The organism is Rhodoferax sp., assembly GCF_023701345.1.
GTDB lineage: Bacteria > Pseudomonadota > Gammaproteobacteria > Burkholderiales > Burkholderiaceae_C > Rhodoferax.
In genome coordinates, this window is sequence record NZ_JAMPXE010000006.1 from 1 (window position 1) to 46,212 (window position 46,212).

Annotated in this window: 44 protein-coding genes and 3 pseudogenes; 21 read left to right on the forward strand and 26 right to left on the reverse strand. The window is 60.6% G+C overall.

The window, feature by feature from the left end; genetic code table 11:
- The coding region (locus NDI87_RS01690) for an S-adenosylmethionine:tRNA ribosyltransferase-isomerase (RefSeq protein ID WP_296273067.1) at positions 1-344 on the reverse strand (344 nt) is incomplete at its 3' end.
- 60 nt (positions 345-404) lie between these two features.
- On the reverse strand, positions 405-977 hold the full coding sequence (locus NDI87_RS01695) for a 5-formyltetrahydrofolate cyclo-ligase (RefSeq protein WP_296273111.1): 573 nt from the start codon (positions 975-977) through the stop codon (positions 405-407).
- 36 nt (positions 978-1,013) lie between these two features.
- Between NDI87_RS01695 and NDI87_RS01700 the strand changes: the two genes are divergently transcribed.
- Genes NDI87_RS01700 through NDI87_RS01725 form a run of 6 tightly spaced genes read left to right on the forward strand, consistent with a single transcriptional unit; the run spans position 1,014 to position 9,712 of the window.
- Positions 1,014-3,023: a lytic transglycosylase domain-containing protein gene (locus tag NDI87_RS01700; protein WP_296273068.1), complete on the forward strand. Its 2,010-nt coding sequence runs from the start codon at positions 1,014-1,016 to the stop codon at positions 3,021-3,023.
- 5 nt (positions 3,024-3,028) lie between these two features.
- A complete protein-coding gene (locus tag NDI87_RS01705) occupies positions 3,029-3,712 on the forward strand; it encodes a glutathione S-transferase family protein (protein WP_296273069.1) in 684 nt (227 codons plus the stop codon).
- A gap of 16 nt (positions 3,713-3,728) precedes the next feature.
- A complete protein-coding gene (locus NDI87_RS01710; RefSeq protein ID WP_296273070.1) occupies positions 3,729-5,000 on the forward strand; it encodes a multifunctional CCA addition/repair protein in 1,272 nt (423 codons plus the stop codon).
- Between the two features lie 22 nt (positions 5,001-5,022).
- Positions 5,023-5,727, forward strand: coding sequence for a response regulator (locus tag NDI87_RS01715; protein WP_296273071.1), 705 nt, complete (start codon positions 5,023-5,025; stop codon positions 5,725-5,727).
- Positions 5,728-5,742: 15 nt separating this feature from the next.
- On the forward strand, positions 5,743-7,167 hold the full coding sequence (locus tag NDI87_RS01720; protein WP_296273072.1) for a sensor histidine kinase: 1,425 nt from the start codon (positions 5,743-5,745) through the stop codon (positions 7,165-7,167).
- Positions 7,168-7,198: 31 nt separating this feature from the next.
- Entirely contained in the window at positions 7,199-9,712 is a 2,514-nt protein-coding gene (locus tag NDI87_RS01725) for an EAL domain-containing protein (protein WP_296273073.1), read from the forward strand.
- A gap of 25 nt (positions 9,713-9,737) precedes the next feature.
- On the opposite strand, the gene NDI87_RS01730 is transcribed toward NDI87_RS01725, so the two are convergent.
- The 8 genes from NDI87_RS01730 to NDI87_RS01765 form a co-directional block, all read right to left on the reverse strand.
- Positions 9,738-10,808, reverse strand: coding sequence for an ABC transporter ATP-binding protein (locus NDI87_RS01730; protein ID WP_296273074.1), 1,071 nt, complete (start codon positions 10,806-10,808; stop codon positions 9,738-9,740).
- A gap of 5 nt (positions 10,809-10,813) precedes the next feature.
- Entirely contained in the window at positions 10,814-11,668 is an 855-nt protein-coding gene (locus tag NDI87_RS01735) for a carbohydrate ABC transporter permease (protein WP_296273075.1), read from the reverse strand.
- 14 nt (positions 11,669-11,682) lie between these two features.
- Positions 11,683-12,561 (reverse strand): sugar ABC transporter permease, encoded by an 879-nt coding sequence (locus NDI87_RS01740; RefSeq protein ID WP_296273076.1) that lies wholly within the window; start codon positions 12,559-12,561, stop codon positions 11,683-11,685.
- A 347-nt stretch (positions 12,562-12,908) separates the two neighbouring features.
- Positions 12,909-14,159, reverse strand: a complete 1,251-nt coding sequence (locus NDI87_RS01745) for an ABC transporter substrate-binding protein (protein ID WP_296273077.1) — start codon at positions 14,157-14,159, stop codon at positions 12,909-12,911.
- A gap of 235 nt (positions 14,160-14,394) precedes the next feature.
- Positions 14,395-15,414, reverse strand: a complete 1,020-nt coding sequence (locus NDI87_RS01750; protein ID WP_296273078.1) for a TRAP transporter substrate-binding protein — start codon at positions 15,412-15,414, stop codon at positions 14,395-14,397.
- Positions 15,415-15,471: 57 nt separating this feature from the next.
- A complete protein-coding gene (locus NDI87_RS01755) occupies positions 15,472-16,764 on the reverse strand; it encodes a TRAP transporter large permease subunit (protein ID WP_296273079.1) in 1,293 nt (430 codons plus the stop codon).
- A gap of 6 nt (positions 16,765-16,770) precedes the next feature.
- Positions 16,771-17,274, reverse strand: a complete 504-nt coding sequence (locus tag NDI87_RS01760; RefSeq protein ID WP_296273080.1) for a TRAP transporter small permease subunit — start codon at positions 17,272-17,274, stop codon at positions 16,771-16,773.
- Entirely contained in the window at positions 17,271-17,777 is a 507-nt protein-coding gene (locus NDI87_RS01765) for a gluconokinase (protein ID WP_296273081.1), read from the reverse strand. Before NDI87_RS01765 ends, NDI87_RS01760 begins: the two co-directional genes overlap by 4 nt.
- A 175-nt stretch (positions 17,778-17,952) precedes the next feature.
- On the opposite strand from NDI87_RS01765, the gene NDI87_RS01770 reads away from it, so the two are divergent.
- Positions 17,953-18,984 (forward strand): LacI family DNA-binding transcriptional regulator, encoded by a 1,032-nt coding sequence (locus tag NDI87_RS01770; RefSeq protein ID WP_296273082.1) that lies wholly within the window; start codon positions 17,953-17,955, stop codon positions 18,982-18,984.
- Positions 18,985-19,013: 29 nt separating this feature from the next.
- Here the strand turns inward: NDI87_RS01770 and NDI87_RS01775 are convergent, their stop codons facing one another.
- From NDI87_RS01775 to NDI87_RS01785, 3 genes and pseudogenes are all read right to left on the reverse strand, one after another.
- A complete protein-coding gene (locus tag NDI87_RS01775) occupies positions 19,014-20,006 on the reverse strand; it encodes an ROK family protein (protein WP_296273083.1) in 993 nt (330 codons plus the stop codon).
- 45 nt (positions 20,007-20,051) lie between these two features.
- A complete protein-coding gene (locus tag NDI87_RS01780) occupies positions 20,052-20,450 on the reverse strand; it encodes a phosphomannose isomerase type II C-terminal cupin domain (RefSeq protein ID WP_296273084.1) in 399 nt (132 codons plus the stop codon).
- Positions 20,451-20,754: 304 nt separating this feature from the next.
- A pseudogene (locus tag NDI87_RS01785) lies at positions 20,755-21,002 on the reverse strand (transposase); the annotation flags it as partial.
- A 95-nt stretch (positions 21,003-21,097) separates the two neighbouring features.
- On the opposite strand from NDI87_RS01785, the gene NDI87_RS01790 reads away from it, so the two are divergent.
- Positions 21,098-22,483 carry an FAD-containing oxidoreductase gene (locus NDI87_RS01790; protein WP_296273085.1) on the forward strand — a complete coding sequence of 462 codons (1,386 nt, stop codon included), beginning with the start codon at positions 21,098-21,100 and terminating at the stop codon, positions 22,481-22,483.
- On the opposite strand, the gene NDI87_RS01795 is transcribed toward NDI87_RS01790, so the two are convergent.
- The 6 genes from NDI87_RS01795 to NDI87_RS01820 form a co-directional block, all read right to left on the reverse strand.
- The gene (locus NDI87_RS01795; RefSeq protein WP_296273086.1) at positions 22,473-23,096 is read right to left on the reverse strand and encodes a CDGSH iron-sulfur domain-containing protein; all 624 of its coding nucleotides are present in this window, start codon (positions 23,094-23,096) and stop codon (positions 22,473-22,475) included. The genes NDI87_RS01790 and NDI87_RS01795 overlap by 11 nt on opposite strands.
- 741 nt (positions 23,097-23,837) lie before the next feature.
- A complete protein-coding gene (locus NDI87_RS01800; RefSeq protein ID WP_296273087.1) occupies positions 23,838-24,599 on the reverse strand; it encodes an aspartate/glutamate racemase family protein in 762 nt (253 codons plus the stop codon).
- On the reverse strand, positions 24,596-26,029 hold the full coding sequence (hydA, locus tag NDI87_RS01805) for a dihydropyrimidinase (protein ID WP_296273088.1): 1,434 nt from the start codon (positions 26,027-26,029) through the stop codon (positions 24,596-24,598). Before hydA ends, NDI87_RS01800 begins: the two co-directional genes overlap by 4 nt.
- 32 nt (positions 26,030-26,061) lie before the next feature.
- The gene (locus NDI87_RS01810; protein WP_296273089.1) at positions 26,062-26,982 is read right to left on the reverse strand and encodes a polysaccharide deacetylase family protein; all 921 of its coding nucleotides are present in this window, start codon (positions 26,980-26,982) and stop codon (positions 26,062-26,064) included.
- A 24-nt stretch (positions 26,983-27,006) separates the two neighbouring features.
- Complete coding sequence (locus tag NDI87_RS01815; RefSeq protein ID WP_296273090.1) at positions 27,007-27,750, reverse strand: aspartate/glutamate racemase family protein; 744 nt, start codon at positions 27,748-27,750, stop codon at positions 27,007-27,009.
- Between the two features lie 18 nt (positions 27,751-27,768).
- On the reverse strand, positions 27,769-28,467 hold the full coding sequence (locus tag NDI87_RS01820) for a GntR family transcriptional regulator (RefSeq protein WP_296273091.1): 699 nt from the start codon (positions 28,465-28,467) through the stop codon (positions 27,769-27,771).
- Between the two features lie 376 nt (positions 28,468-28,843).
- On the opposite strand from NDI87_RS01820, the gene NDI87_RS01825 reads away from it, so the two are divergent.
- The 5 genes from NDI87_RS01825 to NDI87_RS01845 are packed head-to-tail and all read left to right on the forward strand — an operon-like array spanning position 28,844 to position 33,953.
- Positions 28,844-29,842, forward strand: coding sequence for a TRAP transporter substrate-binding protein (locus tag NDI87_RS01825; protein ID WP_296273092.1), 999 nt, complete (start codon positions 28,844-28,846; stop codon positions 29,840-29,842).
- A gap of 59 nt (positions 29,843-29,901) precedes the next feature.
- Positions 29,902-30,387, forward strand: coding sequence for a TRAP transporter small permease subunit (locus tag NDI87_RS01830; protein WP_296273093.1), 486 nt, complete (start codon positions 29,902-29,904; stop codon positions 30,385-30,387).
- Between the two features lie 5 nt (positions 30,388-30,392).
- Positions 30,393-31,673, forward strand: coding sequence for a TRAP transporter large permease (locus NDI87_RS01835; RefSeq protein ID WP_296273094.1), 1,281 nt, complete (start codon positions 30,393-30,395; stop codon positions 31,671-31,673).
- 1 nt (position 31,674) lies between these two features.
- On the forward strand, positions 31,675-32,433 hold the full coding sequence (locus tag NDI87_RS01840; protein ID WP_296273095.1) for an Asp/Glu/hydantoin racemase: 759 nt from the start codon (positions 31,675-31,677) through the stop codon (positions 32,431-32,433).
- A gap of 2 nt (positions 32,434-32,435) precedes the next feature.
- The gene (locus NDI87_RS01845; RefSeq protein ID WP_296273096.1) at positions 32,436-33,953 is read left to right on the forward strand and encodes an amidohydrolase family protein; all 1,518 of its coding nucleotides are present in this window, start codon (positions 32,436-32,438) and stop codon (positions 33,951-33,953) included.
- A gap of 47 nt (positions 33,954-34,000) precedes the next feature.
- Here NDI87_RS01845 and NDI87_RS01850 read toward each other — a convergent pair whose 3' ends face one another.
- On the reverse strand, positions 34,001-35,425 hold the full coding sequence (locus NDI87_RS01850; protein WP_296273097.1) for an amidase: 1,425 nt from the start codon (positions 35,423-35,425) through the stop codon (positions 34,001-34,003).
- 238 nt (positions 35,426-35,663) lie between these two features.
- Here NDI87_RS01850 and NDI87_RS01855 point away from each other — a divergent pair, with 238 nt between their 5' ends.
- Genes NDI87_RS01855 through NDI87_RS01870 form a run of 4 tightly spaced genes read left to right on the forward strand, consistent with a single transcriptional unit; the run spans position 35,664 to position 39,561 of the window.
- Complete coding sequence (locus NDI87_RS01855) at positions 35,664-36,758, forward strand: ABC transporter ATP-binding protein (RefSeq protein ID WP_296273098.1); 1,095 nt, start codon at positions 35,664-35,666, stop codon at positions 36,756-36,758.
- A gap of 41 nt (positions 36,759-36,799) precedes the next feature.
- Positions 36,800-37,840: an ABC transporter substrate-binding protein gene (locus tag NDI87_RS01860; RefSeq protein WP_296273099.1), complete on the forward strand. Its 1,041-nt coding sequence runs from the start codon at positions 36,800-36,802 to the stop codon at positions 37,838-37,840.
- A gap of 17 nt (positions 37,841-37,857) precedes the next feature.
- Positions 37,858-38,724, forward strand: coding sequence for an ABC transporter permease (locus tag NDI87_RS01865; protein WP_296273100.1), 867 nt, complete (start codon positions 37,858-37,860; stop codon positions 38,722-38,724).
- 21 nt (positions 38,725-38,745) lie between these two features.
- The gene (locus NDI87_RS01870) at positions 38,746-39,561 is read left to right on the forward strand and encodes an ABC transporter permease (protein WP_296273101.1); all 816 of its coding nucleotides are present in this window, start codon (positions 38,746-38,748) and stop codon (positions 39,559-39,561) included.
- 34 nt (positions 39,562-39,595) lie between these two features.
- Here the strand turns inward: NDI87_RS01870 and NDI87_RS01875 are convergent, their stop codons facing one another.
- Positions 39,596-39,922, reverse strand: a complete 327-nt coding sequence (locus NDI87_RS01875; RefSeq protein ID WP_296273102.1) for a hydroxyisourate hydrolase — start codon at positions 39,920-39,922, stop codon at positions 39,596-39,598.
- A 139-nt stretch (positions 39,923-40,061) separates the two neighbouring features.
- Between NDI87_RS01875 and NDI87_RS01880 the strand changes: the two genes are divergently transcribed.
- Positions 40,062-41,246, forward strand: a complete 1,185-nt coding sequence (locus NDI87_RS01880; RefSeq protein ID WP_296273103.1) for an MFS transporter — start codon at positions 40,062-40,064, stop codon at positions 41,244-41,246.
- A gap of 47 nt (positions 41,247-41,293) precedes the next feature.
- Here NDI87_RS01880 and NDI87_RS01885 read toward each other — a convergent pair whose 3' ends face one another.
- From NDI87_RS01885 to NDI87_RS01905, 5 genes and pseudogenes are all read right to left on the reverse strand, one after another.
- Positions 41,294-42,031 (reverse strand): aspartate/glutamate racemase family protein, encoded by a 738-nt coding sequence (locus tag NDI87_RS01885; protein ID WP_296273104.1) that lies wholly within the window; start codon positions 42,029-42,031, stop codon positions 41,294-41,296.
- A 10-nt stretch (positions 42,032-42,041) separates the two neighbouring features.
- Positions 42,042-42,290: pseudogene (locus NDI87_RS01890) on the reverse strand (hypothetical protein); the annotation flags it as partial.
- A gap of 412 nt (positions 42,291-42,702) precedes the next feature.
- On the reverse strand, positions 42,703-43,146 hold the full coding sequence (gene trxC / locus NDI87_RS01895) for a thioredoxin TrxC (RefSeq protein ID WP_296273105.1): 444 nt from the start codon (positions 43,144-43,146) through the stop codon (positions 42,703-42,705).
- A 58-nt stretch (positions 43,147-43,204) separates the two neighbouring features.
- A complete protein-coding gene (locus NDI87_RS01900; RefSeq protein ID WP_296273106.1) occupies positions 43,205-43,399 on the reverse strand; it encodes a DUF2905 domain-containing protein in 195 nt (64 codons plus the stop codon).
- A gap of 14 nt (positions 43,400-43,413) precedes the next feature.
- Positions 43,414-44,556, reverse strand: a complete 1,143-nt coding sequence (locus NDI87_RS01905) for an SAM-dependent methyltransferase (protein WP_296273107.1) — start codon at positions 44,554-44,556, stop codon at positions 43,414-43,416.
- A gap of 19 nt (positions 44,557-44,575) precedes the next feature.
- Here NDI87_RS01905 and NDI87_RS01910 point away from each other — a divergent pair, with 19 nt between their 5' ends.
- The 3 genes and pseudogenes from NDI87_RS01910 to NDI87_RS01920 form a co-directional block, all read left to right on the forward strand.
- Entirely contained in the window at positions 44,576-45,370 is a 795-nt protein-coding gene (locus NDI87_RS01910) for an SDR family oxidoreductase (RefSeq protein ID WP_296273108.1), read from the forward strand.
- A gap of 37 nt (positions 45,371-45,407) precedes the next feature.
- Entirely contained in the window at positions 45,408-45,803 is a 396-nt protein-coding gene (locus tag NDI87_RS01915) for a dihydroneopterin aldolase (protein ID WP_296273109.1), read from the forward strand.
- A gap of 4 nt (positions 45,804-45,807) precedes the next feature.
- Positions 45,808-46,212: pseudogene (locus NDI87_RS01920) on the forward strand (ATP-binding protein); the annotation flags it as partial.

Here is a 46,212-nt window from a genome sequence, read left to right on the forward strand (position 1 = left end):
ACCGTGGCGCCCACCTCGGGCTTTTTGCTGACGCGCATGTGCGCCGCCACCTGGTTGCCAGCCAGCACCCGCTCGATCAGCAACTCCAGCTTGCCGCCGCTGGCTTTGGCGCCAAACAGGCGCGCGTTCATGACCCGGGTGTCGTTGAAGACCATCAGGTCGCCGCGCTGCAGCAGCGAGGGCAGGTCTTTAAAAATGCGGTCAGCGGGCTCGCTGGCACTGCCGTCGAGCAGGCGTGAGCCGCTGCGCTCAGGCGCCGGATGCTGGGCAATCAACTCGGCGGGTAGTTCAAAGTCGAAGTCACTTAATCGATAGGTGCGCAGGGCGGCAGACGTGTGGGGCATGGGCTGGAAAGGTGCGTACGCACCGGGCGGTGTGAGAAGGGGATCTGGATTGTCGCCGTGTTATACCGGCCAGACCACGCCGTGGTCGTTCAGAATGGCATCCATCGGCAGGTCGTGTGGTTCGGGCTCGAAGTCGGGCAAAAAGTCGGTGCCAAAGCCCAGGCCCACGGTGAACGGGCGCGGGTTGAGGTTGGCCAGGGTGCGGTCATAAAAACCGCCGCCGTAGCCCAGCCGGTAGCCGCCAGCGGCATAACCGACACAGGCGACAAACAGCAGTGTGGGCGTGATGACCTCGGTGTCTTTGGGTTTGGGAATGCCGTAGGCATCATCTTCCATCGGGCAACCGGGATACCAGGTGTGAAAGGCCAGGGTTTTGTGAACTTTGTCGACTACCGGGAGTCCTATTTTTCGCAGTTGCTGTTGTTCAATGAGTTCACCGTCTTCTTTCCAGCGGTGCAGGGCTGGCAGCGGGTCAAACTCCCCCTTGATTGGCCAATAAGCGCCAATCACGGTGTCGGGACGCCCCACCAGCCAGATGCGCAGCACCTGCTGCAGCATGGCAACACGCTGCTGGCGGTCCGGCAGTCGCAAGCGTTGCTCAATCAGCCGCTTGCGCAAAGCTTTTTTTTCAATGGCCTTTTGTTCGTCAGAATTATTCATAATCACACCATGCAGTTCAGAACCATTTTGACATTGATTGGCTTGCTTGGCGCGCTGGGCAGCCTGCCCGCGCTGGCCCAAGGCCAGACACCCGGCTTGAGCGCGTCCGATGCGGTGATATTGGAGATGCGTGAGGCTTTTGCCAAGGGTCAAACCAGTCGCCTGACCGAGCTGTTGCCGCGCGCCGATGGCCACGTGCTGGCGCCCTGGGCGGCTTATTGGGAGCTGCACGCCCGTCTGGAGGCGGCCGAGCCCAGGGAGATCAGTCGTTTTCTAAGCCGCTTTGCGAATACCTATCAGGAAGACCGCTTGCGCAACGACTGGTTGCTGTTGCTCGGGCAACGGCAGGAATGGGGCACTTTCATGGCCGAGTACCCCAATTTCCGCATGAACGATGACCGTTCGGTCCAGTGCTACGCCTTGCTGACCGACTTCAAGTCAAGTGAACGCGATGTGGCGCAACAAGTTGAGGTCCGGTGGCTGGCCCAGCGCGATGCCGATGAAGGCTGTGCGGCTGCCGCAGAGCAGCAACTCAAAGCCGGAAAGCTCCAGCCTCAGACAGCCTGGTTGCGTGCGCGCCTGGGAATGGAAAATGGCAACCAGCGAAACGGTAACCAGCGTATTGCCGTCCAGGCCGTCGGCCTGCTTGACGCCGAATGGGCCAACACGGCCAGCGCCATTTATGGCAATCCCGAGCATTACCTTGAAGGCAAGCTGCTGGCGCTGCGTCTGCGCACCAAAGAGCTGGTCACGCTGGCCATGATTCGCCTCGCTGTCAAGGATCCCGACCTCGCAGCCCTTGAAATTAGCAAGCTGCGCTGGAAAACCCAGCTCAGTCAGGAGGAGCGCAGTTGGGTCTGGGGCGTGATCGGCAAGAGCGCCGCCATGCGACTGTCTGACAAGTCGCTGGCCTATTTCATGAAGGGCGAAGACAAACTGATGCAGGCCGACCACCTGGCCTGGAAGGTGCGTGCGGCGCTGCGTGCGGGTAACTGGGAACAGGTGGCCGCCGCCACTGCGGCCATGAGCGAGAGCCAGCGTCAGGACGCCACCTGGGTTTATTGGCGGGCACGGGCCCTGCTGGCGCTGGCCAAAACGCCAGCTGATCGTGTCGAGCCCCAGCGCCTGTTGCAAAGTGTGGCCGGCGTGCAGGGTTTTTACGAATTGCTGGCACAAGAGGAATTGGGTCTGGCGATCACCCCGCCACCTATGCCCGAGCCCCTGACCGAGGCTGAAAAGACGGCCGCCAGCAGCAACCCCGGCTTGCAGCGCGCGCTTGCCGCCATTGCCCTTGGACTGCGCAGTGAGGGTGTGCGTGAATGGAACTACAGCGCCAACTTGCACACCCTGGGCGGCATGAATGACCGCGAACTGTTGGCGGCCGCTGATCTGGCCTGCCGGCATGAGGTGTGGGACCGCTGCATCAATACCAGCGAACGCACCAGGAGCGTGATTGACCTGACGCAACGCTTTCCCATGCCGCACAAACAGGCGGTACTGGCGCGCACGCGTGAGATCGGGCTCGATCCGGCGTATGTCTATGGCCTGATCCGGCAGGAAAGCCGCTTTATTTTGGATGCCCGCTCTGGCGTGGGCGCCTCGGGCCTGATGCAGGTGATGCCCGCCACGGCGCGCTGGACCGCCAAAAAAATTGGCATGACCAGCTTCCAGCCCCACCAGATCACCGAGCGTGACACCAACATTGCGATTGGCACTGGCTACCTCAAGCTGGTGCTCGATGACTTTGCCGGCTCCATGCCGCTGGCCGCCGCCGCCTACAACGCCGGCCCCGGCCGGCCGCGCGCTTGGCGCGGTCAACCCGGCGCGCCGGTGCTGGAGGCTGCCATCTGGGCCGAAAACGTGCCCTTCAGTGAAACCCGTGATTACGTCAAAAAGGTACTGGCCAACACCACCATTTACGCGGCCATGATCAGCGGCCAGACCCAGTCGCTCAAAGCCCGGCTGGGCCAGGTGGGGCCGCCGGATGGCGCGCTGACTGTGAACCGTGACCTGCCTTGAACCTCATGATGAAACTCTACATTGGCAACAAAAATTACTCGTCCTGGTCGATGCGCTCCTGGGTGCTGCTGACCCAGGCCGGCATTGCGTTTGATGAGGTGATGGTGCGCTTTGACGCGTTCACCCCCGATTCGCAATTCAAGGCCACACTGCGGACTTTGTCGCCCACCGGCAAGGTGCCGGTGCTGGTGGATGGCGACCTGCTGGTGTGGGACACACTGGCCATTGCCGAATATGTGGCCGAGCAGTTCCCCGAGAAGGCGCTGTGGCCACGGGACAAGGCGGCCCGGGCCCGGGCGCGCAGCCTGTGCGCCGAGATGCACAGTGGTTTTGCCGGCCTGCGCTCGCATTGCCCGATGAACATCGAGGCCAGCCTGCCCGAGACGGGCGCACTGGTCTGGCGTGACCAGCCGGCGGTGCGTGCCGACGTGGCCCGCCTGGTCAGTATGTGGCAACAGTGTCTGGACGACCATGGCGGGCCCCTGCTGTTTGGCGACTTCAGCGTCGCAGATGCCTTTTTTGCCCCCGTTTGCTCTCGCTTGCTGACCTATGCCTTGCCCTTGCCCGCTGACATTGTTGCCTACGTCAAACGCGTCTGCGCGCTGCCGGGGGTCAAGGCATGGATCGATGGCGCGCTGGCCGAGCAGGATTTCCTGGATTTTGAAGAGCCTTACCGCTTGTCGCGCTGAGGTGCCGGGCCCTGACATGCAGCTCTATATGGTTGGCGGTGCGGTGCGCGATGCACTGATGGGGCTGCCGGTGAAGGATCGCGACTGGGTGGTGGTGGGGGGCACGCCGCAGCACATGCTGGACCAGGGTTTTGTGCCGGTGGGCAAAGACTTTCCGGTGTTCCTGCATCCGCAAACCCACGATGAATACGCACTGGCCCGCACTGAACGAAAAACTGCGCCTGGCTACCACGGTTTTGCCATCCATGCGGCGCCGGATGTGAGTCTGGAAGAAGACCTGGCACGGCGCGATCTCACCATCAATGCCATGGCCGTTGCTGCTGCGCAGCTCGGTCTGAACGGCGCATGGGACAAGCAAAATGTGATCGACCCTTATGGCGGAGTGCAGGACCTGGCTAACAAGGTGTTTCGCCATGTCAGCCCGGCGTTTCGTGAAGACCCGGTGCGTATTCTGCGGTTGGCGCGCCTGGCGGCGCGCTTTGCCGACTTCACGCTGGCCCCGGAAACTTTGCAACTCATGCGCGAGATGGTGGCCAGCGGTGAGGTGGCTCACCTGGTGCCCGAACGCGTCTGGCAGGAGCTGGCCAAAGGCCTGATGGAGGCCATGCCCTCGCGCATGTTTGCGGTGCTGCGCGACTGCGGCGCGCTGGCCCGATTGCTGCCTGAAGTGGACCGTTTGTGGGGCGTCGCGCAGCGTGCCGACTACCACCCCGAGGTCGATACCGGCGTGCATGTGATGATGGTGATGGACATGAGCGCGCGCCTGCAGACCCCGCTGCCGGTGCGGCTGGCCTGCCTGTGCCATGACCTGGGCAAGGGCAACACCCCAGTCGACATTCTGCCGCGCCATCTGGGGCACGAGCAGCGCAGCGCCGGCTTGCTGCACAGCCTGTGCGCGCGCCTGCGCGTGCCCACCGACTGTCGGGAACTGGCCGATGTGGTGGCACGCGAGCACAGCAATATTCACCGCTCTATCGCGCTCGATGCGGCCGCTCTGGTGCGGCTGCTGGAGCGCTGCGACGCGCTGCGCAAACCGGCGCGTTTCGCCCAGATTCTGCTGGCCTGCGAATGTGATGCGCGTGGACGGTTGGGCTACTTTGACGCAGCTTACCCGCAGCGGCCGCATTTGCAGGCGGTATTGTTGGCCGCCCAGGGGATCGACACCCATAAAATTGCCTCGGCTGCCATGGCTGGCGGCGCCAAAGGTCAAGATATAGCGAAGGTCATGCAGGCAGCCCGGGTGGCTGCGGTGCAGGCGGCTTTGGCGTCAAGGCGCCAGAGCGCATGAACTCCTCGGGTATGCTTGCATCATGTCTAGTTTGCTAATCATTGAAGACGACGAATTGCTGCGCGATGGCTTGTCTGCGCAGTTTACCCAGGCTGGCCACAGCGTCGTGGCTGCGGCGGATGGCGAGGCCGCGCAGGCTTTGCTGGAGACACATCGCTTTGACGGCGTGGTGCTCGATCTGGGTTTGCCCAAAATCAGTGGCATGGAGTTGTTGCGCTGGGTGCGCAAGCGCCTGCCCGCCTTGCCGGTGCTGATTTTGACGGCGCGTGAAGGGGTTGATGACCGGGTGCAAGGGCTTAACGCCGGGGCGGATGATTACCTCACCAAACCCTTCAACATGGCGGAACTGCAGGCCCGCATGGGCGCCTTGTTGCGGCGCGCCCGCCTGCCCGCATTTGGCGGCTCTCTCGAATTGGCGGCCAGCCCGACGGCGCGGCCGCTGCGGGTCGATGCCACGCTGCCACAAGCCTGGCTGGGGGACGAGGCGCTGGAACTCACGCAACGCGAGTGGGCCCTGTTGTCGTTGCTGGTTTCCCAGGCTGGTCGCGTGGTAAGCCGGGAGGATGTATTGGAAACCTGGCAGAGTGAGCCGGGGGAGCCCGGTGCCCTGGCCTCCAATGCGCTGGAGGTTTATATCCACCGGTTGCGGCGCAAGCTGGTGGACTCGGGACTGAATATTCGCAATGTACGTGGCCTGGGCTACATGCTGGAAACCGGCACGGCATAAACCCGCCAAGTCCCCATGACCACGGCCACCCCACTGCAGCCCCACGGGCAAGGTCTGTCACTCAAGCGTCAGTTGTTGCTGTGGTTGTTGCTGCCCCAACTGGTGTTGTTTCTGGTCGGCGGTGCCCTGGCTTACCGGGTTGCGCTGAAGTACGCCGAAAAAGCCATTGACCAGTCACTGACCCAGTCGGTGCGTTCGCTGGCGCGTCAGGTCAAGCCGATTGGTTCGGGCCTGCTGATTGATTTTCCGCGGGCCGCCCAGGACATCATCGAACAAGACCCCAAGGACCGCGTGAGCTACATGGTTTCGAGCCCACCCGGCAGTTTCCTGCTGGGCAACGGCAGACTGCCGGGCCCGGCTGAAGAACAGCAGCTGCCGACCCATGAAGCGCTGCTCTACAACGCCCAGGTGGACGGCAAACCGATGCGTGTGGCGTTGCTGGAGGTGGACTATGGTGATGCCGGCTCGCCCCAGCGCATGCGGGTCCAGCTGGCCAAGAGTCTGGCCGTGCAGCAGCGACTGACCACCGAGCTGATCGCCGACATGCTGGCGCCGCTGCTGTTGCTGGGCGTGGTGCTCAGCGTGCTGGTGTATGGCGGCATCTCCCGTGGTTTGCAACCCCTGACCCGGCTGCAGGCGCAACTGGGCGACCGGCGTGACCAGGTTCTCTCCGATGTGTCGCCGATCGAGATGACCCAGGCGCCGCAGGAAGTGCACGCGCTGGCCGGTGCAGTCAACCACTTGCTGGCCGCAGTGCGGCGCAGCCTGGGTCAGGAAAAGCGTTTTTTGAACGATGCCGCGCACCAGTTGCGCACCCCGCTGGCGGGCTTGATCAGTCAAACCGAACTGGCGCTGGCCGAGCAGGATCCACAAGCCCTGCGTGTGCGACTGGGCAAGGTACTTGCTGGCGCCCAGCGCAGTGCCCATCTGGTGCAGCAGTTGTTGTCGCTGGCGCGCAACGAGGTCGAGGTCAAGCTGCAGCCGTTGGATGTCGCCAGCCTGGCGCGCGAGGTGGCGCGCGACTGGACACCGCGCGCGCTCAAGGCCGGGATAGACTTGGGCTATGAGGGTGCCGACCACCTGATGCTCGCGGGGGAGGCTTTTTTGCTGCAAGAAGCGCTGAACAACCTGATCGACAACGCACTAAGGTATGCAGGGGTGGGCAGCGTTGTGACTTTGAGTGTGCAAACGCAGGGGTCGCAGGTGATACTCGAAGTCGCCGACAACGGGCCGGGCCTGTCAGCGCAGGACTTGCCGCATGTGTTCGAGCGCTTTTGGCGGGCCAGTGATGTGCCGGGGGGCTGTGGTTTGGGCTTGGCCATTGTGGCCGAGATCGCCCAGCGCCATGGCGGCGAGGCCCGGGTGCTGACGGTCCAGCCCCATGGGCTGCGGGTGCAGTTGTGCTGGACAGTGGGTCACGCCGACAATCAGCTTGCGTGATCCTCAGGGTCATTTTTTGGAAAAAAGAATTATGGTCAATGTAGATTCTGTAACCAGTGCCGGGCAGGCTGTTGCCGACTTCTGGCAAACCTTGCTGGCCAGTATCAGTCAGGGCGTGTGCGTGTTTGATGCCGATGGCTGTGTGGGCCAGTTCAATCCTTGTCTGCCCGAGTTGCTCGATGTGCCGCCAGAGTTTCTGGCAAGTGGTCCCTCTCTGCGCGAGATCTATGATTTTCAGATGCAGCGCGGTGACTTTGCTGGCGCCCCCCATCCGCTGGACCAACCGACCCAGCAGGCGTCCTCTGACGCTGACCCGGCTTTGGTGTCAGAGCATTGTTTGCGTTTGAGGCACCTCGGACGTACCCTGCAAGTGCAAACCAGGCGCCTGCCAGGCGCCGGCCTGGTGCAGACGGTGATGGATGTCAGTGATTACGTGCAGGCTGAGGCGGGTCGCAAGCGTGCCAATCAACTGCTTTTTGCCACCCAGGCGCTGGCCGAACTGGGCGGTTGGGAAGTGGACTTGCAGCACAACCAGGTGACCTGGACCGACGGTGTCTACCGCATTTTCGAAACCACCCCGCAAGCATTTACACCGTCACTCGCCACAGTCCGGCCCTTGTTCACCGAGGAGTCGCTGGCCATTTACGAAGCGTCCTTCCAGCCGTCGGGCCAGCCCACATCCACCCACGAGTTTGAAATTGAGATGCTGACCCTGAAGGGACGGCGCATTTGGCTGCATTCGCGGGGCACCACGACCTGGGAGAATGACCGTCCGGTCAAGCGCACCGCCATCGTGCAGGACATTACCCGGCGCAAACAGACCGAGATGGCCTTGCGCGACAGTGAGGCGCGCTGGAAACTGGCGCTGGAGAGCGTCGGTGACGGGGTCTGGGACTTGCAGGTGCAGAGTGGCGAACAGTACCTGTCGCCGAATCTGCTGCGCATGTATGGCTATGACGATGGCGAGCTCCAGTCCAGTGTGGCTGAACTTGATGCGCTGGTCCACCCCGAGGACCTGGGGCGCCTCCAGCTTGACCGGCAGGCCCACCTGGACGGCATCACGCTCACCTACAGTAATGAGCATCGGGTGCTGTGCAAGGACGGCAACTGGAAATGGGTGCACAGCCGCGGCATGGTGATCAGCCGCGATGCCCAAGGCAGGGCGCTGCGCATGTTGGGCACCCACGCCGACATCACCGAACGCAAGACGGCGGATGCGCTGGTCTGGCAGCAGGCGCATTTTGACGCGCTCACCGGCTTGCCCAATCGGCGTCTGATGCGCGAACGGCTGATTCAGGAAATCAAGAAATGCCGCCGCAGTGGGCACAAACTGGCGCTGTTGTTCATTGACCTGGACCACTTCAAGGAGGTCAATGACACGTTGGGGCATGACCGTGGCGACGAATTGCTGGTCGAGGCGGCGCAACGCATTCAGCGTTGTCTGCGGGAAACCGATACTGTGGCCCGCATGGGCGGCGACGAGTTCACGGTGATCATTACCGGCATGGCCGATGAGGCCAATCTGCAGAGCATCCTGCCCAAGCTGCTGAATACCCTGAGCGCGTCGTTCCAGTTGGGTCTGGACCAGGTTTTTGTGTCCGCCAGCATGGGTGTGACGGTCTACCCGACCGACACACTGGAGGTGGATGACCTGCTGAAGAACGCCGATCAGGCGCTCTACGTGGCCAAGGCGGCAGGGCGCAACCGGTTCAGCTTCTTCACGCCGGCGCTGCAGGAGGCGGCCATGCAGCGCGCCCAATTGACCCATGACCTGCGCGCCGCCTTGCCGGCGCAGGAGTTTCGCGTGGTCTACCAGCCGATTGTGACTTTGGCCACCGGCAAAATCCACAAAGCCGAGGCCCTGATCCGCTGGCAACATCCCAAGCGCGGCCTGATCAGCCCGGCAGAATTTATTCCAGTCGCCGAAAGCAGTGGCCTGATTGTGGAACTGGGGGAGTGGATTTTTGCCCAGGCGGCAGCCCAGGTGAAAAACTGGCGTGCCGAATTGCACCCGGAGTTTCAGGTCAGTGTCAACAAATCTCCCCTGCAGTTTGAAAACCCGAATCCCAACCATATTCCCTGGATCGATCAATTGCGTGTGCTCGGGCTGCCCGGTGAAAGTGTGGTGGTTGAAATCACCGAAGGCCTGCTGCTGTCCACCAGCAACGGCGTGGTTGAACAACTGCTGAAGTTGCGCGACGAAGGCATCAACGTGTCGCTCGATGACTTCGGCACCGGTTATTCGTCGCTGTCCTACCTGCAAAAATTTGACATTGATTTCATCAAGATCGACCAGTCCTTTGTCCGCCACCTGAAGGCCGGCACCACCGATCTGGTGCTGTGCCAGGCCATCATTGCCATGGCCCACGCCCTGGGCATGAAGGTGATCGCCGAGGGCGTGGAGACGGCGGAGCAGCGCGATCTGCTGAAAGCCGCCGGCTGCGACTATGCGCAAGGGTATTTTTACTCGCGCCCGGTGAATCCCGCAGAATTCGAAGCCATGGTGCAACGCTCGGAGCAAGCGCTGGACTCGGTGAAGACATGACCCGTCCGCGGGCTGGCGCGCCGGGTCATGCCAGGCGCAGGCCGCTCTGCGCGTCAAACCAGTTGTTGTGCCTGCCGCTCACCGTCATGCCCACCGTGTCGCCCATCTTCACTTGCGTGCTTGGTGGCGTGCGCACCGTGATCAGGCCGACCCCGGTTTTCACCACCACATAGGTATCGGCCCCGGTGGGCTCCACCAGGGTGACCTGGCCGCGCCAGGTGGCGTCATCGCTCAGATGGATGTGCTCGGGACGCTGCCCCAGCGTCAGCTTGCCGGTGGCCGGGCAGGGCAGAGTCAGACTGCCGCCTTCAAAGGAAAACACAGTGCTTTCGCCTGTTCCGCTGGCCTCGCCGGGGATGAAATTCATGGTGGGTGAGCCAATGAAACCCGCCACATAGGTGTTGGCGGGGCGGCGGTAAATGTCATCGGGCGAGCCAATTTGCTGCAGGATGCCGTCCTTCATAACCGCTATGCGGCTGCCCAGCGTCATGGCCTCGATCTGATCGTGCGTCACATACACGGTGGTGATGCCGCTGACCAGGTGCAGACGCTTGATCTCGGCGCGCATTTCCACGCGCAGCTTGGCGTCCAGGTTGGAGAGCGGCTCGTCGAACAGGAACAGTTGCGGGTCGCGCGCCAGGGCGCGGCCCATGGCCACGCGCTGGCGCTGGCCCCCCGAGAGCTGCGCCGGCCGGCGGTCCAGCAGGTGCTCGATCTGCAGCATGGCGGCCACTTCGTGGATGCGCTTGGTGCGTACTTCGAGCGGCACCTTGCGCATTTCCAGCGCAAAGCCGATGTTGTCGGCCACGCTCATGGTGGGGTAGAGCGCGTAGCTCTGGAACACCATGGCAATATCGCGCTGCGCTGGAGCCACGCCAATGACGTTTTTGCCAGCAATGCGCAATTCGCCCTCGGTCGGGTCCTCCAGGCCGGCAATGATGTTGAGCAGGGTCGACTTGCCGCAACCCGAGGGTCCGACGAGGATCAGGAACTCGCCCGGTGCGACCTCGATATCGATTTTTTTCAAGACCTCGACGGCCTTGTCGCCCTTGCCATAAACCTTGCGGATGCCCGCGATGTGGAGTGATGCTGCCATGTTGTTTATCCTTTAACCGCACCGGCGGTCAGACCTTTGACGAAATATTGACCGGCCAGCACATAGACCAACATGGTCGGCAGGCCGGCGATGATGGCCGCTGCCATGTCCACGTTGTAGCTTTTCACGCTGCTGGTGGTGTTGGCCATGTTGTTCAGGCCCACCGTGATCGGTTTGCTGTCGGCGCCGCTGAAGGCCACGCCAAACAGGAAGTCGTTCCAGATGTTGGTGAACTGCCAGATCAGCGTCACCATCAGGATCGGCGTCGACATCGGGATCACGATGCGGTAGAAGATGCGCCAGAAACCGGCGCCGTCCATGCGCGCCGCCTGAATGAGCTCACGCGGAATGGCGGTGTAGTAGTTTCTGAAAAACAGCGTGGTGCCCGCCATGCCGGCCAGGCAATGCACCAGCACCAGTCCGGAGATGGAACTGGACAAGCCCAGAAAACCCAGTACCTGGCTCATCGGCAACAACACCACCTGGAACGGCATGAAGACGCCAAACAGGATGAAGCCAAACAGAAGGTCACTGCCCTTGAACTTCCACATGCTCAGCACGTAGCCGTTCAAGGCGCCCCAAGCGGTGGAGATCAGCACTGCCGGCACCGCCATGGCCACCGAGTTCAAGAAATAGGGCTTCAGGCCGCGGCAATCGACACCGGTGCAGGCGGTCGACCAGGCCAGTTGCCAGGACTCAAAATTCAGCGAGGTCGGCAGGCTCAGCAGGTTGCCGGCGCGCAATTGGTCGGCATCCTTGAACGAGGTCACCAGCATCACATAAAGCGGCGCCAGAAAGAAGAAGGCCGCCACAGCCAACACGGCGTACAGCGCAAAACGGGAAATATTTTTAGCGTTCATGGTCAAGTCCGGATTCAACGCTCGTGCGGCTTGGAGCGCAACTCGCTGTACAGGTAAGGCACTACCAGCGCGGCCACCATGGCCAGCATCATGGTGGCGCTGGCCGCTCCCAGGCCAATCTGGCCGCGGGTAAAGCTCATGGTGAACATGAAGGTGGCGGGCACGTCCGACGCATAGCCGGGTCCGCCTGCGGTCAGGGCCATCACCAGATCGAAGGCTTTGATCGACAGGTGTGACAGCACCAGAATGGTGGAGAACACCACCGGGCGCAACACCGGCAGGATGATGCGCCAGTAAATGCGCGGCAGGCTGGCGCCGTCAATCTGCGCGGCCTTGATGATGCTGTCGTCGATGCCGCGCAAGCCTGCCAGAAACAGCGCCATGGCAAAACCGGCCGACTGCCAGATGCCGGCAATCACCACGCAGTAAATGGCGGTGTCGCTTTGCACCAGCCAGTCAAAACTGAAGCTGCTCCAGCCCATGTCCTGCATCAGCTTTTCCAGCCCCAGACTGGGGTTCAAGATCCATTTCCAGGCGGTGCCGGTGACGATGAACGACAGCGCCATGGGGTACAGATAGACCGTGCGGATCACCCCCTCAAAGCGGATTTTCTGGTCCAGAAAGATCGCCAGCAGCATGCCCAGCAGCATCGATCCGCCGACGTACAGCACGCTGAAGATGCCGAGATTTTTCAGCGCCACGTACCAGCGGTCCATTTCCCACAGGCGCACGTACTGTTCCAGTCCAACGAACTCGTCGTAATTGGGCAACATGCGTGAATTGGTCAGGGACAAGAGGCCGTTCCAGATCATGAAGCCGTAGATGAAGGCAAAGCCGAGCACAAAGCCCGGCGCGATCACCAACTTGGGCAACACGTTTTCAAATGATTTCATGGACATTTCGCCTTAGCTTAGGTTGGAGCTTGGAGTGGCTCCGTTGATGGGGCACCTGTGCTGTTATCGGATCAGGCGGGCCGGGTAATTCACTTCGTTCGTGTCCCCCGACCCTAAGCCTGCGGCCTAGGGTCTCCTCCTTTACCTCACTACGCGAAATACCCGGCCCACCCGATCCTGGGCCGGTGTCGAATCGCCTGTCAGCAAACCCACTGCGCAAGCAGTAGGGTTGGGGTATGTGTCATAGCGAAGTAAAGGAGGAGCCCGCAGGGCGGGGGACATGAGCGGCGACACGTACCCCAGCCCTGCTGCGGATACGTTTAACAATCTCCGATGTTCCCAAGGCATTACTTGGTTGCCGCAGCCTTGGCGATGCTCTTCACCCCATCCGCCACACTCATCTTGTCGTTGTTCCAGAACTGGCTGACTGCGTCCTTGATGGCGCCTTCGGCGGCCGGCATCACCGCCATGCCGTGCGCAATGGAGGGCAGCAGGCCGCCAGATTTCGCGGTTTCAACAAAGTCTTTGCTGGACAGTTTGGCACAGTCATCGAACTTTGCCATGTCCATGTTCAGACGTACCGGGATCGAGCCCTTGTTCAGGTTGAAAACTTCCTGGAATTCAGTACCCATGATGGCGGCGGCCAGATCAGCCTGTGCTTTCTGGGCGGTGGCGTCTTTCAGCTTGAACATGGCAAAAGAGTCCACGTTGAAAGTGAAGGCGTTGGCCGTTCCGGGGGCGGCTGCGCAGATGTAGTCCTTGCCCGGGACTTTGCCGGCGGCCGTGAACTCACCCTTGGCCCAGTCCCCCATGAACTGGAAGGCCGCCTTTTCCTGAATCACCATCGCCGTGGCCAGATTCCAGTCGCGACCGGGGGCCGCAGCATCGGTATAAGTCTTGACCTTGCGGAAAGTTTCCAGCGACTTGGTCATGGTGGCGCTGGTGAGCGCTTTTTGATCCAGCTTGACCAGCGCGTCACCGTAGAACCTGGCGCCGCCCACCCCCAGCACGACCGATTCGAAGGTGGTGAAATCCTGCCAGTTCTGGCCACCGTGTGCGACCGGTATCAAGCCCGCTTTTTTGATCTTTTCAGCGGCCGCAAAAAACTCATCCCAGGTTTTTGGCGTGCCCGCGACACCGGCTTTTTTCAGCACGGCCGCATTGGCCCACATCCAGTTGACGCGGTGCACATTGACCGGTGCGGCGACAAAGTTTCCTTTGTATTTCATGACATCAGCCACCACCTTGGGTAGCAGGCTGTCCCATTTTTCGGCCTTGGCAGTGGCGTCGAGGTTGGCCAGTACACCTTCTGAAGCCCATTCCTGAATCCCCGGGCCCTTGATTTGCGCTGCAGCGGGCGGGTTGCCGGCAACGACCCGGCTTTTGAGCACGGTCATGGCGTTGTCGCCGCCGCCGCCAGCCACGGCAAAGTCTTTCCAGGTGTGGCCCTTGCCTTGCATGATTCTTTTCAGCTCGCCGACCGACTTGGCTTCGCCACCGGACGTCCACCAGTGCAGCACCTCCACTTCGCCAGCCATTGCTGCATTAGCAGCCGCCACCAAGGCCACGGCTGTAGCCAATTTTGAAAGTTTGATCATGACATCTCCAGTTGGTCTGCCTGGATGGCCTTCAGGGCCAGGAGGCGCGGGGTTGATTCGGGCAGACACCATGTTGCTCGAATTAATTAATTGTTAATTAATTTTTAATCCCGTGCAAGAGGGTGTTTACCCTAACCCCCGGCCTGCTGATGAAGAAGATTTGTTGGGCAGGTTCTTGCGGCCTCGGCCCCCCTTGCTGCCGACTGGCGCAGGAAGGGGGCTTGGGAAGATGCGGTTATTTGCCGCCGCGGATTTTCTTCAGTTCAGCCTGGGCTTCATTCCACAAGTCCATGCCCACATCAGCTGCCACGGTTGCGTACACCTTGGTCAACTTGTCACGCATGCGGGCGGACTCGGCAGGCGAGAGTTCGTTAATCATCATGCCTTTTGTCTTCAGGTCGGCCATGGCCTTGGCCGCCTCGTCGCGGGTGTCCTTGCGCTCAAAGTCGCGGCTGACGCGGGCGGCGTCCATCAACACCTTTTGCTCGTCTTTTGAAAGCTGGCCCCACCATTTCTTGCTGGCCGTGACGATCCACGGGCTATAGACGTGGTTGGTCACCGTCATGTACTTTTGTACTTCGTAGAACTTGCTCGACAGGATGGTGTTGAACGGGTTTTCCTGGCCGTCCACCGTCTTGGTTTCGAGCGCGCTGAACAGCTCCGAGAAGGCCAGCGGAATGGCGTTGGCACCCAGCGTCTGGAAGCTGCTCAAGAACACATTGTTTTGCATGACTCGCAATTTGATGCCGTTCATGTCTTCCATCTTGGTGATGGCGCGCTTGCTGTTGGTCAGGTTACGAAAGCCGTTTTCCCAATAAACCAGACCCACCAGGCCTTTTTCCGGCAGCTTGTTGCGCACCTTGTCGCCAATCGGGCCGTCAAGCATGGCATCGGCCTCTTTGGTGTTGCTGATCAGGAACGGCGTGTCCCATAAAGCCATTTCCTTGGTAATGCCTACCAGCGTGGCGGTCGAGCCCACCATCATCTCCTGGGCGCCACCGATCAGCGCCTGCTGCATCTGGTTGTCCGGGCCGAGGGCGGCGGCGCCAATGGCGCGCACCTTCATTTTGCCGCCGGAGAGTTTGGCCACCTCGTCGGCAAACACCTTGGCCGCGCGGCCCTGGTTGCTTTGCTCGTTAAGGCCATAGCCAAAGCGGATCAGGCGCGGTTTGATGTCTTGCGCCACGGCAGCAAACGAGGCACTGAGCACGGCCACGCTGGCGGCGGCAATGAGGGTTCTGCGAAGAAATGACATGGTAAAAATCTCCTGTGGTTGAAGTAAAACGCGTGAAAAAAAAGGGTGAAGGTGGCGTCAGCGCATCCACGCCACGGGCGCGGTGACGATCTGCGGGAACGCAATGAACAGGGCCAAAATCGCGATGTAGGTCATCAAGAACGGACTGATGCCGCGGATCACGCTGTGCAGCGGCATGCGCCCCACACTGGCCACCACGTTGAGCACGGTGCCCACCGGCGGCGTGATCAGGCCAATGGAGCCATTGAGCACAAACATCAGGCCAAAGTACACCGGGTCAATACCGGCCTTGACGGCAATCGGTAGCATCACCGGCGAAAAGATCAGGATGGTGGGTGTCAGGTCGAGCGAAGTACCGATCATGATCAGCACCAGCATCATCACCACCATCAGCAGGCGCGGGCTTTCCACCAGCGGCCCGAGCCAGGCGGTCAGCACATTGGGCAGGTCGGCCAGCGTCACCATGTAGCTGGCCACCTGGGCGCCAGCGCACAAAAACATCACGATGGCGGTGGTTTTGGCCGCGCGCACCAGTACTTCGTAGACCTGTATCAGCTTCATTTCCCGGTGTACAAACAACGAGATCACCAGTGCATAAAACGCCGCCACCACGGCCGCTTCGGTCGGCGTGAAGATGCCCGACTTCATGCCGCCAATGATGATGATCGGCATCAGCAGCGCCCAGAAGGCTTTCAGGGTGGCCTTCAGTCGGTCCTTCATGGACAGCGCCTCGCCCTTGGGCAGATTCATGCCGCGCAGCACCAGTTTCCAGGCAATGATCAGGCCAATGCCCATGATGAGGCCGGGCACGATGCCCGACAGGAACAGCAAGGAGATCGAGGTGTTGGTGGTGACACCGTAAATGATGAATGGCATGCTCGGTGGAATGATCGGGGCGATGATGCCGCCGGCGCCAATCAGGCCCGCCGAGGTGTGCAGCGGGTAACCCTGCTGGCGCATCATGGGCAGCAAAATGGTGGCCAGTGCGGCGGTGTCGGCCAAAGCCGAGCCGCTCATGCTGGCCATCAGCACGGCCGCGCCAATGGCGACAAAACCCAGACCGCCGCGAATGTGCCCGACCCAGGCCTGCGCCATGGTGATGATGCGCTGGCTGATGCCGCCCGCGTTCATCAATTCACCTGCCAGAATGAAAAACGGCACCGCCAGCAGCGGAAAGCTGTCCACCCCCGCCACCAGGTTTTGCGCCAACAACTGGGTGTCCCAAAACCCCAGCACCCAGGACATGGCGGCGCCGGTGAGCGCCAGCGCCAGCCCCATGTTCATGCCAATGCCCAACAGCGACAGCATGCCACCCATGAAAACGATAAAAGCCAGACCTTCGCTTGACATGATGGTTTACTCCTGCTGCGCGCCATACCCCAGATGCAGGGGGGTGCGCTTGATCAATTCCACCAAAGCCATCAGACAGATCGCGCTGGTACACAAAAAGGCCGGCAAGGGCAGCAAGGCCGTGGGGTAACGCAACACCACCGAATAACTGTCCAGCCCCACAATGACTTGCTGCCAGGCACCCCAGGCAATCATTCCGCTGGCGGTGATTACCAGCAAACGGATCAGCAGGGTGGCGGCCAGCATGGCGCGCGGTTTGTGGTGCAGCAGTCCCACCAGGCTGGTGAACGTCATGTGTTCGCCGGCCGGGTAAGCTGCGGTCGCGCCAATGAACACCATCCAGACAAACAACAGGCGCGACAGTTCCTCGCTGGCGGCCACACCACTGCCAAAGCCGTAGCGCAATACCACGTTGAGGAAAACCGATACCGCCATCATGCCCAGACAGAGGGCCATCAGACCGCTTGCCAGACGCTTGATCCGGTTGTCTGGTGCCAAATTCGGGCTCATGTCGTTTCCTTGGTTAACAGCCAAGCCGCAAGCTGTGCTTGGAGTTCCGCGAGAGACGCCATCGCATCCAGCCGCAACACACCGGCTTCGCCGGTGGGCACTTCCAGCGTGGCAAACTGGCTGTCAACCAGCGTGGTCGCGAAAAAGTGCTCCTTGGCGCGCGCTTGCACCCTGACTTGGGCGTCAGTGCGGCTGATGTCAAGAAATGCGAAGCGCAAGCTTGGGGCAGCCTGGCGCAAGCGATTCCGGTAAACTTTTTTGAGCGCGGAACAGGTCAAGACGACACCTTCAGGGTAGGCGCGCAGTTGCTCGCACAAGGTATCCAGCCAACCATCGCGGTCAGCATCGGTCAGTGCGATGCCCTGACTCATTTTGCTGCGGCTGGTCGCACTGTGGAAATTGTCGCCCTCAACCAAAGGGATGCCCAGGGCCAGCGCCAGCGCCGCCCCCAGGCTTGACTTGCCGCAACCGGCCACGCCCATGATCACTACTGAATTATTCATTTCAAACTTGGGATAGCGCTATCCATAAACATCAAATAAAAGACCTTTTAAAGGTCGGCCAATTTTTGCGATACACCCGAGCGAAGCCTGAAAAATAAATTTAATAACTTGCCAATCGACTGCGGATAGCGCTATCCTACATCATCTGAAGTGATCTCTTCTAGGTATTTACCCTATGTCTACCATACCAAAATCTGTAAGATCCCGCGCCACCGGCCGCACGACCCTGTCGGATGTCGCCCGTTTGGCGGGGGTGAGTCCCATCACGGTGTCGCGTGCGCTGCGCGGTGAACGCGCCGTGGAGGCGAGCCTGGTGGCGCGCGTCCAGGCGGCCGCCCAGGAGCTTGGCTACGTCCCCGACCCGGCCGCCAGAGCGCTGGCGTCACGCCACAGCGCGCAAGTGGTGGTGCTGGTGCCGATGCTGTCGAATGCACTGTTCGTTGATCTGTTGGAGGCGGTGCAACGCAGCCTGCGGCCTGCAGGCTACCAGATGCTGATGGGCGTGACCCATTACGACGCCGGCGAAGAAGAAAGCCTGCTGCGCGAATTGCTGCTGCACCGCCCGGCGGGACTGCTCATTACCGGTCTGGAGCAAAACGAAACCAGCCGCAAGCTGATCGCCCAGAGTGGCGTGCCCTGCGTGCATCTGATGGAAGCGGTTCAGGATGAAAGCGTTTACAGCGTCGGCTTTTCGCAAGCCGATGCGGGCGCCGAGATGACCCGGCACCTGTTGCAACGGGGTCGGCGCCACATTGTCTTTGCCGCCGCCCAGCTCGACCCCCGCACCCTGCAGCGCCTGGCGGGCTGGCGACGCGAACTCACGCGTGCCGGCCTGTACCAGGCCGCGCTGGAATGGCGCAACCCGGCGCCCTCGTCAATGGCCTTGGGCGCCGAGATGTTTGACGCCATTCTGCAGGCCCAACCTGCCACGGATGCCATTTTTTTCTGCAATGACGACTTGGCCCAGGGCGCGCTGCTGGCGGCCCTGCGCAGCGGCATCAAGGTTCCCCAGCAAGTGGCCATCGCCGGCTTCAACGACCTCACCGGCAGTGATCAGATGCTGCCCGCGCTGACCACGGTGCGCACCCCGCGCGGTGAAATCGGCAGCGCGGCGGCGGCCATGCTGCTCGCGCTGATCAACGGCGACGATGTGGCCGTGCCACGGCTTGACCTGGGTTACCAACTGATCGAGCGATCCAGCACCTGAGGTTCAATCGGCCCGGTCTTCGAACGGTATCAGGCGACCAGCGCCAGCGCGCCAAAATCACCCACGCGCTCACCCAGGCCGGCGCTGACCAGTTCGCAGCCATTGGTCAAGGCGGGCAACTTGCCTTGCACCACGGCGCGCAGGCGCGGCAGCAGGTAGTCGCGGTGGTGCCAGTAGACGCTGCCGCCAATGCTGATGCGCTGCAGATCGAGTGTGGCGATCAGGTTGTAGAGCATGCGCCCCATCACCAGGCACAAGTCGTCTATCAGGCCGATGGCCTTGGCATCTCCGGCGTAGGCGGCTTTGAATAGCGCAGCGGCATCCGGGTAACCCAGCGCCTGAAAACGCCGGGCAATGGCGTTGCCGGCCACCAGGCCTTCGACATCACCCACATTGCCGCAGCCGCACAGCGCATCGTTGTTATCGCTGACAAACAGGTGCCCGGCGTGGCCGGCGTTGCCGTTTTTGCCGCGCAGCACATGGCCGTCCACGCACAGGCCGGTGCCAATGCCGGTGCTCCAGGTCACATAGGCGCAGTTGGCCAGCGGCACGCCGTCTGTTTGCAGGGCGCCCCAGCGGCGCTCGGCCTCGAGCGCGCCAATGCCGTCGTTTTCGACGCGGACCTGGGCAAAAACAGCGCGCAACGGGGCTTCGAGCAGGGCGGTGGGCCAGTCGTTGGGCAGACCGCGCGCCTTGCCCGCCAGGCCGCCGCAAATATTGGGCGCAGCCAGCTCGACCAGGCCCTGGTTCAGCACGAACGGGCCGCAGGAGGACACCCCCACGCGCGCAATGTCTGCAGTTTGAACCCCGGCCAGCGCACAGCTCTGGCCAATCAGCCGGATGATCTGCTGCGCCAGCGCATCGTTTTGACCCCGGGTGGCCGTGGGCTCGGTGAGCTTGCCGCGGCTGCCTTGCGCATCGACGATGTTGACTGCCACCTTGGTGCCGCCGATGTCGACACAAGCCACCGGCTTGCTGGCGGCGGGCAGGCGGAAGCCTTCGGTTAAAACGTTGCTAGTCATAAAAATGGTTTCAAAAAAGCAAAAGCAAAAGCAAAGGCAAAGGCATCAGGCACGGCCGTAATCGTCGCCCAGCCGCACGATGTCGTCCTCGCCCAGGTAAGCGCCAAACTGTACTTCAATAATCTCCACGGGCTCTGAAGTCACATTGGCGAGACGGTGCACCTGGCCCAGCGCAATGTCGCAGTGTTGTCCTACCGCGAGGTCGAAGATGCGATCATCCAGCGTGACCCGGGCGGTGCCTTGTACCACCACCCAGTGCTCAGTGCGCTGGCAGTGTTTTTGCAGGCTGATGCGCTGGCCCGGCAGCACGCCGATGCGCTTGATCTTGTGATTCGGCGATTCAGACACGGTTTCATACCAGCCCCAGGGGCGCAGCGTGCGCTCAATGCGGCCAACAGTTTGGCGGGAAGTTTGCATCATCATGGCCAGGAATTGTGAGGCCATCATGCTAAACCCTGGCGCGGAGGCAGGTTACCAAGGTATTACGCAATACTTCCACAAAGAAAACCACCACGCCGCAAGCGACGAAGAACCGATCCAAGTTTGATTCGAGTGTGGTCACCAATTGGATGGACTGTTTTCCACGATTGGTGATGGCCGACTTTGAGAAAGAAAAGCAAGCACCTTTGGCACTGCCACAACAGGTCGGGCCAACAAAAACGATGACTGCTTCAGAGCCGAATTTGCTTCTGCAGCGGAAGCAGACACCCACGAGCGGCAGCTTACTGGGAGTCCAGTTGTCGCTCGCTACCCCATCGACCACACAGGCGTGAAAGTGCACATGTTGGTTCAGGCTGGAATCGAAGCGGTGGATGAGCGCCACAGCACCGATGCGCGTGGCCGTCTTGCTCACATGGACCGCACCATGTTCAGTACCGCCCCGTCGCGCTGCATGAAATAGCGCAGCCGCTTTGGCACCGAGAGCACCCACTGGCGCACACAGGGCTTTGGCGTGTGGTGGTCATCTTGGCCGTCGAACTGGCCTGCGCTGGCAAGTCCGGACGAACCGGGTCCGGACTAGGAATACACTGACATGGAATTAGATGCTGTCCGACAGGCTGCAAACCAACTCACTGGCTAAGGAGTTCGTCATGGTTGAACAATTTGATGCCATCGTGATCGGAGCCGGCCAAGCCGGTCCGGCGCTAGCCGTGCGTTGCGGCAAAGAAGGACTGAAAACGCTGTTAATCGAGCGTCATCACTTTGGCGGTACCTGTGTCAATAATGGTTGCGTGCCGACCAAGACGCTGGTCGCAAGTGCGCGCGTTGCGCATGTCGCACGCACGGCCGCCAGTTATGGCGTGCTCATCGATTCACCCGTGCGCGTCGACATGGCGCGGGTCAAAGCCCGCAAGGACCACATCGTTCGGAAGTCTACAGCCGGGGTTCGGGCGTGGCTCGATGGTGCGCCCAATGTCAGGGTGTTGGTTGGGCACGCCCAATTCATCGGGCCACACCGCATCCGTGTGGATGAACAGGTGTTTGATGCACCACGTATTTTTATCAACGTTGGCGGACGCGCGCTGGTGCCCGACATGCCAGGAATCTCCGAGGTGCCGTTCCTGAATAACGAACGCATCATGCATGTCGAAAGCCTGCCCGAGCATCTGATTGTGGTGGGCGGTAGCTACATCGGTCTTGAATTTGCGCAAATTTACCGTCGTTTCGGTAGCCAGGTGACCGTTGTCGAGGCTGGCCCGCGCCTGGTCGGGCGTGAAGATGCCGATGTGTCGGATGCGATTCGCGACATGCTGGTGCATGAGGGCATCAACTTTCGTTTTGGCGCAACGTGCATTGGCCTAGAGCGCCACGGCGACCGGGTCGCCATCGCGGCCTCATGTGATGGCAGTCAACCGCGTATTGAAGGCTCGCACATTCTGATGGCAACGGGGCGTGTGCCCAATACCCATGATCTGGGCTTGGCAGCTGCCGGAATTGCGACGGATTCCCGTGGCTACATCACGGTTGACGAGGGCTTGGCCACTGGTGTGGATGGGGTGTGTGCACTGGGCGATTGCAATGGTCGCGGTGCATTCACGCACACCAGTTGGAACGACTACGAAATCGTCGCGGCCAACCTGTTCGACGGCGATTCGCGCAAGGTCAGTGATCGTATTGCAAGCTATGCACTGTTTGTTGACCCGCCATTGGCGCGCATCGGCCTGACTCACGCGCAGGTTCTGGCTTCGGGTCGACCGGCGCTGGCCAGCAAGATGATGATGACCCGGGTTGGGCGCGCGCGGGAGATGGGCGAGACGACAGGTTTCATGAAGGTTGTGGTGGATGCCCAGACGCAACAAATATTGGGGGCCGCAATCCTTGGCGTACACGGTGACGAGGTCATTCAGGTGCTGCTCGAAATCATGGCAGCGAAACTACCCTATACCGTGATCAACCGTTCTGTGCATATTCACCCCACTGTGGCCGAGCTATTGCCAACACTGCTTGAAGGCCTTGCGCCCCTTGTCAGTCTTTGAAACCCACGCTCCAATGGGTACCGTCGCAAAACGGTTTGTTTTTGGACGCACCACAACGGCACAGCGTGTAGTGCTCCATGGAGGCTCCTTGGGCAAATACCTGATTGCTGAGCTCGGGGCCCCCGACCACAGCGTAGGGGCCATCCTTGGTAACGGTGATTGAGGGCTGACGAAGCGGGTTGCCCCCGAATACGCCATTTCGGGAAAACCCCAGCGCTCCCGACGGGCATTGTTGAATGGTCTGGATGATGTGGTCTACCGTATCGCCATCGGGCTCGATCCACGGTTCACTCTGGTATTTGAAAACTTGCGCCAATCCGTCGGTGCAGCGGCCAGCGTGGGCGCACACGGATCGGTTGTCGTGAATGGTGATGCCCGTCCCCGCATAGGTGTCACTGCGGTCCGTGCTGCCATCAGCCAAACGGGCCCCGTCAAAGCCATTCTTGTTGTGAGTGCCATCGCAAAACGGCTTGTTAGCCGACCCACCACAGCGGCACAGTGCCATTACCGGTTTGGCGCCGATGGACTCGCCTTGCGCGTCCCTGAGGTCGTCCAGATTCTTCACCAGATAGGGGCCGTTCAATGCGCACTCAATGGTTGTTGCCTGGCTCATGGTGTTCCTGTCGCGATTGGGTAAAGGACGCTGTGGCCCAGTATGACACCAAGCTAGTCGCTTTGGCAACAATCACCGCAGTGTCGCGCTGCATATACCGGCCAAACCAGCCACCCGTTCCAATCCAAGCCTACCACCTGTTCCAATGCAAAGTAGGCCACCGGTTAGTTAGGACTGAAGCCGAGCCGCTTATTCAGAAACAGTCTGTCTGACATGAACGTCAGGCATGGAGCGTGATGTAATTCGGCTTCGCAGCGTAACCGGAAATACAGAAGTCCAAATTGACCGCCAGATAGCGGGCATTGGTTTCAGTAATTTAGCGACAGCAGTGTGCTCGCTCATTCAACCAGATGGGCGCTGACCATCGGGTGCTCCCGAATGGCAGCGTTCGGGCGGCGGAAAAACTCACCGTCGAGGTTGCCCGATGCTGTAGCTTAATTGGCTACGTCCAACTTACATTACGGAAACTTGCAGTGGGGACCCGTTGACATCAGTGCAACCGTAACGGAGCGCCACGAGGATAGAGCATTCATAGCCTAGATCAGCACCTACCCAACCATTCCTTGCACAAATGGTTTGATCTCATCAAATCGAACATGCACACCACTTTTGACACTGAAAGCGGGAAACAGTCGCTGCAGGCTCAAGAATAAACTTGTGAAGACTCGTTTTAGTATTCATCGAGGGACACCGTGCGTGGTCCAAAATTGGCTACCATGAGTCGTCAGTTCGGGCTCTTGCTCACGACTCCCTCAGATGACTGGCATTTTCCAATAAGGTCACCATGGCGGGCGGCAGTCCGCCATTTGGTTTGCTAGGGGGCGGTGCAAAGCTCCCCAGCCGGGCCAGACCGGGTTCCAGGGCGAAAAGCGACTCGGCATGACGCACTGCACTGGACACCCCATCAACCACGGGCACCGGCAATTGACCCTTGAGCAAACGCGCCAGGCCGGCCAGGGGCGCGCCTGCCAGGATGATGACATCGGCCCCATCTTCTGTCACAGCCCGCTCGGCCAATGTCTTGAGGGCTTGCAGGTGCTCGTCCTGCACTCCATCGATGCGTGTCAGACTTTGGTCCAGCGCACGAATACTTGCCAGGCGCTGGCCAAAACCATAGCTTTCGACGACCTCACGGTACCAGGCCTGGATGCGTTGCGAAATGGCAATGATGGAGATCCGGTGGCCCAACAAATGCGCGCTGGCCAGGGCCGCTTCTGTCAGACCCGTGACGGGCACGGGCAACACCTCCCGCAGGCCGGTCAGGCCAGGGTCACCAAAGGCCGCCACCACCACGGCATCGAATCGGGCGTGATGTTCGGCGGCCACTTGTGCAGCGGCGTACGCACCGATCAGGGCTTCAAACCGGGTTTCAATGTAGGCGACACCGAAGGGCGCGGTCATGACCTCGATCTCGGTGCCTGGTGAGGCACTTCGCTGCGCCTCGGTCAAGATCAGGTGGGAGACGCTGTCGGAGATGTTCGGGTTGATCAGCAGCAGTCTCATGCGCTGCCCTCCTGTCCACGGGGCAGCAAGGTGGGCGCGCCGCGTTTGAGAAAATGGCCGCGTCCAGCCTGGCCATGAAATGCCTTGCCGTCCCAGACCACATTGCCCCGCGAGAGGGTGATTCCCGGCCACGCCCTCAGCGTCAGACCTTCATAAGGCGTGTGGCCAACGGCATGGTGCAGGTCTGCGTTGCGCAAGACGAACTCCCGTTCATCCCAGACCACCAGGTCGGCATCCGATCCGATGGCAATGGCGCCTTTGCGGGGATGCAGGCCATACGCTTTGGCCGGATTGGTAGCGGTGAGCTCGACAAATTTCTGCAGGGTCATGCGCCCCCCCAAGACGCCGGCGGAATACAGCAGCGCCATACGTGTCTCGATGCCTGCCAGGCCATTCGGTATGTAACGAAATTCAACTTCCTTGCCATCGGGCTTCTTGCCGTCGGTGCCTTCGACATTAAACGGGGCGTGGTCGGATGAAAACACGGTGAAGAGCCCGTCGTTAAGGCCGTTCCAGATGACCTCCTGGTTGGCTTTGTCGCGCGGCGGCGGGCTGCACACGCAACGTGCGCCGTGGTAACTGTCGTCCAGGCCCAAGTCGTCCGCTGTCAAAAAAAGGTATTGCGGGCAGGTTTCGGCAAATACCTTCAGGCCTTGTCCGCGCGCCCACCGGATCTGGTCGACGGCTTCCCGTCCGGACACGTGAACGATCAGGATCGGAACGTCAACCAATTGCGACAGCGCGATGGCGCGGTGGGCGGCCTCACGCTCGACCAGCATGGGGCGCGCTTGTGCATGAAAGCGCGGTGCCGTGCGGCCCGACGCCTCCATCCGCTTGGTGAGCCATTCGATGCAATCCGCATTCTCGGCATGAATCATGGCCATGGCACCGTGTTGCCGCGCGACATCCAGCACATCAAGAATCTGGCCGTCGTTGAGCTTCAGGTCGTCATAGGTCATGTAAATTTTGAATGACGTGTAACCCTCCGAGATGAGTGTGGGCAGCTCCTTATTCAGAACTTCGGGTGTCGGGTCACTGACGATCAAATGAAATCCGTAATCGATGTGCGCCTGGCCATCGGCCCGCCGGTGGTAGTCTGTGACTGCGTCGCGCAGCGACTTGCCTTTTTCCTGGGCAGCAAATGGAATCACGGTGGTGGTGCCGCCACACGCGGCAGACCGCGTACCCGTTTCGAAATTGTCGGCCATGCGCGCGGGGGGCGCCAGGGGCTGGTCGAGATGGCAATGCGCATCGACACCGCCTGGTGTCACCACACGTCCTGCGGCATCGATTTCCAGGGCGCCAGTACCCAGCTGGGTGCCGAGTTGGGCAATGCGGCCTGCTCGTATGCCGATGTCGGCGGCATAGGTGTCACTGGCTGTTGCGATCATGGCATTGCGAATGAGCAAATCAAAGGTGTGCGACGGCATGGTGTGTCCCTTGTGGCGAGTTCAACAGCGTGTCATGACCGGCCAACGGCGGCGCCTGTCGGCCTGGGTATCACGCCTTGGCTGAAGCGCGCAATTTCACCGGCCGTTGCCAGCCAGCAATCATCCCGCCTGCGCGCGATATGTTCCAGCGCCCGACGCAAGTGGCGCAGTCGAAAGGGCTGTCCAACGATCATGGCGTGCAGCGCAATACCCATGGCAAGCGGTTGCCCGGACGACTGTTGCAGCAGTTCCTCAAACTGGTCAATGATCATGTCGGCAAACTCGGACGCGCCGACCTGACGTCCGATGATGGCCGCACTGTCGTTGATCTCCTGAGGGTAAGGCAGACTGAGGATGTGCCCTTGACGCGTGTTCAGCCAGACCGGTTGATCGTCCATGCACCAGTCCATCAGATAGCTGTAGCCGGCTTCCTGGAGCAGGTCGGGGGTGAGCGGCGTTTCGGCAATCCAGGGGCTTAGCCACCCTGCTGGTGCAAGACCTTCATGGCGGGTGATCTCCCGTGTGACCCGGTCAATCAGCGCACGCTCATCTGCTTCAGTGAGGCCACCCTGGTGCTCCGAGTTGGTTCGTCCGTGCGCTGCGATCTCTGCCCCCGCCACACGGAATGCGTCGATCAATTGGGGACAGGTCGCGTACAGCTCAGAGTTCAGCAACAAGGAGACCGGCAGTTGGAGCGCCTGAAAGGCCTCCAGCAGCCGCCATGCACCCACCCGGTTGCCATAGTCGCGCCACGAGTTGTTCAGGACATCGGGGGCAGGCATGTTGGGCACCAGGTCTTCAGCCATGCCCTCGCCAAAGGCGTATTGCTCCAGATTCAGCGCGATGAACACCGCCAGGCGCTTGTGGCCGGGCCAATGAAAGTCCGGCCGCATGGTGATGGGCTGATAGGCATAACGGCCGTGGTGGCGCATCGGAAAATTGAGTGGTGTCATGGTCGCTGCCTCAAGTGTGAATTTTTATGCGCGACCAAACTGGCTGCGCAGTGCCGCGCTGACTTGTATCAGCGCGCGTTCAGTTGGCGCAGCCAGGCTCCCGGTGGAGGGCTTGGGGCAGGCCAGGCGCACCAGCATTTCAGCTTGCGCCACGGCGCATGAGACACCCTCCAGCAGGGGCACGGGCAGCTGTTTCTGCAGGCGTTCGGGCACACCCGCCATCACGGCACCCGCCAGCACAATCACCTCGCAACCGTCACGCTCGATCAAGTCGCGAGCCGCGCTCACCACCTGCTGGTCTACTTCGGTTTGGTCACCATCGCCATAAGGGGCTGTGTTTTCAAGCGCGCGCCAACCCGCAATGCGCCGTTCCAGCCCATACAGCGTCGCGAGTTCCTGGTAAAGCGGCAGCACGCGTTTGCCAAACATGACAACGCCGGTGCGTGTGCCCAGCTGGCAGGCTGTCAACCATGCCGCTTCCGTGATCCCCACCACCGGGGTGGACAGCATCTCGCGCGCTGCATACAGCGCGGTGTCATAGGAAACTGCCAATACCACAGCGTCAAAGGTGCCGGCATGGTGGGCGAGCGTGTCCAGCGTGGCGTGCTGCGCAATCGCCAGTTCAGCCCGGGTGCCGATGATGCGTGCACCAAAGGCGGCCGTGGCCGTCGTGATGTCGGTGCCGAGGCTGGCGCAACGACGCGCTTGGGAGGCCACCCGTGAGGTCACGAATTCCGAGGTGTTGGGATTAAGGATCAGCAAGCGCATCGGTGTGGCCTTGGGCGTTCAGGAAAAGATTTCTTCCAGGGTGGCGGATGGTTTCTCTGGCACCTCAAGCTGCACCGAACGCTCCACGTGGTTCAGATGGTGCACCATGAGTTCAGCTGCCCGTGCCTCGTCACGCAACTCGATGGCATCCACCAGGGCCGGGTGATCGCCCGGGCAAACCTGATGATTGGGTGTGCCAAACAGGATGATGATCAGGGCGGACAAGGTCTCCAGTTCACGCAAGGTTCGGGACAGGAAGCTGTTGCCAGCCATGTCCGCCAGTAAAAAGTGAAACTCGCCTGACAGTGAAACAATTTGACGCACATCACCCGCAAGCTGGGCTGCCTCTTCTTTCATCAGGTGTTCGCGCAAGGCACTCAACTGGTCGGCGGTCGCACCACGCGTCGCCAACTGAACCAGTGCGGGCTCGATCAGCCGTCTTGCGGCAAACACCTCCCGGGCCTGTGCCACGGTCGGGCTGCTCACGAATGCGCCACGGTTGGGAATGTTGGTTGCGATGCAGTCGTGCACCAAACGGCCAATGGCTTCTCTGATCTTGGTGCGGCTGACCTTGAAGATGTCTGCCAGGCGCGCCTCGACCAGTTGTGTGCCGGGGGGCAAACGGTGTTCCATGATCGCCAACAACAACCGCTCGGCGATTTCATCCGAGCTCAGTTTCCGAGTTTTGCGCGCGCTCGTTTTTTGTGGTTTGTCCACCGAAGTCTTTGTTGAATTTGCAGTTTTGACCACCCGTTTACTCCTGGATTAACGGGTGCGCTCATGCACCCGGCGCCGATTTTCGTTCATCGATCACGCGGTTTGGTGGCTGCTGCGGCGCAGTGCGATTGGCACCAATATTGCGGTGCCAGGGCGATGACATTGTCAAGTTGGTTGTATGCACTAGAAGTAAACATTTTTATTTCTTTTGCTCAATTCAGGTGATGGTTGAATCTTTTCACACCAATATGGTGCATTCATTGTCATGATTTATATGAATTTTTTCTAATTTAGTCAGGTATGCAATCTGGCTTGCAAATTGCATACCATTTATTTGTTGACTGTTTTTTTCATTTTCAATCTTTAGGAAATCATGATGCACCAAACGCTTCGCAAGATCGCATTCACCTTGACGGCCCTGGCCATGGCATCCGGCTCTGCGCTGGCGCAGGAGCGCTTGCGTATTGCCGGTAATTTCGCGGCAGACCATTCTTCATCCATCGCGATGCAGAAATTCAAAAGTGAGGTCGACACGGCCTCCAAGGGCGCCTTGATCATCGAGGTGTTTGACAACCAGCAACTCGGTGGCGCCCAGGAAAACGTCACCCAGACCCGCGCCGGTACGATCGACATGATGTGGGTGGGCATGGCGTTTCTGTCCCGCACGGTGCCAGAGTTGGAGGCCGTGAGTTTGCCCTTCATGTTTTCGAGTCGCGAGGTGGCTTACAAGGTCATGGACGGCCCGGCCGTGGACCTGATCGAGGAGAAGATGGCGAGCAAGGGCTTCACGTCCCTGGGCTTCATGGAGTTGGGCCTGCGCCAGGTCACGAACAGCCAGCGACCGGTGCGTGGCATGGCTGATCTCAAGGGTTTGAAAATTCGCATGCAACCCATTGAGACCCACCTGGCCACTTTCAAGGCATTGGGCGCCAATCCGCTGCCCATGGACATCAAGGAGGTTTACTCTGCCCTGGAGCAAAAGGTGATTGACGGCCAGGACAACCCTTTTTCATTGATCCTTGCCAGCCGGTTCTACGAGGTGCAAAAACACGTCAGCAACACCGGGCATTTCTTTGACTTCATCGCCGTGGCGGCCAACAAGAAAAAAATGGAGGCACTCACCCCTGACAAACAAAAAATTATCCGCACGGCCATGGGCAATGCCATCGCCTGGCAGCGCAGCGTGGCGGTCAAGGCCGATACCGATGCACTGGCCGAGTTGCAAAAGAAAGGCATGATCTACACCGAAATGCCGGCGTCCGAGCGGGAGGTCATGAAGAAGGCCACGGCCCATGTGGTGGACGATGTCAAGAAGCGGCTGGGCGCATCATTTGTTGAGCAGGTGCTGGCCGAAGTCAAGAAAGCCGGCGGCTAAAAACCATGGAAGGCACCTTGCGTTACCTGCCCATGCGCGCAAGCAAATCCTTGCGCCCCATGGCACACACCCTCGCGGTTCTGGACATCGCGGTCGGTTGGTCGCTGGTCGGCATGATCACGGTGATGGTGGCGGTTGTGTCGGCACAGGTGGTCTTGCGCTACTTGTTCAACAGTTCCATCGATTGGGCCGACGAACTGTCCCGGCTTTGTTTTGTCTGGTCGATTTTTCTCGCCATACCGATTGGGCTCAAGACTGGCGCCCATATCGGCATCGAGATGGTTTCAGCACGTTTGCCCATGCACATGCGGCGTGGCGTGGCGCGCGGGGTGGCTGCGCTGGGTGCGTGCCTCCTGTTGCTGGTGGCTTGGGAATCCGCCGTGATGGCCTGGGACCAATGGGATGAGTTGATGGCTTCACTCCCGGCGAGTGCGGCCTGGTTTCTGGTGCCTCTTGCCATCTCCGGCGTGCATGGCGCCTTGCACCTGATGTGGCAGACCTTCACGGGTGAAAAGCACCTGGATACCAGCCTGCCGGCGGAGTAGTCCTAATGAGTCTGCTGATCATCCTGGTTTTTTTTGGCGTGGGCCTGCTGGCCATGCCCTTGTCCCTGTCTTTGGGTGTTGCCGCCGTAGCCGGTCTGACGGCCAGCAACGTCGACTACAACCTTCTGCCGTCACGCATGATGAGCGCGGTCAATGCGTTTCCTTTGATGACCATCCCGTTCTTCATACTGGCAGGCGAGTTGATGCTCAAGGCCGGCATGATGGAGCGTCTTATTGACCTGGCAAATACCCTGGTCGGTCGCCTGCGTGGTGGCCTCGGGCATGTCACCGTGCTGGCGGGCATGGGCTTGTCCACGGTGTCGGGTGCTGCAGTGGCAGACGCCAGCGCCTTGAGTAGCACACTGCTGCCGTCTCTCTCCAGGCACTACGGTATGGGCTTTTCCGCCGCACTGTGCGCCGCGGCCGCCAACCTGGGGCCGATCATTCCACCCTCCGGCGCGATGATTGTGTACGCTTTCATGGCGGGGCCGTCGGTGTCCGTCGGCGGGCTTTTTATGGCCGGCGTGGTTCCTGGTGTGATCCTGGTGATAGGGATGATGGCGATGTGCTCCTTCATCGCCTGGCGGCGCAATTTCCCGTTGACCGGTGAACCCTTTGCGATCACGGCGGTGGTGCGCGAACTCAAGCGCTCGCTGATTATTTTTCTGATGCCCGTCATTGTGATTGGTGGCATCGTCGGCGGGGCTTTTACCGCCACGGAAGGGTCAGCCATCGCGGTTGTCTATGCCTTGCTGATCGGGTTGTTCGTGACCCGCAAGCTGCGCCTCTCGGACTTGCCGGAGGCCATCATCCGGGCGGCCATCACCTCTGCGGTGGTGGGGGCGATGATTGCCTTTGCCTCGGTCGTCACCTACATGCTGACCATCGACATGTTGCCGCAGAAATTGCTGGTGCTGATCCAGTCGCTGACCAGCAATCCGACAACCTACCTGTTGCTGGTGGCGCTGGTGCTGGTTGTGGTGGGCATGTTCCTGGAATCCAACGCGGCCTACATCATGTTGGTGCCGCTGCTGCACCCGATTGCCATCAAGTTCGGCATCGATCCCTTGCATTTCGGCTTTTTGTTCGTGTTTAACCTGGTCATCGGCATGCTCACACCACCGGTCGGGGTGGTGCTGTTTGTCACCTGTGGCGTGGCAAAAATATCACTGGGGGAGCTGAGCAGGCACGTCTGGCCGTTCATTGCCCTGATGTACGGATTGCTGATCGTTTGTCTGTTTGTGCCGCAATTGGTGCTGACACTGCCACGTTTGATGGGGTACTGAGATGACGTTGAATCCTTCTGCCGCCGAATCCTTTGCCGCGCAGCGCCATGTCATGGGCACCATCACGCCCTCGGGAAACACCGTGGTGGAGCGGGTCACACTGGGCATCGCCCGTGCGTTGCCACTGGTGTCCGCCCATTTTTCACGCACCCCCGTGTTTGGCAGCGCGGACCCCTCGCCCGATGCCTATGCGCTCGAGGGACTGCTGTCGGCCGCCCGGTTGCTGGCCCATGCCGCACCACAGGTTCTGGTGTGGAACGGCAGCAAGGGCGCGGGCATCGGCTTCCATCATGACCGCGCCCTGGCGACGCAATTGCAGATCGAAACCGGCATCGCCACCACCACCTCCATGCTGGGCATGCAGGCGCTGTTCAAGGCCCGTGGCATTCATCGCATTGGTGTGGTGACACCTTATTCGGATTCGGCACAACACAAGACACTGGCCTGCCTGGCCCGGGAAGGTTTGGACTGTGTGGCGCATGCCCACGTCGGGCTGAGCGACAACTTGTCGTATTCCAGTGTGCCGACGCAGGACATTGTTGCCATGGCGCGCTCCGTGGCATCGGCCAAACCACAAGCCATTGTGTGCCTGTGCACCAATTTCCCTGCTGCTGTTGTGGCGGCACCGCTGGAGGCCGAGTTGGGTATTGCGGTGTACGACTCCACCGCCCTGGGCGTCTGGCATGGGCTCCAGCTGTGTGGCGCTGACACCAGCGCGGCAACGGCCTTGTGGGGTTCCCTTTTTTCCGAGGTGTGCTGAACATGGACAGCGCGCTTTTGATTCGCAATGCCCACGTCCTGACGCTGGACGATGCCGGACACGAGTGGCCATGCGCTGACATCGTGGTGGAGGGCTCACGCATCGTGGCCATCGGCCCCCAGCTTGCGGATGGGTGGAACAGGCCCGTTGCGCGCACGCTGGACGCGGCCGGACTGCTTGCCATGCCAGGCTTGATCAACGCCCACTTTCATTCGCCGGGCAACCTGATGAAAGGGTGTCTGGAGGGCATGCCCCTGGAATTGTTCATGCTCCACGAGGTGCCGCCATTGTCTGATGCGGGGGACACCGAGCGGCTGATTTATGTTCGCACGCAACTCGCGGCAGTGGAAATGCTGCGCCGTGGCATCAGCTGTGTGCACGACGATGCCTACCATGTGCCGGTGGCCAGCCGGCAGGGTATTGACGCCATCATGCACGCGTATTCGGATGTGGGTATCCGCGCCACCGTCGCCATCGACCAACCCAACGTGGTCGAGTACGACAAGTACCCGTTCATGGCGGAGCTCCTGAGCGCAGGGCAGCGCCAGGCCATGGACCAGGCCCCCCGGCAGACCGCTGACGAGTTGCTGGCCTTGTACGCTCACCTGATTTCGCGTTGGCACGGGGCCGCTGACGGCCGTCTGGCTGCGGCCGTTTCCTGCTCCGCACCCCAGCGAGTCACGCCGGACTACTTCGAAGGTTTGTCCCGCCTGTCCAAAGCCCACGACCTGCCTTTCAATATTCATCTGCTCGAAACCCGTTTGCAACGGGTGCTGGGCGCCGAAAAGTACGGCAAGTCGCTGGTTCAACATGTCCACGATCTTGGGCTGCTGGACCAACGCATGATGGTGATTCATGCCATCTGGATCGATGCCAACGATATTGCGCTGCTGGCGCAGTCCGGTTGCACGGTTGCGCACAACCCGGTCTGCAACCTGCGCCTGGGCAGTGGTGTGATGCCCTGGCGGGCCCTGCGAGAGGCCGGGGTGCCCCTGTGCCTGGGTACCGACGAAATGAACACCGACGACACCACCAACCTGTGGCAGGTGGCCAAGACCGGCGCACTGCTGCAGACGCTCACCCATGCCGATAACCGCTGTTGGCCGCAGGCCAGCGAGTTTCTGCAGGCCGCCACGCGTGGTGGGGCGCGGGCGATACGCCATGAATCGGATCTGGGTCAATTGAAAGTTGGCGCGCTGGCGGACATTTGTTTGCTCGACCTGGACACCCATGCCTTCACCCCGCTCAATGACCTGCGCCGCCAACTGGTGTATTGCGAGGATGGCAGCTCGGTGCGTTACACCATCGTTCATGGCCAGGTGGTGTTTGAGTCTGGTCGGGTCACCACCGTCGATGAGCGTGCCTTGCGCGCGGAAGTCCGGACGCTGATGGACGGCTACCGTGACCAACTGGACCACGCCAGTGTCCAAGCTGCGGCGCTGGAGCCGATCTACCGCGCCATGTTGGAGCGTTCAGCGGAAGTTTCCGTTGGAATGGTCCGGCGGCTTGATGCGCTTTAAACCCAAACTCCATGCATGTTTTCATCACGTTTTAACCCAGGGTGTATTCAGTTGCAAAGCAGCGGAGAGGCCGGGCTTTTCCCCAGAATCTGTTCAGCCTGCCAAGCCAGTTGCAGCACCAATGTGTCGGCAAACCGGGGCGCCGCAATCTGCAAGCCGACGGGCAAACCCTGTCGGCCCGTGCCACAGGGCAGGGAGATGGCCGGCACGCTGCCATAGTTGAAGATTGGCGTGAACGCCGCATGGCCACGCGGACCTGCCGCCACGCCACCAATCTGGTTTGGCCCCAGACTTCCCAATGGCCAGGCCTCAACTGGCGACACCGGGCACAGCAAGGCATCGTATTGTTCAAAAAAGTGGGTGAAACTGGTATGGAAATGTTCGCGAAGGCGCAGCAACTCTGCCATGCGAGGGCCGCTGACGGCCTGTCCCAATTCAATCTGCGCCCCAATATCCGGATCCAGCAACTCGGGCTGGCGCCGCCAGATATCGCCAAACAGATGGGCAAGTCCCGCCTGTTGAATGGCAATCAGCGGATACTCGCGCGTCTGAGCTGGCCAGACCGGGTCAGCCTCGTCAATGACCCAACCGGACAGCCGCAGCCGACTGATCGCGGCATCCAGTGTCTGCAGCACGTCGTCATCCACCGGCAGACCACAACCCAGATGGGGCGACCAAGCCAGCCTGAGTCCGGGTGTTGGCTGCTTGAGAGAACGCATCAGGTCCGAACTGGCAAAGGCCGGGTTCGAAAGCGGATCGGCCGCAGACCAGTCGGTGAGCAAATGGAGCATCAGCGCCACGTCTTCAACATCGCGCCCGATTTGCCCAATCACCGAGAGCAGATGGTTCGGGTCATCAAAGCCCCAGGGATTGGGTACGCGCCCCAGTGTGGGCTTCATGCCGACCAAGCCAGTGTGAGCGGCCGGGCGACGAGTCGAACCGCCGGCATCGGTGACCAATGCCAGCGAGCCCAAGCCTGCGGCAACGGCGGCCACTGCGCCACCGGAAGAGCCGCCAGGCGTGCGCGCCAGATCCCAGGGGTTGCGGGTTTCGCCGTGCAGCGGCGTGTTTGTCACACCTTTGCAGGCAAATTCGGAGCAATTTGTCATGCCCAGCGGGACGGCGCCGAGTTGCCGCAGACGCGCCACACACCATGAATCCCGTGGCGCCCTGAAATCGGCAAATACCCGCGAGCCAAAGCTGGCTGGCTGATCCTGCAACCAGAGGTTATCTTTGACGCTGAATGGCACCCCCGCCAGCGGCAAGACTTCGCCACGGGCCAGTCGTTCATCGACGACTTTGGCTGCTGCCAGCGGCACGGCCGGGTCGAAACTGGCGAAGGCGTTGAGCAGAGGATCCAGGCGAGAAATGCGCTCGGACTGGGCCTGTGCCACCTCGGTGGCGCTCAAGTGGCCCGACTGGACCAGTGTTGCGATCTCCCGGGCCAGCATCTGATGGATGTTTGCTGTCATGTGAATTTAATACTTCTCTGGTTTGCATGCACCAAGCTGAGTTCCGTGCGCCGGCGTGCGTCATCTCATTTGGTGCATGGTTTTCAAATCTGGTGCAAGCGCCTGCAGTAATGACGCGCCGCCGGAAAGGTAAGCAAGTTCGAATCCAGCCCATACAGTCAGCCGCGTCTATTTTGGATACGATTGCCTAACAGATTGAATGCTATTTTTTGGCACATGAATTGCTTTGTAGATCGGCATGAGCATCAATCATGGCCAAACGCTGACTCTCGATGACATCGTGCACCAATACGGTGGCGCCCTGGCGGTGGACCATGTAACGCTGGAAATCAAGGCCGGTGAGCTGGTGGCCCTGCTCGGGCCCAGTGGCTGCGGCAAAACCACCCTGTTGCGCATCATCGCCGGCTTCATTGCGCAAACTTCGGGCAAGGTGGTGGCCGGTGGGCGGCGCATTGATGAACTGCCACCGGCAGAGCGCGGGGTTGGTATCGTGTTCCAGAACTACGCTCTATTTCCTCATATGACGGTGGCCGAAAACGTCGGCTATGGTCTGGCTGCGCGCGGCACTGACAAGGCTGCGGCGCGCAAGCGCACCAGCGAGATGCTCGACATGGTGCAGATGGGGCATCTGGCGGACCGCCTCACCAAGCAACTGTCTGGTGGTCAGCAGCAGCGGGTGGCTTTGGCGCGGGCCTTGGCGATTGAGCCCCGTGTGCTGCTACTCGACGAGCCATTCTCGGCGCTCGACAAGAGCCTGAGGCTGGACATGCAGATTGAGATCAAGCGTATCCAGCGCGCGGCTGGCACCACCGCAATCATCGTCACTCACGACCAGGAAGAGGCCCTGAGCATGGCGGATCGCGTGGCGGTACTCAACCAGGGGGCACTGGAGCAGTTCGCACCGCCCTCGCAGGTGTACGACCACCCGGCAACCTATTTTGTCAACCAGTTTGTGGGCACAGCGAATGTGCTGCATGCCACCTTGGAGTCCATTTCGGGCGACCGCGCCTGCCTGCGTCTGGCTGATGGGACGGCCTTGATGTCCCGCGGTCCGGCGGGCCTTGCGACCGGCTCCAGCGTGGTGGCCTGCATACGCCCCGAGAACCTGTGTGTCTCGGTGGGTGATGAGGGCGTGCCCGCATCGGTGGAATTTGGCATGCCGCTGGGTGCCACCATCGTGCATGAACTGCGCACTGATAGCGGACAACGTCTGAAGATTTCCGAGCAGCGCAAACCCGGTGCTGTGCCGCGCGAGCCGGGTACTCGCCTGCGGGTATGGCCAGCCTCCGTTGACAGCGTTGCCGTGTTTTCCAGCATGCAGGCCAGCGCCTGATTTTTCAACCCGTTCCCTTCTAACTTTTAAAGGAAAACATCATGAAACTAGACCGCCGTTCCTTGCTAGGCAGCGCACTGACCCTTAGCGCACTGCAACTTTTTCCTGGGCTGAGTCACGCACAGGCCCGCAAGCTGGTGTTTGCCACCTTTACCGGTAGCTGGGAAGAAGCACACCGCGACGTATTGGTGCCAGCCTTCAAGAAAGAGGGCAAGGAGGTCCTGCTCGACGCCATGCTGTCGGTGGACCAGATCGCCAAGGTCTCGGCGTCCAAGGCCAATCCGTCCATTGACCTGATGCTGCACGACCCGGGTCCTGCCCTGACCGCGATTGCTCAGGACCTCGTCGAGCCCTTTCCGGTGGCACAAAGCAAGCACTACAAAGACCTGATCCCTGAAGCCCAGGATCCCCAAGGCCCAGCCATGTTCTTCCAGGTAGTCGGAATCACCTACAACCCCGAGAAGATCAAGACACCGCCCACCTCCTGGGCCGACCTGTGGAAGCCCGAGTACAAGGGGCGGGTTGGCATCACCAACATGAACTCCACGCTGGGCACCGGTTTCATGGTCGAACTGGCGCGCATGTATGGTGGCTCTGAAGCCAACATCGAACCCGCGTTCAAGAAAATCAGCGAACTTAAACCCAACCTGGCTGCGGTCGCGTCCAATCCGGGTGCGCTGGCGGCGCTGTTTCAGCAGGGCCAAATCGACATCAGCCCTGGCAACTTCAACGCCATCCAGATTCTCAAAGCGCGCGGGGTTCCGGTCGAGTTTGTTGCGCCCAAGGAAGGTGCGATTGCCTTCAAGACCTCGGTGCATATCGTGAAGAATTCGCCCAACCAGGCACTGGCGGCGGCGCTCATAGACACGGCACTGTCGCCGGAAGTTCAAGCGCGGTTGATGGAGAGCCCCTACCTGATCGTGCCGACCAACAGCCGGGTAAAGATGGGCGGTGAAATCGCCAAGGTGCTGGCCAAGGACCAGGCCGACATGAAGAAAAAGTTCGTCTTTCAGGACTGGAAGAAGATCAACGAAAATCGCGCGGCCTGGATTGACCGTTTCAACCGCGAGATCAAGGTCTAGGCCACGGGTCGGCATCCATGAGCGCCGCCGCTGTCAAACTGCCATCGGTCTCAGGCTACAGCCTGGCCTTTGCCACACCGCTGGCAGTATTTTTCCTGCTGTTTTTTCTGGCGCCGTTGCTGCTGCTGATCCTCATCAGCTTTTACAACGACACGGCGCTCAGCAGCATGGGCGCGGCGCAATATATCAAGTTCGGCACCGATGGTTTCTCATTGCAGGTGCTGGGCGATACGCTGGGCCTGGGTGTGCAGGTGACGCTGCTGTGCCTGCTATTGGGTTATGCGCTGGCCTGGTCGTACGTGCGCAGCCCCTCGTCAATGCAAAAGGTGCTGATGCTGATCATCGTCATGCCCTTGCTGACCAGCGTGGTGGTGCGGACTTTTGCCTGGGTGGTGATTCTTGGGCGTCAGGGCATTGTCAACTCGATGTTTCTGGATCTGGGCTGGATTGAGACACCTCTGAAACTGCTTTACACCCGTGGCGGGCTCATTGTGGCGCTGGCCAATGTGCAGTTGCCGCTGATGGTGCTGCCCCTCATCACGGCATTGCAAAAGCTCGACCCGAATCTGGAGGACGCGTCCTCCGCGCTCGGGGCCAGCGCCTGGCGCACATTTGCCCGTATCACCCTGCCGCTGACCCTGCCGGGCATCATCGCGGGTTGCCTGCTGACTTTCACTGCCAGCGTCACAGCCTTCATTTCGCAGTCGCTGATTGGGGGCGGCCAGATGCTGTTCATGCCCATGTACATTTATCAGCAGGCATCCACCCTGCAGAACTGGCCGTTCGCGGCTGCCATCTCGCTGGTGTTTCTGGTGGCAGTGCTGGGTTGTGTGACGATTTTCAACCTGCTCGGGCGCATGAGCCGGGGCTCCTTGGCCAGCTGACAAACCTTATTGAGCCTCTACATGAGCACGGCACTCCGACACGCGCCTTCCAGCATTGCCTTGCACGGCGTACTGGGCTGCATCGCCATCATGGCGACCATATTGCTGCTCGCGCCCACCATTGTGGTCATTGTGGTGTCGTTTACGGGCGGGTATTCGCTCAAGTTCCCTCCGTCGAGTTACTCATTGCGCTGGTACCTGTCGCTAGTGGACGCCTGGCAGCTACAGTTTGCCGCACTGAACAGTTTCAAGGTGGCTAGCGCAGCCACGCTGCTGTCTGTACTGATGGGCGTCAGTGCGGCAATGGCGATTGCCAGCTCTGAAAAGGCCATGGCGCGGGTGCTCGATTCGCTGTTCATGTCGCCACTGATCCTGCCGGCACTGGCTTTGGGCTTGGCATCCCTGATTTATTTCTCGCGCATGGGCCTCAATCTGTCGCTGACCACCCTGGTGATTGGCCACACGGTGGTTGGGGTGCCGTATGTGATACGCACCACGGTGGCGGCGCTGTCGCAACTGCCGCCCGCCCTGCTCGAAAGTTCCGCCAGCCTCGGGGCCGGTCGGCTTTACACCTTTCGGCGTGTGACCCTGCCGCTGATCGCCCCGGGCATTGCCGCGGGCGCGTTCATAACGTTCATGTCGTCGTTTGACAATGTGCCGGTGTCCTTGTTCTTGCGCGATGCCAGCACCGACATGTTGCCGATCCGCATGTGGCAAGACCTCGAAAGCAAGCTCGACGTTAGCATTGCCGCGGTCTCCAGCCTGATGGTCGTGATCACACTGGTGCTGATGCTGGTGATGGAGCGCCTGACCGGGATCAGCCGGCGGATTCGTTAGGCTTGACGTGAGGCGGTGTTGCCTGCCCGTTGTGTCAACTACCGCGAAACAGCGAAAAACCCCAGGGCGTGAATTTCATCGGCAGGTGAACGTGTTGGCTGGCGTCACCAAGCTGAAAATGAAACGGCACTACCTCAAGAAACGGGCTGTCCCCGCCCTGTGCCCGCAAGTAATCACCCAGGTGAAAAAGCGCCTCGTAACTGCCTTCGGTAATGCCGACTCCAGAAACGCTGGGGTGGTCAAGCTGACCATTGACGCCCAGGCGGCCCTCGGCAAGTTGTCGTCGCTCGGGGGTCAGGCACCAAAGTTCAACCAGCATGCCGCTGGCCGGCACGCCGCGTGCCACATCGACTGCGTGCAAGGAAATTCCTCCAGCCATTCGTCAGCTCCTTCAAAAGATAAGCTCACTGTAGCAGGGCCGTCATGGCGACGCACAATCCGGTTGCGATGGCGGGTTGTTGGCAACGAACTGTCGCACGCAAACCACGCGGGCAGGTGACATGAGCCCACTTCTCTTGACGCTGGTGCCCATGCTGCTGCTACAGGCGACAGTGGCATTGGGTCTTTTTTCACTGGCGACCCTGGCGCCAGCCTTGCAAATTTCGGTGCCGGAGCTGGGCTGGCTCAACATGTTTCTGTTTGGCGTGGGGGCCTTGATCGCTTTTCAGGCCGGGCGCTTGCTGCGTTGGCTGGGCCCCTGGCCGGTTGCCATCTTGTGCGCGGTATCGGTTGCACTGGGCATGGCCTGCCTGGCGCTGTGGGGTCGGCCGGCCATATGGTTTGCGGCATTTTTTTTTGGTCTTGCCTTTGGCCCCGAAACACCGGCCAGCACAGCCTTGCTGGCAGCCGTTACGCCAGCCGCTCGGCGTCCACTCGTGTTCTCGGTGCGCCAGACTGGCAACCAGATCGGAGCCATTGGCGGGTCGCTGACTTTGCCGCTGCTGCTGGCGCTGGATGCCCGGCTGCCATTCATTCTGGTGGCCGTCATCAGTCTTTCCCTGGCGCTGTGGTGCGCCTGGCTGGCGCGCAAACCCGGCCTGCGCCATGTCGCCATACACGCCAGCTCCGTGCCAAAGCGGCCGAAACTGCCGCTCCAGAAACGTGCGTGGGCGCTGGGCACCATGCCACTGCGTTGGTTGGCCTTGGCCGCGTTTTTATTCTCGGCCACGCAGATGAGTCTGAATGTTTTTCTGCTGAGTCACGCCGTCTGGACTTGGGGCATGGCCCTGCCGCAAGCTGCCGCCTGGGTCGCCCTGCTGCAACTCGGTGGGCTCATTGGACGATTGGCTTGGGGTTGGCTGGCGCAGCACTTCGCCAGTGCGTCACGCCTGCTGGGCGCCATTGGGCTGCTTGCGGCGTCGACGGGTCTGCTGCTGATGCTGTCGCCCCTGAGCCTGGGGGGATGGGTCTTTGGCACCTTGCTGCTCGTGCTGGGGTTTGCCGCCAGTGGCTGGAACGGCGTGCTGGTGGCTGAGGTCACTCGGCTGGCCGGCAGCCACCAGGCCGGTGAGCTGACCGGGCGGGTGCTGGGCTACGGCTACCTCGGACTGGCCTTTGCACCTGGCGCTTTTGCCTGGGCCGCCGGGCTGACGGATACACGCATAGGGTTCGTCTGCCTGTTCCTGGCCACGGGTTTGGCCGCTTGTGGTCTGATTGCAGCCCAGCCTGGCAGGACTGTCAACTGATTGGGTAGGGCATGAGGCCGGGTTTTCCGGATTCGCTTTTAAGCCGATCAACGCAAACCCAAGTGAGTCAACGCCGCCGACAGATTGACCCAAGGCACATCAAAACCGGGCTGCTGGCGTTGTGGCGGCGGCGTGTGACCACGCAGCGCCCAGTGCGCCCCGGTAGTGACACTGTCGACAATTGGCACATTCACAAACGGCTGGATATCTGCAGCCATTCCGGCCAGTCCGGCACCACCCAGAATCACCGTCCGCACTCCCAACTGGCGCGCCGCGTCCTGACAGGCCTTGGCCAGCAATTTGCGCGCTGCTGCCGGGTCGGCTGCGAGCTGGGCGCCGGTCGGTGCCACGGTGTGAATGCCCGCCAGGGCTTGCGCATGGCCCAGCGACTGCGCCAATCTTTGCAAGATCGGCGCCCAGCGCTCGCCGCCGGTGACGATGACAAAGCGGCCATGGCGCGCCGCTTCAATGAAAGCGGCTTCGGCCAAACCGGTGATCGGCACCGGGCTGCTTTCGCGCAAAGCCATCAAACCGGGGTCTCCAAAACAGCCAATCAACACCGCATCCGGCGCAGCTGGGGCATCGGCCAAAGCAGCCGCCCAGGCGTCCAACGTGGCATGGGCTGCAATGGCATAACTGGCTTCATCTGAAATGTAGGGCGCCCCAAAACGGGCAGTGACGGAACGCACACATACATGGGAGCCCGCGGCGAGTTGCACATGCTGTTGCAGCAAGGCCGTCACATTGGGTGAGGTATTGGGGTTGATGACGAGCAATTGGCGCATGAGGTATAGGTCAAAAAGTCGTTGGCGAAACGGTTATTGAGAGCAGCGGCGCTAAAGCCAGTGCAATCGCATCCGATGATATGACCATGGTGACTGTACCCAACGAAAATATCGACGATGTGGTCACGGTAGCGGTCAGACCCTGAAATTACAACGGCAGAGTGTTCAAATCACCTATCGCTAGCGTGGTGCGGAAAATTGCGCCCCAACTCACAGTAAAACCGGACATGCCGATGCTTGCCACTGTGGGAGCAATCAGTTCACCCTTATTACGGGGGGCATCATGATGCGAAATCAACGGCTGCTATCCGGCTGGCAAGTCGGTGCTCAGACGGATCAGCATCAGCGCGTTGCTAAATGCCACGAACGGCTTTTGATTGGAGTTGAATCGGGTAATCGGAAAGCTGCCTGTCGTGATCGGCTCCTATGGGTCTATTGCGGTAGTAGAAACGCAGGCTTCAGTGTTCAGTCTTTTTCTCGTCAGAAATCATTGTCGAGAATAATTCCAGAGCGCGACAATCTCGGCGGGTACTTGACGTGCCTGATGACAGGGTGATCGCAGTGGGTCTTGAAAGAGTAGCCAGAATTAGCAGCTACAGCACCAATCCAGCAGACGCGTGCAATGCTGACAGGCTGATAGCGTTGAAGTCGCTCAAACTTGAGCACATCTTTCAAGTACGTGGCAAATGCTGCTGTGTCCAGCGCACAATGTCGGTCGTGCCCATGGCGCCGGCCTGGCGCGCCACCTCCCGGCCACCGACAAACAAGGCCAGCGTGGGAATGCTGCGGATGTTGAAACGCGCGCCCAGGTTTGGCTCGGCTTCGGTGTTCACCTTGGCCAGCCGCACCGCAGGCTCCAACTGGGCGGCGGCCTGCTCGAAGGCGGGCGCCATCTGGCGGCACGGGCCGCACCAGGGCGCCCAAAAATCAACCAGCACCGGGATCTGGTTGCGCTGGATGTGGCGCGCAAAATCGGCTTCGTCAAGCATCACCGGATGGGCCGTAAACAGCGGTTTGTGGCAACTGCCGCAGTCTGGCGCATTGCCCAAATTGGTTCGGCTGACGCGGTTGGTGGTGTGGCAATGTGGGCAGACAAGGTGCAGGGAATCGGTCATGGCAAATCCTTTCAGGTCCTGTAAATGGATGCGCCTGGCATGAAGTCAAGCGCTTGACTCAAAGGAATCTGGCGATGGCGGCAGCCACCATACTCAAGATGATCGTTGTGGTCAGCGGAATAAAGAACTCCTTGCCAAAAACTTTGAAACGGAAATCACCCGGCAATTTGCCAAAGCCCAGGCGCTGCAGCCAGGGCGTGACGCTGTTGATCAACACCAGCACCAAAAAAACAACGATGAGCCAGCGGAACATAGGTTGGGCCTTGCTTAAAGGGTGTGCGTTTTGTCGCCCTGATCGAACCCCAGCGCCTGCCAGGGTTCGCCCTTGTAAAAACCGATCACCTTGAAGAGCTCGCCCATTTCATGCTCCATGATCAGTTTTTGCGCCATCACCCTGGTTGCCAGGTCGGCGGCTTCCATTTGTTTGAGCAGGCCGCAGTTCATCAAAAAACGGCCCTGGTTGCAATAACCGAGCACGCCCAGACCGGCGTCGATGCCGGCCAGTGCAATGCCGGTAAAGTTGACATGGGCCGTGATGTCCTTCTGGCCGACACGGGCCAATGGGTCGTCGTCCATCTGGTGCGCCTGGTGGCACATTACCGTGCCCATATGGCGTTGCGGGTGGTAGTACTCGGCCTCCGGAAAGCCGTAGTCGATCAAAAACACGGCACCGCGCGAGAGCCTGGACGCCAGCGTGCGCACAAAGGACTCCCCCTGCGGGTGGATTTCGGTCAGGTAATCCTGGGGGCCATCAATTGCCAGTGGTGGGCGCAGCGCCGTAGGGCGGTCGGCCCAGGCAAAAGTGGGTGTGCCATCCGTGCCAACAGCGCCCTGCACCACGCCGCGCTCATGCCATTCGCCACCCACCCGTGCCAGCAATTTGACCGGCATGGCGTCGAGCACCTCGTTGCCCAGCACCACGCCCTGCATCTCGTCGGGCAGGGCATCGACCCAGCGCACTTGTTCAACAAAGGCAGCCAAAGTGGCCTGCTGGCGGGCGCGCAAACTGCTTGAAATGTCGACGATGGTGTAGCGCGGCAGAGGCTTGCCCTGCGTCTGCAGGGCTTGCAGGATCTGCAATGCCAGCGCGCCCGAGCCGGCGCCAAATTCCCAGACTTCCTGCGTTCCCGTCACCGCAAGCGCCTGCGCCACCTGTTGCGCCAGCGTCCAGCCAAACAGCGGCGTGATCTCGGGCGACGTGACAAAGTCGCTGCCGGCCATGCGCGCACCGTCCTGCACGGTGTAGGGCAGGGTGCCAAATTTGGTGCTGCCGTGGGCGTAGTAACCCAGGCCGGGGGTGTACAGGGCCCGGTCCATGAAGACATCGAAGCCAATCCAGCCACCGGCCTCAAGAATTGTCCGGCTAATGTGGCTGGCGAGCGCGCTCGTTAAACTGTGGGGTGTTGTCATAACCTGGAATTGTCCCCGAATGTCTCACCCCGTTGCGTCACCATCCACTGCCGCACCCGCGCAGCGCACCGTTTTGGTGACCGGCGCGGCGAAACGGCTGGGCCGCGAGATCGCTCTCACCCTGGCCCGCGCCGGCTGGCGCGTGGCCGTGCATTACCGCGATTCGGTGGAGGAAGCGCGAAAAACCGTTGCTGACTGCAGCAAGTTGTCCGGGGCCAGCGCCTCTTTTCGCGCCAACCTGGCCAATGAGACGGCAGTGCGCAACCTGCTGCCCAGTGTTCTGGAAAAGCTGGGCCAGGTTGACGCCATTGTCAACAGTGCGTCCACTTTTGAGCACGACACGCCCGAAACCTTCAGTTTTGCCGCCATGGAAAAACACATGCGCGCCAACGCCGGGGCGGCCATTCTGCTGAGCCAGGCACTGCACGCGCATCTGTTGACCCGTGCCGGGGCTTCTGGGGCGGTGGTGAATCTGCTGGACCAGAAATTGTGGAACCCCAATCCGGACTTCATCAGCTACACGCTGTCCAAGGCCGCGCTGGAGTCTGCCAACACCATGCTGGCGCTGGCGCTGGCACCGCATGTGCGGGTGGTGGGTGTGGCGCCGGGCCTGACGCTCACGAGCCAGATGCAGACGCCGGAAAAACTCGATGCACTGCACAGGCTGTCGCCCCTGGGCCGCGCTTCGACGGCTTCGGATGTGGCGGCCACGGTGGCGTTTGCGCTTGAAAACCAGTCCATCACCGGCACCACCTTGCTGGTCGATGGCGGCCAGCACCTGATGAAGCCTGCGCGCAATGTCGCGTTGCCGTAAGGTCCGGCTGCATTCCCATGTACCCATTTCTTACACCATGACCTACTACACCAGCAGCCATACCCTGGGCCAGCAAATCCTGACGCTCACCGGCCTGCGTTTTGATGCCAATCTGGGCATTCTTGAAACCGAGAAAAGCGCCCCGCAACCGATCCAGGTGGATGCCGAACTGAGCCTGGGGCTGCAAGCGCTGCTGCCGGCTGACGACGACATCACGCATGTGCTGGACTACCGCAAGGTGCGCAAAATCATCATTGACGAATGCACCGCCGAGCATGTCAACCTGTTGGAGACGCTGATTGGCAAGCTGGCCAACCGGCTCATGCAGTTGCCGGGTGTGAAGGGCGTGCGCGTCAAGATCGCCAAGCTCGAAATTTTTGCCGACTGCGAAGTGGCCATTCGCATTGAAACCGGCCAGTGGAACAAGGATTGAAGCCATGAATGCAATTTGGACCGATAACGAGCCTGTCAGACTGAAGTCTGACCCACAGGTGCCAGGCAGCCCTGAGAAGGTGCAGCAGCCCAAGATCGAGCGCGAAATCCATAAACTCGAAAAGCGCCTGTGCCGCCAGGTCGGCCAGGCCATCATCGACTTCAACATGATCGAGGAGGGCGACCGGGTGATGGTCTGTGTGAGCGGTGGCAAGGACAGCTACGGGCTGCTCGACATTTTGCTTAAATTACAAAAGCGCGCGCCGATCAGCTTCGAGATCATCGCCGTCAACCTCGACCAGAAACAGCCGGGCTTTCCGGCGCATATCCTGCCCGAGTACCTGGCCAAACTCGGCATCGAATACCACATCGAGACCCAGGACACCTACAGCATCGTCAAGAAAGTGGTG

Bases quoted from the DNA above. Each gene is read 5' to 3' on its own strand.
- NDI87_RS01700 (WP_296273068.1), top strand. From the start codon at position 1,014: ATGCAGTTCAGAACCATTTTGACATTGATTGGCTTGCTTGGCGCGCTG.
- NDI87_RS01705 (WP_296273069.1), top strand. From the start codon at position 3,029: ATGATGAAACTCTACATTGGCAACAAAAATTACTCGTCCTGGTCGATG.
- NDI87_RS01710 (WP_296273070.1), top strand. From the start codon at position 3,729: ATGCAGCTCTATATGGTTGGCGGTGCGGTGCGCGATGCACTGATGGGG.
- NDI87_RS01715 (WP_296273071.1), top strand. From the start codon at position 5,023: ATGTCTAGTTTGCTAATCATTGAAGACGACGAATTGCTGCGCGATGGC.
- NDI87_RS01720 (WP_296273072.1), top strand. From the start codon at position 5,743: ATGACCACGGCCACCCCACTGCAGCCCCACGGGCAAGGTCTGTCACTC.
- NDI87_RS01725 (WP_296273073.1), top strand. From the start codon at position 7,199: ATGGTCAATGTAGATTCTGTAACCAGTGCCGGGCAGGCTGTTGCCGAC.
- NDI87_RS01730 (WP_296273074.1), bottom strand. From the start codon at position 10,808: ATGGCAGCATCACTCCACATCGCGGGCATCCGCAAGGTTTATGGCAAG.
- NDI87_RS01735 (WP_296273075.1), bottom strand. From the start codon at position 11,668: ATGAACGCTAAAAATATTTCCCGTTTTGCGCTGTACGCCGTGTTGGCT.
- NDI87_RS01740 (WP_296273076.1), bottom strand. From the start codon at position 12,561: ATGAAATCATTTGAAAACGTGTTGCCCAAGTTGGTGATCGCGCCGGGC.
- NDI87_RS01745 (WP_296273077.1), bottom strand. From the start codon at position 14,159: ATGATCAAACTTTCAAAATTGGCTACAGCCGTGGCCTTGGTGGCGGCT.
- NDI87_RS01750 (WP_296273078.1), bottom strand. From the start codon at position 15,414: ATGTCATTTCTTCGCAGAACCCTCATTGCCGCCGCCAGCGTGGCCGTG.
- NDI87_RS01755 (WP_296273079.1), bottom strand. From the start codon at position 16,764: ATGTCAAGCGAAGGTCTGGCTTTTATCGTTTTCATGGGTGGCATGCTG.
- NDI87_RS01760 (WP_296273080.1), bottom strand. From the start codon at position 17,274: ATGAGCCCGAATTTGGCACCAGACAACCGGATCAAGCGTCTGGCAAGC.
- NDI87_RS01765 (WP_296273081.1), bottom strand. From the start codon at position 17,777: ATGAATAATTCAGTAGTGATCATGGGCGTGGCCGGTTGCGGCAAGTCA.
- NDI87_RS01770 (WP_296273082.1), top strand. From the start codon at position 17,953: ATGTCTACCATACCAAAATCTGTAAGATCCCGCGCCACCGGCCGCACG.
- NDI87_RS01775 (WP_296273083.1), bottom strand. From the start codon at position 20,006: ATGACTAGCAACGTTTTAACCGAAGGCTTCCGCCTGCCCGCCGCCAGC.
- NDI87_RS01780 (WP_296273084.1), bottom strand. From the start codon at position 20,450: ATGGCCTCACAATTCCTGGCCATGATGATGCAAACTTCCCGCCAAACT.
- NDI87_RS01790 (WP_296273085.1), top strand. From the start codon at position 21,098: ATGGTTGAACAATTTGATGCCATCGTGATCGGAGCCGGCCAAGCCGGT.
- NDI87_RS01795 (WP_296273086.1), bottom strand. From the start codon at position 23,096: ATGAGCCAGGCAACAACCATTGAGTGCGCATTGAACGGCCCCTATCTG.
- NDI87_RS01800 (WP_296273087.1), bottom strand. From the start codon at position 24,599: ATGAGACTGCTGCTGATCAACCCGAACATCTCCGACAGCGTCTCCCAC.
- hydA (WP_296273088.1), bottom strand. From the start codon at position 26,029: ATGCCGTCGCACACCTTTGATTTGCTCATTCGCAATGCCATGATCGCA.
- NDI87_RS01810 (WP_296273089.1), bottom strand. From the start codon at position 26,982: ATGACACCACTCAATTTTCCGATGCGCCACCACGGCCGTTATGCCTAT.
- NDI87_RS01815 (WP_296273090.1), bottom strand. From the start codon at position 27,750: ATGCGCTTGCTGATCCTTAATCCCAACACCTCGGAATTCGTGACCTCA.
- NDI87_RS01825 (WP_296273092.1), top strand. From the start codon at position 28,844: ATGCACCAAACGCTTCGCAAGATCGCATTCACCTTGACGGCCCTGGCC.
- NDI87_RS01830 (WP_296273093.1), top strand. From the start codon at position 29,902: ATGGCACACACCCTCGCGGTTCTGGACATCGCGGTCGGTTGGTCGCTG.
- NDI87_RS01835 (WP_296273094.1), top strand. From the start codon at position 30,393: ATGAGTCTGCTGATCATCCTGGTTTTTTTTGGCGTGGGCCTGCTGGCC.
- NDI87_RS01840 (WP_296273095.1), top strand. From the start codon at position 31,675: ATGACGTTGAATCCTTCTGCCGCCGAATCCTTTGCCGCGCAGCGCCAT.
- NDI87_RS01845 (WP_296273096.1), top strand. From the start codon at position 32,436: ATGGACAGCGCGCTTTTGATTCGCAATGCCCACGTCCTGACGCTGGAC.
- NDI87_RS01850 (WP_296273097.1), bottom strand. From the start codon at position 35,425: ATGACAGCAAACATCCATCAGATGCTGGCCCGGGAGATCGCAACACTG.
- NDI87_RS01855 (WP_296273098.1), top strand. From the start codon at position 35,664: ATGAGCATCAATCATGGCCAAACGCTGACTCTCGATGACATCGTGCAC.
- NDI87_RS01860 (WP_296273099.1), top strand. From the start codon at position 36,800: ATGAAACTAGACCGCCGTTCCTTGCTAGGCAGCGCACTGACCCTTAGC.
- NDI87_RS01865 (WP_296273100.1), top strand. From the start codon at position 37,858: ATGAGCGCCGCCGCTGTCAAACTGCCATCGGTCTCAGGCTACAGCCTG.
- NDI87_RS01870 (WP_296273101.1), top strand. From the start codon at position 38,746: ATGAGCACGGCACTCCGACACGCGCCTTCCAGCATTGCCTTGCACGGC.
- NDI87_RS01880 (WP_296273103.1), top strand. From the start codon at position 40,062: ATGAGCCCACTTCTCTTGACGCTGGTGCCCATGCTGCTGCTACAGGCG.
- NDI87_RS01885 (WP_296273104.1), bottom strand. From the start codon at position 42,031: ATGCGCCAATTGCTCGTCATCAACCCCAATACCTCACCCAATGTGACG.
- trxC (WP_296273105.1), bottom strand. From the start codon at position 43,146: ATGACCGATTCCCTGCACCTTGTCTGCCCACATTGCCACACCACCAAC.
- NDI87_RS01900 (WP_296273106.1), bottom strand. From the start codon at position 43,399: ATGTTCCGCTGGCTCATCGTTGTTTTTTTGGTGCTGGTGTTGATCAAC.
- NDI87_RS01905 (WP_296273107.1), bottom strand. From the start codon at position 44,556: ATGACAACACCCCACAGTTTAACGAGCGCGCTCGCCAGCCACATTAGC.
- NDI87_RS01910 (WP_296273108.1), top strand. From the start codon at position 44,576: ATGTCTCACCCCGTTGCGTCACCATCCACTGCCGCACCCGCGCAGCGC.
- NDI87_RS01915 (WP_296273109.1), top strand. From the start codon at position 45,408: ATGACCTACTACACCAGCAGCCATACCCTGGGCCAGCAAATCCTGACG.